Annotated in this window: 53 protein-coding genes (1 of these 53 running past the window's edge); 21 read left to right on the forward strand and 32 right to left on the reverse strand. The window is 73.4% G+C overall.

Annotated features, from left to right (window positions below; translation table 11 throughout):
* Positions 1-643 carry the 3' portion of an MBL fold metallo-hydrolase gene (locus ACZ66Z_RS23130; RefSeq protein ID WP_469936797.1) on the forward strand. Its footprint begins 176 nt before the window's first position, so the window shows 643 of its 819 coding nt (coding positions 177-819); its start codon lies off the left edge, out of view; it ends in the stop codon at positions 641-643.
* Here the strand turns inward: ACZ66Z_RS23130 and ACZ66Z_RS23135 are convergent.
* Positions 585-1343, reverse strand: coding sequence for a GntR family transcriptional regulator (locus ACZ66Z_RS23135; RefSeq protein WP_469936799.1), 759 nt, complete (start codon positions 1341-1343; stop codon positions 585-587). The genes ACZ66Z_RS23130 and ACZ66Z_RS23135 overlap by 59 nt on opposite strands.
* A 188-nt stretch (positions 1344-1531) precedes the next feature.
* On the opposite strand from ACZ66Z_RS23135, the gene ACZ66Z_RS23140 reads away from it, so the two are divergent.
* Both ACZ66Z_RS23140 and ACZ66Z_RS23145 read left to right on the forward strand, forming a co-directional pair.
* Positions 1532-1756, forward strand: a complete 225-nt coding sequence (locus ACZ66Z_RS23140) for a hypothetical protein (RefSeq protein WP_469936801.1) — start codon at positions 1532-1534, stop codon at positions 1754-1756.
* A gap of 207 nt (positions 1757-1963) precedes the next feature.
* Positions 1964-2200, forward strand: a complete 237-nt coding sequence (locus ACZ66Z_RS23145) for a DUF2277 domain-containing protein (protein WP_469936803.1) — start codon at positions 1964-1966, stop codon at positions 2198-2200.
* A 46-nt stretch (positions 2201-2246) separates the two neighbouring features.
* Here the strand turns inward: ACZ66Z_RS23145 and ACZ66Z_RS23150 are convergent, their stop codons facing one another.
* From ACZ66Z_RS23150 to ACZ66Z_RS23170, 5 genes are all read right to left on the reverse strand, one after another.
* A complete protein-coding gene (locus ACZ66Z_RS23150; protein WP_469936805.1) occupies positions 2247-2876 on the reverse strand; it encodes a DedA family protein in 630 nt (209 codons plus the stop codon).
* 182 nt (positions 2877-3058) lie between these two features.
* Positions 3059-3580 (reverse strand): DoxX family protein, encoded by a 522-nt coding sequence (locus tag ACZ66Z_RS23155; protein ID WP_469936807.1) that lies wholly within the window; start codon positions 3578-3580, stop codon positions 3059-3061.
* 185 nt (positions 3581-3765) lie between these two features.
* Positions 3766-4416, reverse strand: a complete 651-nt coding sequence (locus ACZ66Z_RS23160) for an HNH endonuclease family protein (protein WP_469936809.1) — start codon at positions 4414-4416, stop codon at positions 3766-3768.
* A gap of 405 nt (positions 4417-4821) precedes the next feature.
* A complete protein-coding gene (locus ACZ66Z_RS23165) occupies positions 4822-5490 on the reverse strand; it encodes an HAD-IA family hydrolase (RefSeq protein WP_469936811.1) in 669 nt (222 codons plus the stop codon).
* A gap of 295 nt (positions 5491-5785) precedes the next feature.
* Positions 5786-6676 (reverse strand): peptidoglycan-binding domain-containing protein, encoded by an 891-nt coding sequence (locus ACZ66Z_RS23170; RefSeq protein WP_469936813.1) that lies wholly within the window; start codon positions 6674-6676, stop codon positions 5786-5788.
* A 449-nt stretch (positions 6677-7125) separates the two neighbouring features.
* Between ACZ66Z_RS23170 and ACZ66Z_RS23175 the strand changes: the two genes are divergently transcribed.
* Positions 7126-9186, forward strand: a complete 2061-nt coding sequence (locus ACZ66Z_RS23175) for an MDR family MFS transporter (protein ID WP_469936815.1) — start codon at positions 7126-7128, stop codon at positions 9184-9186.
* Positions 9187-9294: 108 nt separating this feature from the next.
* Here the strand turns inward: ACZ66Z_RS23175 and ACZ66Z_RS23180 are convergent, their stop codons facing one another.
* Together ACZ66Z_RS23180 and ACZ66Z_RS23185 are read right to left on the reverse strand one after the other, a co-directional pair.
* The gene (locus ACZ66Z_RS23180; RefSeq protein WP_469936817.1) at positions 9295-9780 is read right to left on the reverse strand and encodes a GNAT family N-acetyltransferase; all 486 of its coding nucleotides are present in this window, start codon (positions 9778-9780) and stop codon (positions 9295-9297) included.
* A gap of 33 nt (positions 9781-9813) precedes the next feature.
* The gene (locus tag ACZ66Z_RS23185; protein WP_469936819.1) at positions 9814-10134 is read right to left on the reverse strand and encodes an antibiotic biosynthesis monooxygenase family protein; all 321 of its coding nucleotides are present in this window, start codon (positions 10132-10134) and stop codon (positions 9814-9816) included.
* A 12-nt stretch (positions 10135-10146) separates the two neighbouring features.
* Here ACZ66Z_RS23185 and ACZ66Z_RS23190 point away from each other — a divergent pair, with 12 nt between their 5' ends.
* On the forward strand, positions 10147-11331 hold the full coding sequence (locus tag ACZ66Z_RS23190; protein WP_469936821.1) for a serpin family protein: 1185 nt from the start codon (positions 10147-10149) through the stop codon (positions 11329-11331).
* Here ACZ66Z_RS23190 and ACZ66Z_RS23195 read toward each other — a convergent pair.
* The 3 genes from ACZ66Z_RS23195 to ACZ66Z_RS23205 form a co-directional block, all read right to left on the reverse strand.
* A complete protein-coding gene (locus tag ACZ66Z_RS23195; RefSeq protein ID WP_469936822.1) occupies positions 11328-12005 on the reverse strand; it encodes an O-methyltransferase in 678 nt (225 codons plus the stop codon). The genes ACZ66Z_RS23190 and ACZ66Z_RS23195 overlap by 4 nt on opposite strands.
* A complete protein-coding gene (locus tag ACZ66Z_RS23200; RefSeq protein ID WP_469936823.1) occupies positions 12002-13105 on the reverse strand; it encodes a DUF2330 domain-containing protein in 1104 nt (367 codons plus the stop codon). Before ACZ66Z_RS23200 ends, ACZ66Z_RS23195 begins: the two co-directional genes overlap by 4 nt.
* Positions 13106-13213: 108 nt before the next feature.
* A complete protein-coding gene (locus tag ACZ66Z_RS23205) occupies positions 13214-14482 on the reverse strand; it encodes a cytochrome P450 (RefSeq protein ID WP_469936825.1) in 1269 nt (422 codons plus the stop codon).
* A 227-nt stretch (positions 14483-14709) separates the two neighbouring features.
* Between ACZ66Z_RS23205 and ACZ66Z_RS23210 the strand changes: the two genes are divergently transcribed.
* On the forward strand, positions 14710-15888 hold the full coding sequence (locus ACZ66Z_RS23210; RefSeq protein WP_469936827.1) for a steroid 3-ketoacyl-CoA thiolase: 1179 nt from the start codon (positions 14710-14712) through the stop codon (positions 15886-15888).
* A gap of 89 nt (positions 15889-15977) precedes the next feature.
* Here ACZ66Z_RS23210 and ACZ66Z_RS23215 read toward each other — a convergent pair whose 3' ends face one another.
* The 7 genes from ACZ66Z_RS23215 to ACZ66Z_RS23245 form a co-directional block, all read right to left on the reverse strand.
* Positions 15978-16379: an aggregation-promoting factor C-terminal-like domain-containing protein gene (locus ACZ66Z_RS23215; RefSeq protein WP_469936829.1), complete on the reverse strand. Its 402-nt coding sequence runs from the start codon at positions 16377-16379 to the stop codon at positions 15978-15980.
* A gap of 286 nt (positions 16380-16665) precedes the next feature.
* Entirely contained in the window at positions 16666-17532 is an 867-nt protein-coding gene (locus ACZ66Z_RS23220) for an ECF transporter S component (protein WP_469936831.1), read from the reverse strand.
* Positions 17529-19241 carry an ABC transporter ATP-binding protein gene (locus ACZ66Z_RS23225; protein ID WP_469936833.1) on the reverse strand — a complete coding sequence of 571 codons (1713 nt, stop codon included), beginning with the start codon at positions 19239-19241 and terminating at the stop codon, positions 17529-17531. Before ACZ66Z_RS23225 ends, ACZ66Z_RS23220 begins: the two co-directional genes overlap by 4 nt.
* Positions 19238-20434 carry an energy-coupling factor transporter transmembrane component T gene (locus ACZ66Z_RS23230; protein WP_469936835.1) on the reverse strand — a complete coding sequence of 399 codons (1197 nt, stop codon included), beginning with the start codon at positions 20432-20434 and terminating at the stop codon, positions 19238-19240. The genes ACZ66Z_RS23225 and ACZ66Z_RS23230 overlap by 4 nt, the downstream gene beginning before the upstream one ends.
* Positions 20431-21099, reverse strand: a complete 669-nt coding sequence (locus ACZ66Z_RS23235; protein WP_469936837.1) for an SCO2322 family protein — start codon at positions 21097-21099, stop codon at positions 20431-20433. Before ACZ66Z_RS23235 ends, ACZ66Z_RS23230 begins: the two co-directional genes overlap by 4 nt.
* A complete protein-coding gene (locus ACZ66Z_RS23240; RefSeq protein WP_469936839.1) occupies positions 21096-22346 on the reverse strand; it encodes a prenyltransferase/squalene oxidase repeat-containing protein in 1251 nt (416 codons plus the stop codon). Before ACZ66Z_RS23240 ends, ACZ66Z_RS23235 begins: the two co-directional genes overlap by 4 nt.
* 447 nt (positions 22347-22793) lie before the next feature.
* On the reverse strand, positions 22794-23831 hold the full coding sequence (locus ACZ66Z_RS23245; protein ID WP_469936841.1) for an MBL fold metallo-hydrolase: 1038 nt from the start codon (positions 23829-23831) through the stop codon (positions 22794-22796).
* Between the two features lie 118 nt (positions 23832-23949).
* Here ACZ66Z_RS23245 and ACZ66Z_RS23250 point away from each other — a divergent pair, with 118 nt between their 5' ends.
* From ACZ66Z_RS23250 to ACZ66Z_RS23260, 3 genes are all read left to right on the forward strand, one after another.
* Positions 23950-25410 carry an aldehyde dehydrogenase gene (locus ACZ66Z_RS23250; protein WP_469936843.1) on the forward strand — a complete coding sequence of 487 codons (1461 nt, stop codon included), beginning with the start codon at positions 23950-23952 and terminating at the stop codon, positions 25408-25410.
* Positions 25410-25643: a ferredoxin gene (locus tag ACZ66Z_RS23255; protein ID WP_469936845.1), complete on the forward strand. Its 234-nt coding sequence runs from the start codon at positions 25410-25412 to the stop codon at positions 25641-25643. Before ACZ66Z_RS23250 ends, ACZ66Z_RS23255 begins: the two co-directional genes overlap by 1 nt.
* Positions 25644-25760: 117 nt before the next feature.
* A complete protein-coding gene (locus tag ACZ66Z_RS23260; protein ID WP_469936847.1) occupies positions 25761-26294 on the forward strand; it encodes a hypothetical protein in 534 nt (177 codons plus the stop codon).
* Between the two features lie 44 nt (positions 26295-26338).
* Here ACZ66Z_RS23260 and ACZ66Z_RS23265 read toward each other — a convergent pair whose 3' ends face one another.
* Positions 26339-26962 carry a TetR family transcriptional regulator gene (locus ACZ66Z_RS23265; protein WP_469936849.1) on the reverse strand — a complete coding sequence of 208 codons (624 nt, stop codon included), beginning with the start codon at positions 26960-26962 and terminating at the stop codon, positions 26339-26341.
* 215 nt (positions 26963-27177) lie between these two features.
* On the opposite strand from ACZ66Z_RS23265, the gene ACZ66Z_RS23270 reads away from it, so the two are divergent.
* The 4 genes from ACZ66Z_RS23270 to ACZ66Z_RS23285 all read left to right on the forward strand — a co-directional run bounded on the left by ACZ66Z_RS23270 (position 27178) and on the right by ACZ66Z_RS23285 (position 31143).
* Positions 27178-28497, forward strand: a complete 1320-nt coding sequence (locus ACZ66Z_RS23270; RefSeq protein WP_469936851.1) for a glycosyltransferase family 4 protein — start codon at positions 27178-27180, stop codon at positions 28495-28497.
* A gap of 109 nt (positions 28498-28606) precedes the next feature.
* Positions 28607-29368 (forward strand): class I SAM-dependent methyltransferase, encoded by a 762-nt coding sequence (locus ACZ66Z_RS23275; protein ID WP_469936853.1) that lies wholly within the window; start codon positions 28607-28609, stop codon positions 29366-29368.
* Positions 29365-30453 (forward strand): prenyltransferase/squalene oxidase repeat-containing protein, encoded by a 1089-nt coding sequence (locus tag ACZ66Z_RS23280; protein ID WP_469936855.1) that lies wholly within the window; start codon positions 29365-29367, stop codon positions 30451-30453. Before ACZ66Z_RS23275 ends, ACZ66Z_RS23280 begins: the two co-directional genes overlap by 4 nt.
* Before the next feature lie 138 nt (positions 30454-30591).
* Entirely contained in the window at positions 30592-31143 is a 552-nt protein-coding gene (locus tag ACZ66Z_RS23285) for a hypothetical protein (protein ID WP_469936857.1), read from the forward strand.
* 3 nt (positions 31144-31146) lie between these two features.
* Here ACZ66Z_RS23285 and ACZ66Z_RS23290 read toward each other — a convergent pair whose 3' ends face one another.
* From ACZ66Z_RS23290 to ACZ66Z_RS23300, 3 genes are all read right to left on the reverse strand, one after another.
* Positions 31147-32157 carry an LLM class F420-dependent oxidoreductase gene (locus tag ACZ66Z_RS23290; RefSeq protein ID WP_469936859.1) on the reverse strand — a complete coding sequence of 337 codons (1011 nt, stop codon included), beginning with the start codon at positions 32155-32157 and terminating at the stop codon, positions 31147-31149.
* Between the two features lie 106 nt (positions 32158-32263).
* Entirely contained in the window at positions 32264-33121 is an 858-nt protein-coding gene (locus ACZ66Z_RS23295) for a hypothetical protein (protein ID WP_469936861.1), read from the reverse strand.
* Between the two features lie 105 nt (positions 33122-33226).
* On the reverse strand, positions 33227-34135 hold the full coding sequence (locus ACZ66Z_RS23300; RefSeq protein ID WP_469936863.1) for an N-acetylmuramoyl-L-alanine amidase: 909 nt from the start codon (positions 34133-34135) through the stop codon (positions 33227-33229).
* Between the two features lie 737 nt (positions 34136-34872).
* Here ACZ66Z_RS23300 and ACZ66Z_RS23305 point away from each other — a divergent pair.
* Positions 34873-36468 (forward strand): hypothetical protein, encoded by a 1596-nt coding sequence (locus ACZ66Z_RS23305; RefSeq protein WP_469936865.1) that lies wholly within the window; start codon positions 34873-34875, stop codon positions 36466-36468.
* A 10-nt stretch (positions 36469-36478) separates the two neighbouring features.
* On the opposite strand, the gene ACZ66Z_RS23310 is transcribed toward ACZ66Z_RS23305, so the two are convergent.
* Both ACZ66Z_RS23310 and ACZ66Z_RS23315 read right to left on the reverse strand, forming a co-directional pair.
* Positions 36479-37111, reverse strand: coding sequence for a class I SAM-dependent methyltransferase (locus ACZ66Z_RS23310; protein WP_469936867.1), 633 nt, complete (start codon positions 37109-37111; stop codon positions 36479-36481).
* 46 nt (positions 37112-37157) lie between these two features.
* Complete coding sequence (locus tag ACZ66Z_RS23315) at positions 37158-37565, reverse strand: ATP-binding protein (protein ID WP_469936869.1); 408 nt, start codon at positions 37563-37565, stop codon at positions 37158-37160.
* Between the two features lie 84 nt (positions 37566-37649).
* Between ACZ66Z_RS23315 and ACZ66Z_RS23320 the strand changes: the two genes are divergently transcribed.
* The 5 genes from ACZ66Z_RS23320 to ACZ66Z_RS23340 all read left to right on the forward strand — a co-directional run bounded on the left by ACZ66Z_RS23320 (position 37650) and on the right by ACZ66Z_RS23340 (position 45733).
* Positions 37650-38498, forward strand: coding sequence for a helix-turn-helix domain-containing protein (locus ACZ66Z_RS23320; protein WP_469936871.1), 849 nt, complete (start codon positions 37650-37652; stop codon positions 38496-38498).
* Positions 38458-38739: a DUF397 domain-containing protein gene (locus tag ACZ66Z_RS23325; protein ID WP_469936873.1), complete on the forward strand. Its 282-nt coding sequence runs from the start codon at positions 38458-38460 to the stop codon at positions 38737-38739. Before ACZ66Z_RS23320 ends, ACZ66Z_RS23325 begins: the two co-directional genes overlap by 41 nt.
* Before the next feature lie 20 nt (positions 38740-38759).
* The gene (locus tag ACZ66Z_RS23330) at positions 38760-39167 is read left to right on the forward strand and encodes a hypothetical protein (RefSeq protein ID WP_469936875.1); all 408 of its coding nucleotides are present in this window, start codon (positions 38760-38762) and stop codon (positions 39165-39167) included.
* 302 nt (positions 39168-39469) lie between these two features.
* Positions 39470-44380, forward strand: a complete 4911-nt coding sequence (locus ACZ66Z_RS23335) for a ricin-type beta-trefoil lectin domain protein (protein ID WP_469936877.1) — start codon at positions 39470-39472, stop codon at positions 44378-44380.
* Positions 44381-44443: 63 nt separating this feature from the next.
* On the forward strand, positions 44444-45733 hold the full coding sequence (locus ACZ66Z_RS23340; RefSeq protein WP_469936879.1) for a hypothetical protein: 1290 nt from the start codon (positions 44444-44446) through the stop codon (positions 45731-45733).
* Positions 45734-45737: 4 nt separating this feature from the next.
* Here ACZ66Z_RS23340 and ACZ66Z_RS23345 read toward each other — a convergent pair whose 3' ends face one another.
* The 4 genes from ACZ66Z_RS23345 to ACZ66Z_RS23360 all read right to left on the reverse strand — a co-directional run bounded on the left by ACZ66Z_RS23345 (position 45738) and on the right by ACZ66Z_RS23360 (position 48180).
* The gene (locus tag ACZ66Z_RS23345; RefSeq protein ID WP_469936881.1) at positions 45738-46142 is read right to left on the reverse strand and encodes a DUF4259 domain-containing protein; all 405 of its coding nucleotides are present in this window, start codon (positions 46140-46142) and stop codon (positions 45738-45740) included.
* A gap of 61 nt (positions 46143-46203) precedes the next feature.
* A complete protein-coding gene (locus ACZ66Z_RS23350; RefSeq protein WP_469936883.1) occupies positions 46204-46788 on the reverse strand; it encodes a hypothetical protein in 585 nt (194 codons plus the stop codon).
* Positions 46789-46832: 44 nt separating this feature from the next.
* Complete coding sequence (locus ACZ66Z_RS23355; protein WP_469936885.1) at positions 46833-47267, reverse strand: MarR family winged helix-turn-helix transcriptional regulator; 435 nt, start codon at positions 47265-47267, stop codon at positions 46833-46835.
* Between the two features lie 31 nt (positions 47268-47298).
* Positions 47299-48180 (reverse strand): NmrA/HSCARG family protein, encoded by an 882-nt coding sequence (locus ACZ66Z_RS23360; RefSeq protein ID WP_469936887.1) that lies wholly within the window; start codon positions 48178-48180, stop codon positions 47299-47301.
* A gap of 143 nt (positions 48181-48323) precedes the next feature.
* On the opposite strand from ACZ66Z_RS23360, the gene ACZ66Z_RS23365 reads away from it, so the two are divergent.
* Together ACZ66Z_RS23365 and ACZ66Z_RS23370 are read left to right on the forward strand one after the other, a co-directional pair.
* A complete protein-coding gene (locus ACZ66Z_RS23365; protein ID WP_469936889.1) occupies positions 48324-50543 on the forward strand; it encodes an acyl-CoA dehydrogenase in 2220 nt (739 codons plus the stop codon).
* A gap of 11 nt (positions 50544-50554) precedes the next feature.
* Positions 50555-51745, forward strand: coding sequence for a lipid-transfer protein (locus ACZ66Z_RS23370; RefSeq protein ID WP_469936891.1), 1191 nt, complete (start codon positions 50555-50557; stop codon positions 51743-51745).
* 42 nt (positions 51746-51787) lie between these two features.
* On the opposite strand, the gene ACZ66Z_RS23375 is transcribed toward ACZ66Z_RS23370, so the two are convergent.
* The 4 genes from ACZ66Z_RS23375 to ACZ66Z_RS23390 are packed head-to-tail and all read right to left on the reverse strand — an operon-like array spanning position 51788 to position 55178.
* Entirely contained in the window at positions 51788-52393 is a 606-nt protein-coding gene (locus ACZ66Z_RS23375; protein WP_469936893.1) for a response regulator, read from the reverse strand.
* Positions 52390-53541 (reverse strand): sensor histidine kinase, encoded by a 1152-nt coding sequence (locus tag ACZ66Z_RS23380; protein ID WP_469936896.1) that lies wholly within the window; start codon positions 53539-53541, stop codon positions 52390-52392. The genes ACZ66Z_RS23375 and ACZ66Z_RS23380 overlap by 4 nt, the downstream gene beginning before the upstream one ends.
* A gap of 9 nt (positions 53542-53550) precedes the next feature.
* Positions 53551-54273, reverse strand: a complete 723-nt coding sequence (locus tag ACZ66Z_RS23385) for an ABC transporter permease (protein ID WP_469936898.1) — start codon at positions 54271-54273, stop codon at positions 53551-53553.
* Positions 54270-55178, reverse strand: a complete 909-nt coding sequence (locus tag ACZ66Z_RS23390) for an ABC transporter ATP-binding protein (RefSeq protein ID WP_469936900.1) — start codon at positions 55176-55178, stop codon at positions 54270-54272. Before ACZ66Z_RS23390 ends, ACZ66Z_RS23385 begins: the two co-directional genes overlap by 4 nt.
* Positions 55179-55282 lie beyond the last annotated feature (104 nt).

The raw sequence follows: 55282 nt of genomic DNA on the forward strand, positions 1-55282 counted from the left end.
GGTGTGGATCTCCCATCTGCACGCCGACCACAGCGCCGATCTGCTCACCGCCTTCTACGCGTTGCTGTACGCCGGGCTCGAAACCCCGCTGCCCGTCCCCCTCTTCGGCCCGCCCGGCATCGCCGATCGGCTCGCCGCCTTCCTCACCAACGGGTCCTCCCGCAGCCCGGTCGAAAGCGCCTTCGCCGTCGAGGAGCTGCACGACGGACACCTCGCTCGCGTCGGCGGGCTCACCCTCCGGTCCCGCGCCGTCGACCACGGCGGTCTGCCCGCCTTCGCCCTGCGCGTGGAGGACGGGGAGGGGCGGTCGCTCGTCTACTCCGGGGACTGCGAGCCCTGCCCCGCGCTCGTCGAACTCGCCCTCGACTGCGATCTGTTCGTCTGTGAGGCCGATGGCGCCGCGCCCGGGCACCATGCGGCGGCGCAGGCCGGACGGAGCGCCGCCGCCGCCCGCGCCGGACGCCTCGTCGTGACCCACGTCGGGCCGGGCACCACTCCGGCGGAGGCCGTCGCCCTCGCCGCCGCCGAGTACCCCGGCGACGTCGTCCACGCCGACCCCGGACTGCGGTTCGAGGTCGTCGCCGTCACGCGTCGAAGTCGTACTCCAGGACGTACGACGACGAGTCCAGCGTCATCTCGTTGAGCTCCACCGCCACCCCGGGCCCCGTGAAGGCCGTGCGGCCGATGAGCACCACCGGCGTCCCGAGCTCCAGGGAGAGCCGGTCCGACTCGTCCGCCGTCGGCATCCGGCAGCGGATCTCCTCCCGGAACCGCACCGGCCGGTGCCCCAGCTCCGCCAGTCGCGCGTAGGTGCCGCCGGGGCCCGTGTCCGGCTCGGTGATCGGCGTACCGCGCACGAGTTCGGCGGAGAGGTATGACACGGAGAGCAGCACCGGCTTCGCGTCGAGGACGAAACGACGGCTCCGGACGCAGACGGGAGCCCCCGGCGCCAGGTTCAGCGCCCTCGCGACCCGCTCGCCGGCCTCCGTCTCTCCCACCTCGATCCGGTCGACGACCAGCTCCCGGTCCTCGACGTCCGCCGACCAGATCGAGCGGCCGCCGCCCCACCGGTCCCCGGCGAGGCGCGGGATGCCCCGGCGGCGCAGCGGGCGGAAGGCCCGGACGAAGACCCCGGTGCCCTTGCGCGCCTCGGCGAGCCCCTCCGTGCGCAGCACGGACAGGGCCTGGCGAGCGGTCATGCGGGCCACGTCGTAGGTCGTCATGAGGTCGTTCTCGCCGGGGAGCCGGTCGCCCGGCGCGAAGGTGCCCGACTGGATCGCGATCCTCAACTCGTCGGCGATGCGCTGGTACTTGGGCCGGCGAGCGCTGTCCTGGTCAGTCACGGGTGGACCACTCCCTTCGTCTGCGGGACACCCTACGGCGCGCCCCTCGGCCCGGGTGCCCGCCCGCACGCCGTCCCGACCGGTCGATCCATCCATCGGGGGACATCTCTAGAGATACGTTGACAGGGTCCGGTCGTCGCGCTTCCCTGAGTGTCCCCGAGCTTCAGGAACCGGGACGGAGGGGATGCGTGCAGCCACTGCCCGAGGTCGGTGACCTCGTCCGCGACACCGCCACGGGGCGGGTCGGTTTCTACGTGGAGAGCGCCTCCGGACGCTTTCTGCTCCGCGCCGTCCACGGTGGCCTCGAGTGGGAGGCCGAGCCCGGCGACGTCCAGCCCGCCACCCCCCTGCACGAACTGCGCGCCCGCACCGCCGAGATCAACGCACGGAGCAGACGCGGTCTGGCCGGGTGAGGAGTGAGGGGAGTGGGGTGGGCGTGAGGCGTGGGGTGGGCGTGAGGCGTAAGGCGTGAGGTGGGTGTGAGGCGTGAGGTGGGCGTAAGGCGTAAGGCGTGAGGTGGGTGCGAGGCGTGGTCGTTCCTGAGGGGCTGCCGGGCGGTCGTCCCCCGGGTCTGCGGCGTGCTCGGGACGGTTGTCAGTGGTCCGCGCCACACTGGAGACATGTGCCGCAGCATCAAGACGCTCCGCCCGCCCGTCCTGCCCGAGGAGGCGACCGAGGACGACATCCGCGCCGCCGCCCTGCAGTACGTCCGCAAGGTCTCCGGCTTCCGCGCCCCCGCCGCCCACAACCGCGAGGTCTTCGAGCGGGCCGTGGACGAGATCGCCGACGCGACCGCGAGACTCCTCGACGGCCTGGAGGTGCGCGGCGCGCATCCCGCCACCGTCAGGACGCGGTAGCCCCCGGCCGGACGGCGCCGGGGCGCGGAGCCCCGGCCCGCCGTCGTCAGGACGCGGGCGCGGGAGCCGCGGCCGGACGCCGTATGAGGTACGCGGCGAGGCCGCCCGCGAGGAAGAGCGCGAGGGTCGACACCCCCGCGCTGAACCAGGTCGCGCCCAGCCACTGACCGCCGAGCCAGCCGAGCCCCACGCTGTACGAGGCCCAGGTCACGCCCGCCAGCGCCGACCACGGCAGGAACTCCTCGATCCGTCGCTTCGCCGCGCCCGCGCCCAGCGAGACCACGGAGCGGCCGGCCGGGGCGAAGCGCGCGAGCACCACGAGCAGTCCGCCGCCCCGCGCGAGCGCGGTGCCGAGACGTTCCTGCGCCAGGGAGAGGCGGCGCGAGCGTCCGATCGCCCGGTCCAGCCTGGCCCCGCCGCGCAGCGCCAGGCGGTACGCGAGGAAGTCGCCGAGCACCGAGGCGCCGGCCGCGCAGAGGAGCAGGGGGAGCAGGGACGGCACGCCGGGGGAGGCCCCGGTGGCCGTCGCCGCCGCCGTGGCGGCGGTGATCACGAGGAAACCGCTCGGCAGTACGGGCAGGAAGACGTCGAGCAGGATCGACGTCGCCACGACCGGGTAGATCCACGGGCCGGCGGTGAGCGACCGCAGCGAGCCCAGGCTGTCGAGCAGATTCACAGGCCAGAGCCTACGCGGGAGAGGGTGCCCGACCGCCGGTGGGTGCCTGGGGCCGGAGGGGGGAGGGGCGGAGGGGAGAGGGGGAGGGCGGAAGGGGCGTGGGGGCTGGGGAGAGGGGCTGGAGAAGGAGGCCGGAAACCGTGCTGCGGTTTCCGGCCCCTTCCGGTAGGCGTGCCCGTACGTCAGGCCGCGACCGGCGCGCCCCGCTCCTCCCGTGCCCGCGCGTCCGTCGCCTCACGGGAGCCGAAGAGCCGGTCGAGGGCCAGGGCGCCCGGGCCCGTGAAGACGATCAGCGCGAAGGCCCAGCAGAACATGGCCGCGCTCTCGCCGCCGTTCTGGATCGGGAGCAGCGACTCCGGCTGGTGGACCTTGAAGTACGCGTACGCCATCGAGCCCGAGGCCAGGAAGGCGGCGCTTCGGGTGCCGAGTCCGGCCAGGACCAGGATGCCGGCGCCGAGCTGGATGACGGCCGCGTACCAACCCGGCCAGGTGCCGGTCGGTATCGCGCTGCCGCCGAGGACGCCGAAGAGCGAGGAGGCGCCGTGGCAGGCGAAGAGCAGGCCGACGACGATGCGGAAGAGGCCGAGCGCGTAGGGCTGGGCCTGGTTCAGGCGGGCGGTGGGGCTCGCGGGGGCGGCGGGGGTGGCGGGGGTGCCGGGCGCCGTGCCGGGCTCGGCGGCGTTCGGGGAGTTCAGGTCGGTCATGGGGGTGGGACTCCTTCGGTCTGGCCCCGTCCGTGGGGACGGGACGCGGGGGGACGGAAACCGATGAGGCCGTAAGGTTAGGCACCCCTCACTAGTACTTGCAAGTTCAACATCTGGTCACCGGGGGCGCGTGGTGGGGCTCGCCCCCGGTGACCGCCACTGATGCGAGCTCAGCGGACCGACGGTCAGCAGCCGTTGAGGACGGACTGCAGGGCGCTCTTCTCGGCGGAGTCGACGCTGAGGTTCCAGTAGTACTTCACCTGCACCCAGGCCCGGACGTACGTACAGCGGTAGGCCGTGCGCGGGGGCAGCCACGTCGCCGGGTCCTGGTCGCTCTTGGACTGGTTGACGTTGTCGGTGACGGCTATGAGCTGCGGCCGCGTGAGGTCGTTCGCGAAGGACTGGCGCTGGGCGGTGGTCCAGGAGTTCGCGCCCGAGCGCCACGCTTCGGCGAGCGGGACCATGTGGTCGATGTCGAGGTCGGAGGCGACGGTCCAGGTGGCGCCGTCGTACTCCGAGTACCAGCTGCCGCTGGTCGCGGCACAGTTGGAGTCGGTGACGACGTTCACGCCGTCGCGCTTGAGGACGGTCTCGCGGGTGTTGCAGGTGCCGGACTGGGTGATCCAGTGCGGGAAGAGGTCCCGGCTGTAACCCGTGGTGGAGCCCGCCGCCTTGACCGTGAGGGCGGCCAGGTAGGTGCGGGCGGTCGCGGCGCTGACCGGGGTCGGCATGGCGGCCTGTGCCGTCGGCGCGGTGGCGAGGAGGCCGGTGACGGTGAGGGCGGCGGAGGTGGCGAGAACGGCGAGTCGACGCGCGTAGATCATGCCGACGGGCATGTGAACTCCCTTGATGTGGGGGGACCTTGGCTGGTTGCCGTCCCCGTGGGGTGCCGGGCGGTCGGGCCCGGTCATCGTGGCGGCGCCAGGTTTCCGTGAGGGGTGCGCCAGGTAACAGGGTGACGACATGGACACGTCACATCAAGGGGTGTGCGGGTTCTGATGGAGCAACAGATTCCGCCCGTGTTCAGCGTGTCAGGGGTTCAGGAGTTCAGGGGGGTGGCCAGGGGGTGAGGGGGGAGGGGTGCTGATGCGTGGAACCGCGGCCGGCCCGGAAACGCCCCACGCGCGACCGGAAACGCCTCACGCGCGGCCGGAGGTTCCGGCCGCGCGCGAGGGTGTGGGGGAGGGGCGTGGGGGAGAGGGAGTCGCGAGGGGAAGGGGTGTCGCGAGGGGGTGCCGCTGCTACGGCAGTACGGTCAGCGTGATCGAGCCGTCCTCCGCGCGCCCGACCCGAAGCCGTGTGAGGTCGGCGACGTGGACGTCCGGCGCGAAGGCCGCCGCGCGCGGGCCCACGCCCACGACGCGCATGCCGGCCGCGCGGCCCGCCTCGATGCCCGCCTCGGAGTCCTCGAAGACCACGCAGTCCTCCGGAGCGAAGCCCAGCGCCGCCGCACCCTTGAGGAAGCCCTCGGGGTCCGGCTTGCTGGCGCCGACGCTCTCGGCGGTGACCCGGGTCTCCGGCACGGGAAGCGCCGCCGCGCCCATGCGGGCCTGGGCGAGTGCCTCGTCCGCCGAGGTCACCAGGGCGTGCGGGAGGTTCGCGATCGCGGCCAGGAAGGCGGGGGCGCCGGGGACGGGCACGACTCCGTCGAGGTCGGCGGTCTCCTCGGCCAGCATCACCCGGTTGTCGGCGTGGTTCTCCGCCATCGGGCGGTCCGGGAGGAGGACGGCCATCGTCGCGAACCCCTGGCGGCCGTGGACCACCTTGAGCACCTCGTCCGGGTCGATCCCGTGCCGGTCCGCCCAGCGGCGCCAGCAGCGCTCGACGACGGCGTCCGAGTTGACGAGGGTGCCGTCCATGTCGAGCAGGAGGGCGCGGGCGGTGAGCGTTGCCGGGGTGCTGGCGGGCATCGGGTCTCCAGAGGGGGTGGCGGAGAACGAAGTGGACCCGCCCACCGGTCAGGGAGTGCGGGCGGGGCCACTTTGTTCTTCCACGATACAAAACCGCGGGGCGTCTTGGCCAACCGGTCCGCGTGCTGGAACCCGGCGGCCCGCCGTCGCTGCTCGCCGTCGGTCCTGATGCCGACCGACGTCGGTCCCGCTGCCGGTCGACGCAGCCCCGCTGCCGGCGGGCGTCGGGCCCGCTGCCGACGGTGTCGGCCCCGCCGCCGGCCGTCGCCGTCCGCCACCGTCCACCGTGCCGGGGCTAGAGCCAGGTGCTCCGCTCCAGGGCCTCGCGGGTGTGGGGGCCGTACACGCCCTTCGGGTCGTCCTTGATGAACATCCAGGACTGGTAGCTCTTCACCGCGCGCCAGACCTCCTGGTCGTACTCCCCGTCCACCTCCCCGTGGTACGCCCCCGCCAGGATCAGCCGCGCCTGGAGTTCGACCACCTCCTCGCCCGTCGAGCCGAGGCTCAGCGTGACCACCGTCTCATCGGTCGGCCGCGCGGACGGCGTGGCCGTCGTCGGCGCCGCGGTCGTCGGAGCCGTGGAGGGGACGGCGGCCGGAGGCGCCGCCGGGCTCGTCGACGCCTGCGGGCTCGCGGTGGTGCGGCTCGGGGAGGAGGTGGGGGACGGGGAGGCGGACGCGGACGTCCGCTGCGGGGCCGGGGAGGACGTGGTCGGCTCCGGGGTCTCCGAGGAGGAGGAAGGGGACGGCTCCTCCGACACGGCGACGTTCAGTGACGCGCTCGTGGTCACCTCCGGGACGGCCGCCCGGTCGCCGGTCTCGTCCGCGCCGCCGAGGACGGCCGCCGCCAGGGCCGCGGTGCCCACCACGGCGACGGCTGCCACCGCCGCGACCACCGTGCCGCGCCTGCGGCCCCGGCCCCGCGCCTGTTCCCGGCCGTGCGGGGACGGCGCGGCGCCGATGCCGCGCAGCAGCAGCGGCATCGTCTCGGAGGGGTCGCCCGTGGCGCCGGGGCGAGCGCCCTCGGGATGCGTCCCCGGGCCCGGGCCGTACCCGGGATTCGGCCCCGGGGTCGCCGTCGGGTTCGCCACCGGCATCGGTGCCGTGAGGGCGCTCCCCGGTCGGATCGCCGCCAGCTGGGCGGTCGGCGGGTCCTCCGCCGTGTACGCCGGCTCCGTCGCGTACACGGGCAGATGTGCGGTCGGCTGCCCGTCCGGTCCCGCCGCGCCGCTCCCCGCCGAGCCGACCCCGGCCCCGAGCGACCTGCCCGGCCCCTCCGACCCGTCCGCCCTCTCCGACCCGCCAGACCCCTCCGTCCCGCCCGGCCCCTCCGATGCCTCCGGCGCCTCCAGGGTCACGTACGGCCTGATCCGGAGCGGGTCGAAGTCCTCGGCCGCCGCGCTCTCCGCCGCACTCCCCGCCCCCCTCCCCGCCGTCCGGGCGCAGGCGCAGCCAGGTCTGTGTACACCGCATTCAGGACAGACGTGTCCGGTCATGATGGGTCCCCTCCCCGATACAACTGCGAGCGATTATGCAGCCCGGTCCCGTCCGACGGACGAACGACCGTGCCCTTCCGCAGGCCATAACGGGACATTCGGACCAGGATGGAGGGGCCGCCCACGGAGACGGAGACCTCATGGCCCAGGACACAAGCCCGTCCCAGCTCGGCGATGCCCCCGTGCCCGGGGAGGGGCAGAGCCACCGCACCGTGCTCGTCGCGATCGGCGCGCTGCTGCTCGGGATGCTGCTCGCCGCGCTCGACCAGACCATCGTCTCCACCGCCCTGCCGACCATCGTCAGCGAGCTCGGCGGCATGGAGCACCTCTCCTGGGTGGTCACCGCCTACATGCTGGCGTCCACGGCCGCGACCCCCCTCTGGGGCAAGCTCGGGGACCAGTACGGGCGCAAGAAGCTCTTCCAGGCCGCCATCGTCGTCTTCCTCGTCGGCTCCGCCCTCTGCGGCATCGCCCAGAACATGCCGCAGCTCATCGCCTTCCGCGCGGTCCAGGGCCTCGGCGGCGGCGGCCTCATGGTCCTGTCGATGGCGATCGTCGGCGACCTCGTCTCACCCCGGGAGCGCGGCAAGTACCAGGGCCTCTTCGGCGCCGTCTTCGGCGCCACCAGCGTCCTCGGCCCGCTGCTCGGCGGGCTCTTCACCGAGCACCTCTCCTGGCGCTGGGTGTTCTACGTCAACCTTCCCATCGGCGTCGTCGCGCTCTTCGTGATCGCCGCCGTGCTGCACATCCCGGTGCGCTCCACCCGGCACACGATCGACTACCTCGGCACCTTCCTCATCGCCTCGGTGGCGACCTGCCTGGTCCTGGTGGCCTCCCTCGGCGGCACCACCTGGGCGTGGGGATCGGCGCAGATCATCGGCCTCGCCGTCCTCGGAGCCGTCCTCCTCGTCTGGTTCGTCCACGTCGAGCGGCGGGCCGTCGAACCCGTGCTGCCGCTCAAACTGTTCCGGATCCGGACCTTCAGCCTCGTCGCGGTCATCAGCTTCGTCGTCGGCTTCGCCATGTTCGGCGCGATGACCTATCTGCCGACCTTCCTCCAGGTGGTCCAGGGCGTCACCCCGACCATGTCGGGCGTCCACATGCTGCCCATGGTCCTCGGCATGCTGATCACCTCGACCGCCTCCGGGCAGATCGTCTCCCGCACCGGCCGCTGGAAGGTCTTCCCCATCGCCGGCACCGCGCTCACCGGGCTCGGCCTGCTCCTCCTCCACCGGCTCACGGAGACCAGCTCGACCTGGTCGATGAGCGTCTGCTTCTTCGTCTTCGGCGCCGGGCTCGGCCTCGTCATGCAGGTCCTCGTCCTGGTCGTGCAGAACGCCGTCTCGTACGAGGACCTCGGCGTCGCCACCTCCGGAGCCACCTTCTTCCGCTCCATCGGCGCCTCGTTCGGCGTCGCCGTCTTCGGCACGATCTTCACCAACCGGCTCACCCACAAACTCGCCGACGTGTTCGCGAGCGCGGGGACGGAGCTCCCGCCCGGCACCGGCGCGGACCGGGTCGCCGCCGACCCGCGCGCCATCGCCCAGCTCCCGCCCGAACTGCAGCCGGCCGTCCTGCACGCGTACGCCACGTCCATCACGGACGTCTTCCTGTACGCGGCGCCCGTCGTCCTCGTCGCCTTCGTCATCGCCTGGTTCCTGAAGGAGGACAAGCTGCGCGCCTCCGTCACCGCGCCCGACACCAGTCAGACCCTGGCCTCCAACCCGGTCGAGCGCTCCTCGTACGACGAGTGCGCCCGCGCCCTGTCCGTCCTCGGCTCCAGGGAGGGCCGCAAGGAGATCTACGTGAGGATCACCGAACGCGCCGGGTTCGACCTGCTGCCCGCCGCGAGCTGGCTGCTGCTGCGCATCCGGCGCCACGGGACCGTCGAGCCCGCCCGGCTCGCCGAGGTCACCCCCGTACCGCTGAGGGTGATCACGGAGGCGTCCCGGCAGGTGGAGGAGCGGCGGCTCGCCGCCCGGGAGGGCGTCCAGCTGGTCCTCACCGAGGACGGCGTACGGGCCGCGACGGTACTGGCCAAGGCCCGGGAGGAGTCGCTCGCCGACCTCCTCGGCGACTGGTGGGGGCCCGATCGGCCGACCGACCTCGTACAGCTGGTGGAGGAGCTGACGGCCGAGCTGTGCGGCTCGGACGGGGAGCGGCCCCACGAGCCCGAGCCACCCCGCGACCACCGGTCCTGACGCCATCGAGCACGACCCCGCCGAGCACGCGCCTGTCGAGCACGGACCCGTCGAGCACGCGCCTGCCGAGTACGCCTCCGCCGAGCACGAATCCGTCGAGTACGGGGGTCAGAGCTCCTTGCCGTACCAGACGTCCATGTACGGGCCGGTGCAGTACGCGGGGATGTCCGCGTACCCGTGCCGCGTGTACAGGGCCCGCGCCTCGACCAGGTCGAGGCGCGTGTTGAGGACCATCCGGCGCGCGCCGAGGCCGCGCGCCTCCTCCTCCAGCCTCCGCAGCAGGCCGCCCGCACCGCCCGCGCCGCGGAAGCCGTGCCGCAGGAAGACGCGGGTCAGCTCGGCGCGCTCGCCGTCCAGCATCAGGACCCCGCCGCAGCCGGCCGGCTTCCCCTCGAACCGCGCGACCAGGAACTGCCCGGTCGGCGGGGTCAGCAGCTCGACCCCGTCGTTCGTCAGACCCTCGTCCACCTCGGCCTCGGTCGCGGGCCGTTTCCAGTAACGACTGGCCACGTCGTCGTAGTAGTCGCGCCGGAGGGCGGCCGCGTCCGGGGTGTCGACGCGTTCGGGAGAGAAAGTCCAGGTCATGCGGGTCATTGTGCGACCCGCACGCCGGAGGTCGCCGCCGAATTACTTCGGCGACGCCTGCTGGACGACCTCGAAGGACCACAGGGTGGAGCCGGAGGCGGCGGGCTTCGGCCGCTCGCCGCCCTCGCCGCCGCCCTGGTGGGCGGCCTTCATGGAACCGTTCATCCAGTTCTGGAAGTCCTCCTCGCTGCGCCACCGGGTGTACACCAGGTACTGGTCGGTGCCCTCGACCGGGCGCAGCAGCTCGAACCACTCGAAGCCGTCGGACCCCTCCACGGACCCGGCCCGGGAGGCGAAACGCCGCTCCAGCACCTCACGCTGCTCGGCCGGCACGGTCAGGACGTTGATCTTCACGATGCTCATGAAGGGCAGGATATGACCCACGGCTCCGGCGTCCCCGAAGCGGATGCGACAGCGGACGCGACGGCGGGTGCGATACGGAGCCTGGCCGGGCGCTGGCTGCCCCTGCTCGGGGACGACGACTTCGTCGTCTCGCCCGTCGGGTTGTGGCTGGCGCTCGGGGTCGTGGCGTCCGGGGCGCGGGGGCGGACCGGGCAGGAGTTGGGGGCGCTGCTCGGGGTCGAGGGGGAGGCGGCCGCCGGGGCCGTGACCGCCGTCGGGCGCCGGGTCGCGGCCGTGGGCGGGGGTGCGGTGGCGACCGGGGCGTGGAGCGCGGTGCCGGTCCGGGAGGCGTTCCGGCGGGGGGTGCCCGGGGTGCGGTTCGGGGTGTTGCCCCGGGCGGCCCTGTTCGCGCTGCCCGACGAGGTCTTCCCGGCCACGGACGACCTGTCCATGGGTGAACTCCCGGACGTCCAAGAGGAACTCGACGCGTGGGTGCGGGAGGCCACCGGTGGACGGATCCGGCGGATGCCGCTCGAACTCGACGGCACCGAGAGCCTCGTCCTGCTCAACGCGCTTGCGTTGAAGACCTCTTGGCTGAGCGCCTTCTCCCCTCGCCTCACCCGTGACGAGCCCTTCACCGACGGGTACGGCGACACCCGTCCCGTACCGACCATGCGGCAGCGGATTCCGGCCAGGTGGGCCTGGTACGTGGACGGGGCCACCGTCGTCGAGCTGCCCTGCGGGGGCGAGGGGGGCGTGCGCGTGCGGTTCGTGCTCGGGCCCGAGGGCGCCGGGCCCGCCGAAGTGCTGCCCGCGGCCTGGACCGGGGCGCGGCGGCCGCTCGTGGCCGATTCGGCCGATCTCGCGCTGCCGCGGTTCTCGCTCCGCACGACGACCGACGCGCTCGAACACCTGGCGGCCCTCGGCGTCGTCCTGGCGCTGTGCCCCGGCGCCGACTTCTCGGGGATCTCCGCCGCGGACCAGTACATCGGCAGGGTCGCGCAGTCGGCGGTCGTCGAGGTCTCGGAGGAGGGCGTCGAGGCGGCCGCCGTGACCCAGGTGACGATGACCCGCGGCGCGGTCCCGCCCCGCCACGAGGTGGTGGAGCGGATCGCGTTCGACCGGCCGTTCGGGGTCGTGGTGCTCGACGGGGCGGGGGAGCTGCCGCTCTTCGCCGGCTGGCGGTCCAGCGCCCCCGAGGAGCGGCTCCGGGACTAGCCGATCACGCGGGCCAGGAGCAGGCCGTCGTAGCCCTTCGCGCCGACCGTCTGGAAGGCCGTCGCGTCCAGGCGGGGTTCGGCGGCGATCAGGTCGAACATCTCGCGCGTGCCCGTGATGGCCGGGTCGTCGGAGTCCGGGTCGGCGACCTTGCCGTTCCGCACCACGTTGTCGACGATGATCACCGCGCCCGGGCGGGAGAGCTTCAGGGCCCAGGCCACGTAGCGCGGGTTGTTGACCTTGTCGGCGTCGATGAAGAAGAGGTCGAAGGGGCCCGCGCCCTCCGCCTCCAGCTGCGGCAGGGTGTCCAGGGCCGCGCCCGTCCGGACCTCGACGATCTTGTCGAGGCCGGCGCGGGCGATGTTGGCGCGGGCGACGTCCGCGTGGGCCGGGTCGTACTCCAGGGTGACGAGCCGGCCGTCGGCGGGCAGCGCGCGGGCCAGCCAGATCGTGCTGTAGCCGCCGAGGGTGCCGATCTCCAGGACGTTCCGCGCGCCCTGCGTCGCGGCGAGCAGGTGGAGCAGCTTGCCCTGGTTGGGGGCGACGGCGATCTCGGGGAGGCCCGCCGCGGTGGAGTCGGCGAGCGCGGCCGTGAGCGCCTCGTCGGCGGGGGCGATCGTCTCGGTGATGTACCGGTCGACCGCGGTCCACCGGTTTTCCTGAGGGTTCGTCATGCGGGGGAACGTACACCGGTGGTCCTGCCGGAGCGACGCCTTTTGCCCCGTACGGCGAGCAGTGCGGGGAGCAGCACCGCGAGCAGCAGGCCGCCGCCGACCGTCAGGAGCCAGACGGGGACGCCGCCGGTGGTCAGCAGCCGGTCGGTGTACTCGACCTCGCGGTACGGCGTGTCGGCGACGGTCCGCAGGTGGTGGTCGTCGTCGATCCGCTCGGGGTGGGGGAAGCGCTGTTCCAGGACCGTCAGACGGACGGGCGCGTCGCCCGCGAGGTCCGCCACCGCTCCCTCGGGGTGCTCGATCCGGCCCGCGAACGTCACTTCGGGGCGGTCGCCGCCGATGGGGGAGCGGGGCTCCATCCGGTGGTCGGCGAGGACGTGGAGTCCGAGGGTCTGGGGCGTCCGTGCGAGCCGGGAGAGCCGCATGGGGTAGACGAGTTCGGGGGAGGAGAAGGCGATCCGGAGCGGGGTCAGTTCGCCGTGGAGGGTCGCGTCCTTCTCCTGCGGGGCCAGGCGGACGGCGACGTACTCCCACGTCCGTTCGACGTACGGCCGGAGCGCGCCGGTCAGCCGCTCGGGCAGCTCGAAGCCGTTGGCGCGCAGCCAGTCGCCGAGGGCCTCGGGGTCGGTGGCGGTGAGCCGGGCCACGTCGAAGGGACCGAGCCGTTCGCGCCCGACGACGCCGACGCCGGAGCCCGCGCCGGGCGGGGCGGCGGCGGCTCCGTCGCCGTGGTCGCCGTCGAAGGGCCAGTCGCCCTCGCGCGGCCAGAAGTAGGGGCGGTCACGCTGCTCGGGCTCGGTGAGCCGGTCGAGCTCGTCGAAGAGCGCCGGGTCGCCGAGTCGGACGTCGGCGCGGCCCGGCACCGGCATGATCCAGGCAGCCCGCCGGGCGTTCCCGTGGACGTCGAAGCGCATGACGACGGTCTCGGTGCGCCCGTCCCAGCGGACGGCCGACTCCTCCCGGTCGACGCCGATGCGCTCGGCCCCGTCCGGGATCATGGCGCCGCAGCCGCAGGCGTACGCCGGTGCGACGAGCGAGCCGAGCTGGAGCGCGAGCAGCGCGATGACGGTGGTCAGGATCCTGCCGTGTGTCCCCCTCATGGGAGCTCGGACGTACGCGGGGAAGATTCGGTTCCACCCGCGGGGGTCGTTCCGCGGGGCTGCCGGGGGCGCCCTGCGGGGATCGGGGCAAGGGGCGTGCCGCAGGGGTCATGCGGTGCGGACGCGGAGTTCCTTCACGCCGTTCAGCCAGGCCGCCCGCAGTCGGCGCGGTTCGCCGGCGAGGGTGAGGTCGGGCAGGGCGTCGGCGATCGCGTGGAAGATCAGCTCGATCTCCTTGATCGCGAGGGACTTGCCGAGGCAGAAGTGGGGTCCGCCGCCGCCGAAGCCGAGGTGGGGGTTGGGGTCGCGGGTGATGTCGAAGCGTTCGGGGTCGGTGAAGACCTCGGGGTCGTTGTTGGCGGAGGAGTAGAAGAGGCCGACCCGGTCGCCCTCGCGGATCTTCTGGCCGCCGAGTTCGGTGTCCTGGGTCGCGGTCCGCTGGAAGGAGACGACGGGGGTCGCCCAGCGGACGATCTCCTCGGCGGTGGTCGCGGGCCGCTCGCGTTTGAAGAGTTCCCACTGGTCGGGGTGGGTGAGGAAGGCGTGCATGCCGTGGCTGATGGCGTTGCGGGTGGTCTCGTTGCCGGCGACGGCGAGCAGCAGCACGAAGAAGCCGAACTCGTCGGAGGAGAGGTTGCCCTGTCCCTCGGCCGCGACGAGCTGCGACACGATGTCCTGGGCGGGGCACTCCTTGCGGGCGGTGGCCATGTTCATCGAGTAGCCGATGAGTTCCATGGCGGCCTCGGCGCCGATCTCCTCGGTGATGGCGTATTCGGGGTCGTCGTACGCGACCATCTTGTTCGACCAGTCGAAGATCCGGGAGCGGTCCTCCTGGGGGACGCCGATGAGTTCGGCGATGGCCTGGAGGGGGAGTTCGACGGCGACCCGGGTGACGAAGTCGAAGGTGCCGTCGGCGTCCGTGCCGTTCCTCGCCCCGTCGACGATGGCGTGCGCGCGGTCGCGCAGGGCGGTCTCCAGGCTCCGGATCGCGCGGGGGGTGAAGCCGCGCTGGACGATCTGGCGGACCCGGGTGTGCTCGGGCGGGTCCATGTTGAGCATGATCAGTTTCTGGACCTCGATCTGGTCCCGGGTGATGTGCTCGTTGAAGCGGATGACGGCGGTGTTCTCGTTCGAGGAGAACAGCTCGGGGTGGGTGGAGACGTACTTGACGTCCGCGTGGCGCGTGACCGCCCAGTACCCGCCGTCCGCGAAGCCGGTGACGCCGGCCGGCTGGGGGCACCACCACACGGGCGCGGTCCGCCGCAGCCGGGCGAACTCCGGGAAGGGGACGCGGTCGCGGAGCAGATCGGGGTCGGTGGCGTCGAACCCGTCGGGAAGCCCCTCGGGGAGCCCTGCGGGGAGGTGGGGGCAGGCCATCGGCAGCACTCTCCAGATCTGATGGGCCGTCAGGAGTCGCCGGGAAAGCTAGTAACGAGTTCTACAAGTGGCAAGGGGCGGAGCGGGAACTGTTGCGTCCCGGACCCTTGCGTACCGGCGGTAGCAGTCATAAGACTGCATCAGAACTAGAACGCGTACTAGTTCCCCGTGACGCCGACCGACCGGGGTGCCGGGACACCCCGTCCGGTCGAGGAGAGGACGTGCCCATGGCCGCGGAACCCGTCATCGTCGAAGCCGTACGCACCCCCATCGGCAAGCGCGGAGGCGCGCTCGCCAACCTCCACCCCGCCTACCTCCTGGGCGAGACCTACCGCGAACTCCTCGGCCGCACCGGCATCCACGCCGACTGCGTCGAACAGATCGTCGGCGGTACGGTCACCCACGCCGGCGAGCAGTCCATGAACCCGGCGCGCACCGCCTGGCTCACCATGGGCCTGCCCTACGAGACGGCCGCCACCACCGTCGACTGCCAGTGCGGCTCCTCGCAGCAGGCCAGCCACATGGTCGCCAACATGGTCGCGGCCGGCGTCATCGACATCGGGATCTCCTGCGGCGTCGAGGCCATGTCCCGCGTCCCCCTCGGCTCCGGTTCCAAGCACGGTCCGGGCAAACCGTTCCCCGACGAGTGGAACGTCGACCTGCCCAACCAGTTCGAGGCCGCCGAGCGCATCGCCCGCCGCCGCGGGCTCACCCGCGAGCGCGTCGACTCCCTCGGCCTGCTCTCCCAGGAACGGGCCGCGACCGCCTGGGCCGAGGAGCGCTTCAAGCGCGAGACCTTCGCCGTCCAGGTCCCCACCACGGAAGCCGAACAGGCCGCCGGGCAGGGCATGTGGCGGCTCGTCGACCGCGACGAGGGCCTGCGCGACACCACCATGGAGGGCCTGGCCCGCCTCAAGCCCGTCATGCCCACCGCGATCCACACCGCCGGGAACTCCTCCCAGATCTCCGACGGCGCCTCCGCGATCATGTGGGCCTCCAAGCGCATGGCCCGCGCCCTCAAGCTCCGCCCGCGCGCCCGGATCGTCGCCCAGGCCCTCGTCGGCGCCGACCCGCACTACCACCTCGACGGGCCGGTCGACGCGACGCGGGCCGTCCTCGGAAAGGCCGGAATGAGCCTGAAGGACATCGACCTGGTCGAGATCAACGAGGCCTTCGCCTCGGTCGTGCTGAGCTGGGCGCAGGTCTTCGAGCGGGACCTGGACGGGCTCGCGAAGGTCAACGTCAACGGCGGCGCCATCGCGCTCGGCCACCCCGTCGGCGCCACCGGGGCCCGGCTCGTCGCCACCGCCCTGCACGAGCTGGAGCGCTCCGACAAGGAGTTCGCGCTCATCACCATGTGTGCGGGCGGGGCGCTCGCGACCGGGACGATCATCCAGCGGCTCTGACGGCTCCCTCCGCGCGGAAACGCCGCAGGCCCCGCCCCTCCGTGAGGAGGGCGGGGCCTTGCGGATGCGCGGTGCGGCAGTGGTGCTCGTCAGTACCAGCCGTTGGCCTGCCAGAACGCCCAGGCGGCGTTCGGGGAGCCGTAGCGCTCGTTCATGTAGTTCAGGCCCCACTTGATCTGGGTGGCCGGGTTCGTCTTCCAGTCGGAACCGGCCGAGGCCATCTTCGAGGCCGGCAGGGCCTGGACCAGGCCGTAGGCGCCGCTGGACGAGTTGGTCGCGGTGTGGTTCCAGTGCGACTCGTGCTCGACGATCTTGCTGAACGACGCGTACTGCGAGGCGGGGACGATCTGACGAGCGACCTCCTGCGGGCTGGCGGCCGAAGCCGAGCCCGTCGTGCCCAGCACCGCACCCGACGCACCCAGCAGCACGGCTGCGGAGACGGCGATCTTCTTGTTGCGGGCAGAGACACGAGTGGTGAGCGAGCTGATCAAGACATCGACCTAACGTCGGGGACAAGGGGCGCGCCAGGCGTTTTCGGCAAGCCGGAACCAGGGCCCGGGAAGCCCGGGGACTGGGGGGAACCGGCCGGCCGAGGCGCTGCGACGAGCACCGGCTGCCTGGCGACGTCCACCAGAGAAGCAGGGCCGGAACCCCGACGCAACGACCCCCTGTACGAGGAAGGTTCGGACCCGGGGGACCTTGGAAGGCGGGCGGCTGCGGGGCGTTTCCGCAGGTCATGACCGACTGTGGGGTGATGTGGACGGGTCTGTCGGTCTACTATTCCGGCTCGTACGTGACGTAGGTCCTGTGGGGCGCCTCACCCGGGGAGGGGCCTTCCGGCGCCTCGAATGTGACCTGGGCCTCGAAGTTCGCCCGCCGCGCGGCCCGCCGCAGGGCCCTCAGGAGCGTGCCGCCGACCGTGAGCGTCAGGACGACGGTGAGAGCGGCCCGGCCGAGGTCCCAGCCGAGGGAGGTGGCGAGGACGTAGGCGAGGAAACGGAGCAGGTTCTCGTGGAGCGGGGCGCCCGGCGCGAAGGAGATCCCGCTGCTCAGGCCCTGGAGCAGGACCCAGCCCTGCAGGTTCATGACCGTGCCGTACGCGAACGCCGCCGAGAATCCGTACGCGGACAGCATCAGCAGCTCGGCCCGGCCCCGCAGCCCGTCCGGGCCCGGCAGCAGCCCCGCGCCCATCGTGAACCAGCCCATCGACAGCATCTGGAACGGCATCCAGGGGCCCACCCCGCCCGTGAGCAGCGCCGACGCGAACATCGTCACCGCCCCCAGGACGAAACCGAACCCCGGCCCGAGGACCCGGCCGCTCAGCACCATCAGGAAGAACATCGGCTCCAGACCGGCCGTCCCCGCCCCCAGGGGCCGCAGTGCCGCGCCCACGGCGGCCAGCACGCCCAGCATCGCCACCGCCTTCGCGTCCATCCCGCAGTCCGCGATCGTCGCCACCACCACCGCGACCAGCAGCGGCAGCAGCGCCGCGAACAGCCACGGCGCGTCCCCGGCGTGCGAGGTCACGGCGGAACCGGCGTCCGCGAAGAGGGGCCAGCAGAAGGCGAGGACTCCCACGAGGGAGACGAGGACCAGCGCGGCGACGGAACGGGGGCCCAGACGGACCGGGCGGGTCGTCCTCACAGGGCCGCCTCCACCTGTTCGACCGTGAGCCACGGCTGCGGCGCCAGGACCTTCGCCACCTGCGGGGAGAACGCCGGCGAGGACAGCACCACCTCGGCCGTCGGGCCGTCCGCGACCACCTCGCCGTCCGCGACGATCACCACCCGGTGCGCCAGCTCCGCCGCCAGCTCCACGTCGTGCGTGGCCAGCACGATCGCGTGCCCCTCTGCCGCGAGGCCGCGCAGATGCGCGACCAGCCGGGCCTTGGCCGCGTAGTCCAGGCCGCGCGTCGGCTCGTCCAGCAGGAGCAGCGGCGGGCGGCCGGTCAGGACCACGGCCAGCGCGAGCGCCAGCCGCTGGCCCTCGGACAGGTCGCGGGGGTGCGTGTCGTCCGCCACCCCCGGCAGCAGCTCCTCCACCAGCGCCCGGCAGGTCCCGGGCGCAGCGCCCGCGTCCGCGTCGGCCGCCGCGCACTCGGCGGCGACGGTGTCCGCGTACAGCAGGTCCCGCGGCTCCTGCGGAACCAGACCGACCCGGCGGATCAGGTCGCGGGGGTCGGTGGCGTGCGGGGCGAGGCCCGCGACCCGGACGCTGCCGCCCGTCGGCTCGATCATGCCCACGAGCGTGGAGAGCAGGGTGGACTTGCCCGCGCCGTTCCGGCCCATGAGCGCGATGGTCTCGCCGGCGGCGACCTGGAGGTCGACGCGGCGGAGGGCCTCCACGCGGGCACGGCGGACGGCGAGGGCGGAGACGGTCACCAGGGGGGCGGCGGGCGCGGGTGCCGACGGGGTACGACGCCGCTTGAAGGGGTTGATCCCCCGGCCCCGTCCCTCCCCGGAACCGGGGCTCCGCCCCGGGCCCCGGTCCTCGAACGCCGGACGGGCCGGATCCGCCCCCGCACACGGGCTCGGCCCCGCGGGGTCCCGCCCCTCCAGCCTCGCCTTCAACGGGGCGGCCCGGCGTCGCGCGTCCCGCACCGTCAGCGGCAGCGGGTCCCAGCCCGCCAGGCGGCCCAGGGCCACCACCGGCGGGTGGACCGGGGAGACCGCCATCATCTCGGCCGGCGGGCCCGTCACGGCCTCCGGCAGGAGGAGGACCCGGTCCGCGTACTGGACGACGCGCTCCAGGCGGTGCTCGGCGAGGAGGACCGTCGTGCCCAGGTCGTGGACCAGGCGCTGGAGGACCGCGAGGACGTCCTCCGCCGCCGACGGGTCGAGCGCGGAGGTCGGTTCGTCGAGGACGAGGACCTTGGGGTGCGGGGTGAGGACGGAGCCGATCGCGACGCGCTGGCGCTGGCCGCCGGAGAGCGTGGCGATCGGGCGGTCGCGCAGGGCGGCGAGACCCAGGAGGTCGAGGGTCTCCTCCACGCGGCGGCGCATCACGCCGGGCGCGAGGCCCAGCGACTCCATGCCGTACGCGAGCTCGTCCTCGACCGTGTCGGTGACGAAGTGCGCGGACGGGTCCTGTCCCACCGTGCCCACCAGATCGGCGAGCTCGCGCGGCGGATGCGTGCGGGTGTCGCGGCCGTCGACCGTCACCCGCCCGGTCAGGGTGCCGCCCGTGAAGTGGGGGACGAGACCCGAGACCGTGCCGAGGAGGGTCGACTTGCCGACGCCCGAGGGACCGACGAGGAGCACGAGCTCGCCCTCGGGGACGGTGAGGTCCACGTTCCGCAGGGTCGGCTCGGCGTCCTCCTCGTACCGCACCGAGACGTTCTCGAACCGGATCACGTGTTCCTCTCCTTCGGCGGGGGTGCGGGCGCCACGAACGCCGGGAGCAGGCCCACCAGGACCGACACCGCCGGCCACAGCGGCAGCTCCGGCGCCTCCAGGGGGACGACCCCGGGGTGCAGCGCTTCGGGGGCGTACGCGTTCGCCCGGATCATCAGGACGGCGACCGCCGCCCCGGAGCCCGCGACGAGCCAGGCCCGCGCGCCCCAGCGGTCGGGCCGGTAGCGGGTGCGGACGGTCCGGCGGCCGCCGAGCCGGAGCCCGGCCGCCGCGGCGAGGAGCCCGGCCCCGAGCAGCGGCAGCCCGTACCCCGCGCCCTCCGCCGCGAGCAGCCCGTACGAACCGGCGCACACGCCGAGGAGCCCGCCCAGGGTCAGGACGTTCGTGGTGCGCCGTACCGCCGCCGGGACCCGCGCCGTCCGCCCGTACCCGCGCGCGTCCATCGACGCGGCGACCGCGATCGACCGTTCGAGCGCTCCCTCCAGGACCGGCAGGCCGATCTGGAGCACCGCCCGCACCCCGCCCGTGGGCCGGCCCCGCAGCCGGCGGGCGGTCCGCAGCCGGACCACGTCGGCGACCATGTTCGGCGCGAAGGTCATCGCCACGACGACGGCGACCCCGACCTCGTACAGCGCCCCCGGCAGCGACTTCAGCAGCCGCGCCGGGTTGGCGAGGGCGTTCGCGGCGCCCACGCAGATCAGCAGGGTCGCCAGCTTGGCGCCGTCGTACAGCGCGAACACCAGCTGCTCGGCCGTCACCCGGCCCCCGATCCGTACCCCCTGGACCCAGTCGGGCAGCGGCACCTCGGGCAGCGTGAACAGCGCGTGCGTGCCGGGGAGGGGCGAGCCGAGCAGCAGCGAGAACACCATCCGCAGGGCGACGACGAACAGGCCGAGCTTCACGAAAGCGCCGTACGAGCGGGCCCAGGGCGCGTCCGTGCGCCGGGCCGCGACGACGTACCCGGCGACCCCGACGAGCAGCCCGAGCAGCAGCGGGTTCGTGGTCCGGGAGGCGGCGACGGCCAGGCCGAGCGCCCACAGCCACCACGCGCCCGCGTGCAGGGCGTTGGCCCGGCTCGCCTCGGGGGCCTTGAGCAAGGCCTTGATCACGGGGGCCTTGGACGCGGTCGCCTTGGACGCGGTCGTGAGCACGGGGGCCGTGGCCCCGCGGGGGGTGCCGGGAGCCGCACTCATGCGCGCCGGCGGGCCTTCCAGATCGCCGCCCCGCCGAGGGCCAGGACGGCCGCCCCGCCGGCGAGCACGCCGAAGGACGGGCCGCCGCCCGACCCCGCCGAAGCCGTCGGAGCGGTGGGCGCGGCGGACGCCGCGGTCCTCCCCGCGACCTGCTCGCCGCAGCCGTGCGCCGGATAGCCGGCGATCCCGCACAGCATGGCCGAGCTGTCGTACCGCAGCGGCTTCGCCACCGCGGCCAGCGCCTCCGCGCCCGTCGCGTCCTCGCGGACCTCCGCGCAGCCGACCTCGACCGGCTTCTTCGGCGGGGTCTCTCCGGGCGGGGCGTCCGCGGGGCCGCCGAAGTCGACGACGACCGCGACCCGCTTGGTGCCTTCCTTCTTCGCCACGTTCCCGCAGATCCCCGGGAAGTCGGGGGCGACGGAGGGCCGGGAGGCGTCGTCCGTGCCGCTGCTGATCGCGAAGCGGAAGCCGAGGGCGTCGCCGTCGGAGGGCCGGGCGGTCGCCGGGCCCTGCGTGGCGTACGTCCACGGCTTCCCGCCGTCGCCCTCCCAGAACGACCAGTAGCGGTATCCGGCCGCCTGCGCCGGGGCCGCCGCGACCGCGGTCAGGGTGAGGAGCGCCCCGCCCGCGACGCCCGCGGCCCGTATCCGTACCCCTCCGTTCACTTCTTGCGGCCGCTCACGAGGAAGCCGATGCCGACGCCGACGACCGTGCCGATGCCGATGATCCACCAGATGTCGAAGCCGGACTCCTCCTCGTCGCCGGTGGAGGAGGCGGAGGTGTCCGGGGCCTTGGGGGCGGGCCCGGTGGCGTTGAGCTGCTCGACGAGGTCGACCGTGCCGAACTCGCGCGGGTCGGTCTCGGTCGCGCGCGCCGCGAGGATCAGCTGCGCGTACGCGGCCGGGCCGCCCTCCTTCGCCCAGGCGGCGGAGTTCTTCTCCAGCCAGGTCAGGGCCGGCTCGGCCTGCTTCGTGGCGCCGGCCGCGGCGAGCGCGACGACGGCGTCGGCGGTGTTGCCGAGGTCGGGCTGCGCGGTGGTGTCGGTGGCGCCCGGCATCGGGGGCAGGGTGAGGTGGCCGGTCTTCGCGAGCGCCTTCGACAGGTAGGAGGCGCCGTTCAGCGCGGCCCGCTCGACGGTCGGCTTCGACAGGTCGGTGCAGGTCGGCGGCTGCTCGGGGGAGGCCTTGGTGGCGACGACGCTCTTGCCGAGCCCGGCGAGGGTGGCCGCCGCGGTGGCGTCGGCGTTGGCGAGGAGCTTGCCGGTCTTGTCCGGCTGGTACGCGAACGCCCCGGCGCCGTCCTTCTCCGAGCAGGGCAGGGCGAAGCCGAGGAGGGCGTCGTACGGGGTGCGGCCCTCGGCGGAGGTGAACGAACCGGGCCGCACGCCGATCGCGCCGAGCGCGCCGACGACGACCGAGGTGGAGTTGGCGTCGCTCGCGCCGCCGACGCCGTAGCCCCAGCCGCCGTCCTTATTCTGCACGCTCCGCAGCCAGTCGGAGCCGGCCTTGACGGCCTTGTCGATCGCCTCCGGGGCGGCGGCCTGGCGCCGCACGGCGCGGAGCGCCTGGACGGCGACGGCGGTGGCGTTGGTGTCCCGCATCGTCTTCGCGTCGCAGGGCTTCGAGGCGTCCGCGCGGTACGAGGCGAACGAGCCGTCGGCGCACTGCTGGCCCAGGAGCCAGTCCACGGCCCGGTCGGCGGGCTGGTAGCCGGTGCCGCGCTGGGCGAGGAAGGCGAGCGACTGCCGCCAGACACCGTCGTACGTCGGGTCCTTCGTGCCGTACAGGCCGGACGGGAGCGTGCCCGCGGAAGGGGAGGGCGAGGGCGCGGCGGAGGCCGCCCCGGCTGCTCCGGTGCCGAGCACGGCTGCGGCGGCGGCGAGCGCGGCGGCGCTGCGGCGGACGGTGTTCATGGGGCCCTCTCCTGCGGCCGGGCACCGGCACGCCTCGGGGGCACCAGGCTCCGGCTCCGTGTTCCTCGACGGTGCCGGCGGTCACGTCCCGGGCGGGGCATTCCGGCTCTGCCGCGTGTGGGGGCGGCTCACGGACCGGGGTGTCCCCTGCTCGGGCGGAGCCGAGAGCTCGGGGAAGGGTCGGCGCCGGATGCGCACCGGCTTCCCCCCGTACGGGCATGATGACGACGGGCCCACTCTACCGGCCCGTAGGAACGCTCCCCGGGGGTGGGAGGCGCCTCGCGGACCGGCGCCCGCGCGGGCCCCGGACGGGCTTCGCGGGCACGCCGCCGGGAACCGGCCGACCGGCCGCCGGGCCGTGCCGCCGACCACGCGGGCGCGTGGACCGGGAGGGCGGGCAGGACCGCGAGGGCGGACACGCGCCCACCGGGACGGTGCCGGGCGGCCTCACACCGCGACGTACGCGACGGGGTCCGTGCCCGCCACCGGCTCCGCGCGGCCGAGCTTCACCAGACGGCGGACGTGGGCCTCGGCCTCGCTGACGGCGATGTTGCGGGAGCCGTGGGGGATCTGCTCCCAGGGGCGGTTCCACTCCATGCGCTCGGCGAGCTGCCAGGGCGTGAGCGGGGCCGCGAGGAGGGCGAGGAGGCCGGTGAGGCGCTCCTCGTGGTGGTCGAGGAGTTCACGGACCCGGCCGGCGGCGTCGGTGAAGGCGTACTGGTGGGCGGGGAGGACCTCGGCGACGCCGAGGCGGCCGATCCGTTCGAGCGAGTCGAGGTAGTCGCCGAGGGGATCGGTGGCGGTGCCGTCGTCGGGGTCCTCGTACAGGCCGATGTGCGGGGAGATGCCGGGCAGCAGGTGGTCGCCGGAGAAGAGCCGGCCGTGGCCGGTCAGCCGGGAGGGGTGCTCCTCCTCCAGGTGCAGACAGACGTGCCCGGGGGTGTGGCCGGGCGTCCAGATCGCGCGCAGCCGCCGTCCGGCCAGGTCGAGGAGCTCGCCGGGGACGATCTCGCGGTCGGGGAGGGCCGAGCGGAGGCCGGGCAGGGTCCGCGTCCGTCCGGCGGCGCGGGCGGCCCGCAGCGGGGCGACGTGCTCCTCGGGGGCGCCGACGGCGGCGAGTTTGCGGGCGAGGTAGTCGAACCAGGTGCCGGGCTCGGACTCGCGGGTGCGGCGGACGACGGCCGTGTCGGCGGCGTGCATGGCGATCCAGGCCCCGGACTCCTCGCGGACCCGGCCGGAGAGGCCGTGGTGGTCGGGGTGGTGGTGGGTGACGACGACGCCGTGGACCTCCCGTACGGACAGCCCCAACGCGTCGAGTCCGCCGGTGAGTTCGTCCCACGAGGCCGGGTCGTCCCAGCCCGTGTCGACGAGGACCGGGCCGCGGCCGGTGTCGAGGACGTGGACGAGGGTGTGGCCCAGCGGATTGTCCGGGATGGGCACCCGCAGGGACCAGACGCCTCCGCCGTGCTCGGTCACCTGGGTCATGAGCGTCCTCGTCTCTGCGCACCGGTACGGCCATTGCCCACCATAACTAGAACTGGTATCAGTTCTGAAGCACCGTCAGGAACTCAGGGCAATTCCATCTCCTCGGGAGGCAGCGGTCATGACCGAGCTTGTGGAGCACGGAAGGCTGTTCATCGGCGGGGAGCTGGCCGAACCCCTCGGTGACGGGGTGATCGAGGTGATCTCCCCGCACACCGAGCAGGTCATCGGCCGTGTCCCGCACGCCTCCGAGGCCGACGTCGACCGGGCCGTCGCCGCCGCACGCCGGGCCTTCGACGAGGGGCCCTGGCCCCGGGCGACGGTCGAGGAGCGGATCGCCGTCGTCGGCCGCATCAAGGACGCGATCGCCGCGCGGTACGAGGAGATCGGCCGTTCCATCAGCGCGCAGAACGGCTCCCCGTACTCCTGGTCCGTCCTCGCCCAGGCGCTCGGCGCGATGATGGTCTGGGACGCGGCGATCACCGTCGCCCGGGACTTCCCGTACGAGGAGCGGCGCGCCGGCGCCCTCGGACCGCTGCTCGTGCGGCGCGAGCCGGTCGGCGTCGTCGCGGCCGTCGTCCCGTGGAACGTGCCGCAGTTCACCGCCGCCGCCAAGCTGGGCCCCGCGCTGCTCGCCGGCTGCACGGTGGTCCTCAAGCCCTCGCCGGAGTCGCCCCTCGACTCGTACATCCTCGGCGAGATCGCGGCCGAGGCCGGCCTCCCGGAGGGGGTCCTGTCGATCCTGCCCGCCGACCGCGAGGTCAGCGAGTACCTCGTCGGCCACCCCGGCGTCGACAAGGTCTCCTTCACCGGCTCGGTCGCCGCCGGCAGGCGGGTCATGGAGGTCGCCTCCCGCAACCTCACCCGCGTCACCCTCGAACTGGGCGGCAAGTCGGCCGCCGTGATCCTGCCGGACGCGGACCTGGAGGCCGCCGTCGCCGGGATCGTCCCGGCCGCCTGGATGAACAACGGGCAGGCGTGCGTGGCCCAGACCCGCATCCTCGCGCCCCGCTCGCGCTACGAGGAGATCGCCGAGGCCTTCGCGGCGGCGGCCGGCGCGCTCGTCGTCGGCGACCCGCTCGACCCGGCCACCCAGGTCGGCCCGCTCGTCGCCCGCCGCCAGCAGCGGCGCTCCCTCGACTACATCGGGATCGGCCAGGCGGAGGGCGCGAAGCTGCTCACCGGCGGCGGCCGCCCGGACGGCCTCGATCGGGGCTGGTACGTCGAGCCGACCCTCTTCGGGGACGTCGACAACTCCATGCGGATCGCCCGCGAGGAGATCTTCGGCCCGGTCGTCTGCCTCCTGCCGTACGGGGACGAGGCCGAGGCCCTGCGGATCGCGAACGACTCCGACTTCGGGCTCAGCGGCAGCGTCTGGACCGGGGACGTGGAGCACGGGATCGACTTCGCCCGGGGCGTGCGCACCGGCACCTTCAACGTCAACACCTTCAGCCTCGACATGCTCGGCCCCTTCGGCGGCTACAAGAACAGCGGCGTGGGGCGGGAGTTCGGGCCCGAGGGCTTCGGCGAGTACCTGGAGCACAAGATGATCCACCTGCCGGCCGGATACGGGGACGCGTGATGGGCGACCGCTGGCACGTCGAGGTCGACCGGAGCGTCTGCATCGGCTCCGGCATGTGCGTCGACCACGCCCCGGCCGGCTTCCGCCTCGACACGGCCCGCCAGTCCCACCCGGTGGAACCGGAGACGGACGCGGGCGAACGCCTCCTCGCGGCGGCGGAGGGCTGTCCGGTGGAGGCGATCCTGATCACCCTGGCGGACGGAGGGGAGCCGGTGTTCCCGCCGGAGGAGTGACCCGGGCCGACGGCGGGGGAGCGCGTCGGATGGACGGTGCCCTCGTTCCCGCGTGCAAAACTGTGCCCCGTGAAAACGGGGGCAAGAGGCCTTCGTGCGTGCTGATTCGGGAGTGTTGTGCGCAAGGCGATGTGGGTGGCCGCGGCCGCCGGTGTGGCGCTGCTCGTCGCGGGCTGTGGCGGCGAGGGCGGTACGGACGAGAGCGGTTCGTCCTCGGCCGGTTCGGCCGCGACGGGCGGCTCCGGCGCGGGCGGTTCGAGCGAGGGGAAGCTGGACGCGGCCGCGGTCACCAAGGAGTTGACGGACGCGGCGACGGGCGCCGGCTTCACGCAGGACTCCTCGGGCGAGGCGGTGCCGCCGGCACTGAAGGACTGCATGGTCTCCTGGACGGCCGACGCCGAGAAGGCCGCCGACCCGAAGAAGTCCTACGCGGACACGGTCGCGACCCTGACCGGCGGTGGCTGGGCGGAGGGCAAGTCGGTCGAGCAGATGGGCTCTCAGATCAAGTCCCTGACGAAGAGCACCTGGCGGCTCCAGGCCAGCAACCACTCGCAGGGCCCGCTGAAGCTCGTGATGTTCGTCGCCACCGACGCCGGCCCGGAGTGCCAGGCGGCCATGGAGGCGGAGAACGCCAAGCACAAGAAGCCCTGACCCGGAGCCGCTCGTGCCCCCGCCGGGGGTGCGAGCGGCGCTCCTCAGCCCGTCGGCTCCGGTGCCGTCAGGTCGATCAGCCGGCAGACCGTCTCGATGTCGATCTTCACCTGTGCGATCGAGGCGCGTCCGGACAGCCAGGTGATCAGCGCCGAGTGCCAGGTGTGCTCGATCACCCGGACCGCCGAGAGCTGGCTCGGGGTCGGGTGCTCCGCCCCCATCGCGTCCAGGATGATCGCCGTCGTCAGCCGGGAGACCGTGTCGACCTCGGGGCTCACGCTGCGGTCCGCGAAGGTCAGCGCCCGCACCATCGCGTCGGCCAGCTGCGGTTCCCGCTGGAGCGCCCGGAAGGCGCGCATCAGGGTCTCGGCGACCCGCTCCGCCGGGTCCGCGCCGCCGGGCGGCCGCTTCCGCAGCGTGGTGTGCATGTGCTGGAGCTGGTCCTGCATGGTCGCCACGAGCAGGTGGATCTTGGAGGGGAAGTAGCGGTAGAGCGTGCCGAGGGCGACCCCCGCCGCCTCGGCGACCTCCCGCATCTGCACGGCGTCGAAGCCGCCCCTGGCGGCGAGCTGGGCGCTGGCGTTCAGGATGCGGCGGCGCCGTGCCTCCTGGCGCTCCGTGAGGGGCGGCGACGCGGGTCTGTGGTCCGCCCTGTGGTCTGCGGTCATGAGGTCCCGTTCCGTGCGGCTTCCGTGCGGGGGAGCGACAGTATGGCGGCGCGACCGCCGTGGCGCGAATCACCTGTTCCGGCTCTCACCACGGAGCTACCTGCCGGTAGATTCTGTGCTCCTTGAAGGATCAAGAACGATCAAGTCTGTAACTTGTTCTAGATTAGCGCGAGCGGTTACGCTCCGGCGAAACGCACGCTCGAAGGGGGTCGCGCATGACCGCTGAGGCCATAGAGGCAAGCCCCCGGCAGGGCGTCACCGCGGCCGGTGACGGTCCGTTGCGGATCGCTCTCCTCACGTACAAGGGGAACCCGTTCTGCGGGGGTCAGGGCGTCTACGTCCGGCACCTCTCCCGCGAGCTCGCCCGCCTCGGGCACACCGTCGAGGTCATCGGCTCCCAGCCGTACCCGACGCTCGACGAGGGCGTGCCGCTCACCGAGGTCCCCAGCCTCGACCTGTACCGCTCGCCGGACCCCTTCCGGACCCCGAAGCGCGACGAGTACCGGGACTGGATCGACGCCCTCGAGGTCGCCACCATGTGGACCGGCGGCTTCCCCGAACCGCTCACCTTCTCCCTGCGCGCCCGGCGCCTGCTCGCCGCCCGCCGCGGCGACTTCGACGTCGTCCACGACAACCAGACCCTCGGGTACGGACTCCTCGGCGGCCCGCGCGCCATCGGCGCGCCGCTCGTCACGACGATCCACCACCCGATCACCGTCGACCGGCAGCTCGAACTCGACGCCGCCGCCGACTGGAGGCGCCGCGCCTCCGTCCGCCGCTGGTACGCCTTCACCCGCATGCAGAAGAAGGTCGCCCGCCGGCTGCCGTCCGTGCTCACCGTCTCCGGCACCTCCCGCCAGGAGATCGTCGAGCACCTCGGCGTCCGCGAGGACCGCATCGAGGTCGTCCACATCGGCGCCGACACCGACCTCTGGTCCCCGGACGCGTCCGTCGCCGAGGTCCCGGGCCGGATCGTCACCACCTCCAGCGCCGACGTCCCCCTCAAGGGCCTCGTCCACCTGATCGAGGCGCTCGCCAAGCTCCGCACCGAGAACCCCGACGCACACCTGGTCGTGGTCGGCAGGCGCGCCGAGGACGGCCCCGTCGCGCAGGCCATCGAGCGGTACGGGCTCGACGGCGCCGTCGAGTTCGTCAAGGGCATCAGCGACGCCGAGCTCGTCGACCTCTACCGGTCCGCGCAGGTCGCCTGCGTGCCCTCGCTGTACGAGGGGTTCTCGCTGCCGGCCGCGGAGGGCATGGCGACGGGGACTCCGCTGGTCGCCACGACCGGTGGGGCGATCCCCGAGGTCGCGGGGGCCGACGGCGAGACCTGTCTGGCGGTGCCGCCGGGCGACGCGGGGGCGTTGGCCGCCGCGCTCGGGCGGGTGCTGGGCGATCTCGATCTGCGGACCCGGCTCGGTGCCGCCGGTCGTGCACGGGTCCTGGCCAACTTCACCTGGGCCCGTGCGGCGCAGGGCACGGCCGAGCTGTACCGCGAGGCCGTGGCCCGGCAGGGTGCCGGAGTCCGCCGGTGACACGTCGCCATCGCTGCCGGGTGCGGCCCGGTGATGGGGTGGTGCCCACCCGTTCCGCCCTGCGGAACGCCTGCCCGCAACCCTCCGTCAACCCCGAAAGGCAGACCTCGTGCTGACCGTCGACTTCACCCGCTTCCCGCTCGCCCCCGGCGACCGTGTGCTCGATCTGGGCTGCGGTGCGGGCCGGCACGCCTTCGAGTGCTACCGGCGCGGCGCCCAGGTCGTGGCCCTCGACCAGAACGGCGAGGAGATCCGCGAGGTCGCCACGTGGTTCGCCGCCATGAAGGAGGCCGGCGAGGCCCCCGCCGGCGCGACCGCCACCGCGATGGAGGGCGACGCCCTCAACCTGCCGTTCCCCGACGAGTCCTTCGACGTCGTCATCATCTCCGAGGTCATGGAGCACATCCCCGACGACAAGGGCGTGCTCGCCGAGATGGTCCGCGTCCTCAAGCCGGGCGGCCGGATCGCGATCACCGTGCCCCGGTACGGCCCCGAGAAGGTCTGCTGGGCGCTCTCCGACGCGTACCACGAGGTCGAGGGCGGCCACATCCGCATCTACAAGGCCGACGAGCTGCTCGGCAAGATCCGGCAGGCCGGCCTCAGGCCGTACGGCACCCACCACGCGCACGCGCTGCACTCGCCGTACTGGTGGCTGAAGTGCGCCTTCGGCGTCGACAACGACAAGGCGCTGCCGGTCCGCGCGTACCACAAGCTCCTGGTCTGGGACATCATGAAGAAGCCCGCCCTGACCCGGGTCGCCGAGCAGCTGCTCAACCCGGTCGTCGGCAAGAGCTTCGTGGCGTACGCGACCAAGCCCCACCTCCCGAAGGCCGCCGCGGCCCCCGCCGACACCGCGGACGCGGCCAAGTGACGTCCCCCGAGCGGATCGCGGAGCACCTCGTCCTGCCCGGGGTGCTCACCGCCGAGCAGGCCGCCGAGACCGTGGCGGGGATACTCGCCGTGCAGCGCGAGGACGGCGCCGTCCCCTGGTTCCGCGGCCACCACCTGGACCCGTGGGACCACACCGAGGCCGCCATGGCCCTGGACGCGGCCGGCGAGCACGCCGCCGCGACCCGCGCCTACGAGTGGCTCGCCCGCCACCAGAACGCCGACGGCTCCTGGTACGCGGCCTACCACGACGGCGACCCGGAGCAGGTCACCGACCGGAGCCTGGAGTCCAACTTCGTCGCGTACGTCGCGGTCGGCGTCTGGCACCACTACCTCTCCACCGGCGACGACGCCTTCCTCGACCGGATGTGGCCCGTCGTCTACGCGGCCGTGGAGTTCGTCCTCGGGCTCCAGCGGCCCGGCGGCCAGATCGGCTGGAAGCGCGAGCCCGACGGCACGCCGGTGCACGACGCGCTGCTCACCGGCAGCTCCTCCATCCACCAGGCACTGCGCTGCGCCCTCGCCATCGCCGAGGTCCGCGAGGAGCCGCAGCCCGACTGGGAGCTGGCCGCCGGAGCCCTCGGCCACGCGATCCGCCGGCACCCCGAGCGCTTCCTCGACAAGTCCCGCTACTCGATGGACTGGTACTACCCGGTCCTCGGCGGCGCGGTCACCGGAGCCGAGGCGCGGGCCCGGATCGAGGCCGACTGGGACCGGTTCGTCGTCCCCGGCCTCGGCGTGCGCTGCGTGGTGCCCAACCCGTGGGTCACCGGCGGCGAGAGCTGCGAACTCGCCCTCACGCTCTGGGCGATGGGCGAGTCCGACCGGGCCCTCGCGATCCTCCAGGACATCCGGCACCTGCGCGCCGGGAACGGCATGTACTGGACGGGGTACGTCTTCGAGGGCGCCACGGAGGACGACAAGGCCGTGTGGCCCGAGGAGCAGACCGCCTGGACCGCGGGCTCCCTCCTCCTCGCGGTCGCGGCCCTCGGCGGCGAGGAGGCGACGGTCGCCGTCTTCGGCGGCGAACGGCTGCCGAGCGGCCTGGAGCCCGACTGCTGCGCCTGACCTCCCGGCGGACCGGACCTCGGGGAACGAGGTCCGGCCCGGGCTCCGGCGGGGCCCGGCCCCGTTCGGAGCCGTCCGGCTGGCGGGCGCGGGACCCCCGGGTGAGGCTGGCGGCACCGTCACCAGGGAGGTCCCGTCGTGCCCAGAAGTGTTTCGCGCGGAGTCGTGGCGCTGCTGCTGTCCTGCGCCCTGCTCCTGACCACCGCCGCCTGCGACAGCAACGACGACACGCAGGGCGCGACCGCGGCCTCCACCCCCTCGGCCTCCGCGAGCTTCCAGCAGCAGAAGCTGGCGAAGACGCGGTTCGTGGCCAATGCCGGGCTGGCCGCGGGCGCCACGTACCAGTGGATCGTGAAGCCGTACCGCGCGGGGAAGTTCAAGAAGGGCGCGGACGGCCGGACCCTCACCCTGGTGAAGGCGGGTCTCGCGGGCGCGTTCACGTACAACCGGCTCAAGGCGGCGGTGAACAACGCCAAGGGCGACCCGCTGCTCTCGAAGGCGGTCGCGCCGCTCTCCGCCGGGATCGACTCGCTCAAGGACCTGGGGACGAAGCTCCGCAAGGGCGACGCGGGCGACGCGGACGTCGGCGCCTTCGAGGGCGTCATCAACAGCGTCAAGGAGGCGGGGAAGAACGCCGGCGCGAACGTCGTGGACAAGGTCCCCAGCGCCTCCCAGCTGAGTGGCGGCTGACGCCTAGGCGTTGAGCTCCGCCAGCAGGCGGAGCGCGGCGGGGTCCGGTGAGGTGACCAGCAGGTCCGTCACCGGGCCCCGCCGCCACGCCTCCAGGCGCCGGGCGATCCGCTTCCGGGGGCCGACGAGCGAGATCTCGTCCGCGAAGGCGTCCGGCACGGCGAGCACGGCCTCCTCGCGCCGGCCCGCCGCGAACAGCTCCTGGACGCGACGGGCCTCCTTCGCGTACCCCATGCGTCCCATCAGGTCGGCGTGGAAGTTGCGGGCCGCGTGCCCCATGCCGCCGATGTAGAAGCCGAGCATCGCCTTGACCGGGAGCAGTCCCCCGGCCACGTCCGCGCAGAGCCGCGCCCGGACCATGGGGGCGACGAGGAAGCCCTCGGGAAGGGTCTCCGGCAGGGCGTACACCTCGGCCCAGCGGTCGGGCGTCCAGTAGAGGGGCAGCCAGCCGTCGGCGATCGCGAGGGTCTGCGCGATGTTCCTGGGGCCCTCGGCGCCGAGCAGGACGGGGACGTCGGCGCGCAGCGGATGGGTGATCGACTTGAGGGCCTTGCCGAGGCCGGTGCCGTCCGGACCGTCGTACGGGTGGGAGTGGTGGAGCCCGTCGAGCCGGACGGGGGCCTCGCGGCGCAGCACCTGGCGGACCACGTCCACGTACTCGCGGGTCGCGGTCAGCGGGGAGCGGGGGAAGGGGCGCCCGTACCAGCCCTCGACGACCTGCGGCCCGGACAGGCCGAGCCCGAGCAGCACGCGTCCGCCGGAGAGGTGGTCGAGCGTGAGCGCGTGCATCGCGGTGGTGGTGGGGGCGCGGGCGGCCATCTGCGCGACGGCGGTGCCCAGCCGGACGCGGCTGGTGTGGGCGGCGATCCAGGTCAGCGCGGTGAAGGCGTCGGAGCCCCAGGCCTCGGCGGTCCACACGGAGTCGTAGCCGAGCCGTTCGGCCTCGCGGGCGAGGTCGAGGCGGTCGGGGGAGGGGCCGCGGCCCCAGTAGCCGAGGGCGAGTCCGAGTCGCATGCCCCGCATCCTTTCTGACGCTCCGTCAGGTGTGTTGCGGGGACTGTACGGCAACGGCCCCCCGCCCGGAAGGGATTCCGGGCGGGGGGCCGTTCGCGAGCGGGGATCAGCCGCGCTGGATGCCCGTCGTGTCCTGGAGGACGCCGCGGCGGCCGTCCTGCGTCTGGGCCACCAGGCCCGGGCCGCGCTGCTCGACCGCGAGGTACCAGGTGCCCGGGGCGAGCTCGGCGATCGGCGCCTGGGAGCCGTCCTCCGCGTACAGCGGACGCGCGACCGGGACCGCGAACCAGAAGGGCGCGAAGTCCGAGGCCGGCTGCGCGGCCGGAGCGGCCGCCTGCGGCTCGGGCTGCTGCGCGGCCTGCGGCTGCGGGGCGGCGGCCTGCGCGCCGAACGGCTGACCCGCACCCTGCGAGGGGTCCTGCGGCCCGCCGTACGGCTGCTGCTGCGCGCCCGGGTAGCCGTAGCCGCCGGGGACGCCCGGCTGACCCGGCTGGCCGTGCTGCATGCCGTACGGCTGCGGGGTCTGCGGCTTGGGCGCGCCGACGAGCGGGGCCTTGAGGGCGGGGACCAGCGGACCGGCGACGGCGGCACCGGCCAGGACCAGGGCGGCGATGAGGCCGAGGATCAGGCCGGCGCCGGCGTTGTCCGCCTCGAAGATCCACATGAGCAGCGTCCAGGCGGACGCGAGGGTGAACGCGGCGCCGACCTGGCCGAGCTCCAGGCCGGCCACCTTGCGCGGCTGCGGCAGGGAGCGGGAGACGACGACGAGGGCGGCGCCGACGATGCCGAGGAAGAAGGAGCCCCAGCCGAGCTGCGAGAACTCCCACGAGTTCGGGGTGTCGACCTTGTCACAGATGTCGGCGCCGGCGTTGCAGCCGGCGATGCCGAGGAACGAGGCGATGAACAGCACCACCGCTGCACCGATCAGCACGCCATCGCCTCGGGTGAGGGAGCGGATATTCACGTAAGAGTCCTTCGTCGGGTCGTCGGTCGTCGCGTCGGGGTGGCGCTCAGGTTCATGACAGGAGGGTGGCCCCATCGTACGGAGCGAATCTATCGCCCGCCGGTACTACCCCCGGAGGTAGGTGGCGATGCCGTCCGCCAGCCCCTGGGCCGCCTTCTGCCGCCACGTCGACGACGTGAACAGCCGGGCGTCCTTCGGGTCACGCATATTGCCGCATTCGACGAAGACCTTGGGGACGGTCGAGAGATTGAGGCCGCCCAGGTCGTCCCGTACGTCCAACCCCGTACCGGAACCGATGTAGTTGGCGGGAGAGGTCCCGGTGGCACGGGCGAAGCGCTCCGCGATCCGCTCGCCGAGGGCGCGGGAGGGGGCGACGATCTTCGCGGTGTCGGCGGAGCCCGCGCGCACCTTCGCGGGAAGGATCACGTGGAAGCCGCGGTGGCCCGCGGCCGAGCCGTCCCCGTGGACGGAGACGACGGCGTCGGCACGGGCGGCGTTGCCGATCCCGGCCCGCTCGTCGATGCAGGGGCCCCAGGGGCGGTCGCCGTCGTGGGTGAGCACCACCTCGGCGCCGCGCGCGGTGAGGAGGTCCCGCAGCCGGTGGGAGACGTCGAGGGTGAAGGAGGCCTCGGTGTAACCGGCGTCGGTGGAGGTGCCGGTGGTGTCGCACTCCTTCCGGACCGTCCCGATGTCGACCTTCTTGTTGATTTCGGTGGAATGGCGGAAATTGCCGGAGTTGTGACCGGGGTCGATGACGACGGTCTTCCCGGCGAGCGAACGGCCCGCCGGGGAGGCGGGCAGCGGCGAGCGGGCGGGCCGGGGGGCGGAGGGCGAGGCGAACGGCGGGCGGGACTGCGTCCCGCTCTCGCTCCGGGTCGTCTCGGTCCCCCGGGCCTTCCCGTTCGGCGGCGAGGCCTGGGAGGCCGCGCACCCGGCGAGCGCGGCGCAGCAGCCCGCGGCGGCGAGGGCGAGGGCGAGGGTACGGCGGGCGGTGTTCCGGTGGTCGTACGGCACCCCGCGACTTTAGGCCCTGTGCGGGGCGAAATGCCGCAGGGATGCGTAGCAGGTTGGTCACCGTCGTCACGGACCGGTGGACGCGTGTGGGCGAACCGTGAAGGGTAGGTCGGAACAAGGCGGCGGTGGGGTGCTGCCGCGCACCGGACCCGCGAGGGGGAACCGTGGTGGGGGAAGAACCGAACGACGCACGTCCCGAACCGAACGACAGACCTCCGGGCGGCGACTGGTTGATCAAGGGGAGCGGCCCGGCGCCCGGCACGCCGTCGGGAACGGCTCCCGGGGACTCTTCGGGAGGGCCGTCCGGAACGGCCTCGGAGGGCTCCTCGGGAGCGCCTTCCGACGCTCCGGCGGGCACGCCTGCGGGGGCGCGCTCCGATGCTCCGGCGGGTAAGCCTGCGGGGGCGTCTTCCGATGGCCCGGCGGGCACGCCTGCCGGAGCGCGCTCCGATGCGCCTGCGGACGCACCGCCCTGGGCCGCTCCGGCCCCGGCCGCCCCCGCGGCGCCGCTCCCGACCCCGCCCCCGGCCCCGGCGGCTCACGACGTCCAGGCTCCGGAGGCCTCCGGCGCTCCGGCCGCCGGCTCCGGCGCCGGGACGCCCACGCTCGCCTTCGGGGCGCCGGCCGGTGCCGGGTCCGGGGCCGGGTCCGGGGCGCGGGCTGAAGGGGCGGGCGCCACTCCGTCCGCCTCCCCGCCCGGGCCCCCGACCGCGCCCGGCTGGGCAGGGGCCGGGACCGTGCCGCCGCCGCCCGGCGCCCCGCCCGGTTTCGGGCCGCCGCCGGGGTACGGGCCGCCCGGTTACGGCCCGCCGCCGGCGCCCGGCCCCGCGCAGCCGCCCGGCGACGCGAACCCCGCCCAGGCCGCCATGATCGGCCTGCTCAACCTGTCCTGCCTCGGCCTCGGCTACGTCCTGCTGCGGAACTGGATCGGCGCCGCGCTCTGCTGGCTCGCCACCGCCGCCCTGCTCGTGGCCGCGCTCCCCGCCGACGTCGACGGCGTGCCCGTCGGGCTCCTCGCCGGCTACGGGGTCTTCCTGCTCGCCGTCGCCGCCGACGGAGCCCGGCGCGGACTGCGCGCCACGCTCCGGATCGGCGCCTCCTTCCGGCGCCTGGCGCTGCCGCTCGCGCTCGTGCTGCTCGCCGTGCCCGCCGGAGGCTCCCTCGCGTACGGCGCCGCCCGCGACGAGGCGAAGGAGCAGGCGCTGCTCGAACGGCTCGCGGCGGCCGACGCCCAGGTGAAGGAGGCCGACGGCCTCGCCTTCGAGCAGGCCGAGCCGACCCTCCGCAAGGCGCTCGACACCTACGCGGACCTCGGCACGAAGCACGCGGGCTCGCGGGCCGGGAAGCTCGTCCCCGCCCGCCTCGACGCGTACTACAAGACGGTCTCCGCCCCCTACGGGAAGAAGGAGTACTGCGCGGCCGTCCCGCCGCTCAAGCACCTGCGCGAGCTCCCCTCCACCGTGGACAAGGAACTGCTCGGCTCCCGGCCCGCCAGGACGGACGAGCCGCTGGCCGAGTCGCTGTACCAGTGCGGTACGGCGGCGCTCGGCGTGCGGACGGCGAACCCGCCGGCGAGCGAGAGCCTCAACGCGCTCCTCGACACCTTCCCGAAGTCCGCCCAGGCGACCCGCGTCGAGCCGGCCGTCCGGGAGGCGATCCGGACCCGCACGGCCGCCCTCGGCGGCACCGAGCCCTGTGACGCCACCGACCAGCTGCGCACGCTGGCCTCCTCCCTGGACGCGATGCCCGACCCGTTCCTCGGAGGGACGCCGAAGGAGGCGGCGGACGCGGTCCAGAAGGGCGACTTCGCCTGCGGGACCGACCACTTCAAGGACAAGGAGTTCAGCGAGGCGGCCACGGCCATGACGGACTACGCCAAGGCGTACCCGAACAGCCCGAAGGCCGCCCACGCCCGCTCGATCGCCATCGCCGCCGAGATCGCCGAGGAGGAGCCGGAGGCCGGTCGGAGCCTGCCGTCGGCCGACGTCCCCGGCGGTGCCCGGATGGTCATGGTGGTGAGCAACGACGGCCCCGGCGAGGTCGAGGTGCTCTACACGGGCCCGATGACCGGCAGGGTCACCCTCAAGGCGTGCGGGACCTGCAAGAAGTACCAGGCCTCGCTGGCCGCGAACGCCCCGAAGATCAAGGCCTGCACGGGGCCGTCCTCGAAGTACCCGAAGGCGACCCTGCTGCTGCCCGCCGGCGACTACCACTTCCTCCAGAAGCGGGCGGCCACCGGGGCCTCGTCGGCCGGGGACACCAAGTCGAGCAAGACGAAGATCGAACCGGGCTACAGCTACACGAACTGCCTGTACGTGACCTCGCTGTTCTGAGGTCCGGGGATCAGGCCGGGCGGCGCAGCACCCGCAGCGAGTCGGTGACCGAGACCTCCTCGAAGTCACCCGACTCCAGGGCGCGGAGGTAGATCCGGTACGGCGCCTGGCCACCGTCCTCCGGGTCCGGGAAGACGTCGTGGATGACGAGCAGGCCCCCGGGGGCGACCTTGGGGGCCCAGCCCTCGTAGTCGTTCGTGGCGTGCTCGTCGGTGTGCCCGCCGTCGACGAACACGAGCCCGAGCTGCCCGCCCCACACCTTCGCGACCTGCGGCGACCTGCCGACCACCGCGATCACGTGCTCCTCGAGCCCCGCCTTGCGCAGGGTCCGGCGGAAGGTCGGCAGGGTGTCCATGACCCCCACCTCCGGGTCGACCACGGTCTCGTCGTGGTACTCCCAGCCCGGCTGCTGCTCCTCGCTGCCCCGGTGGTGGTCCACGGTCACCGCGACCGTCCCCGCCTGCCGGGCCGCGTCGGCGAGCAGGATCGTCGAGCGCCCGCAGTACGTCCCGACCTCCAGGAGCGGCAGCCCGAGCTTCGCGGCCTCGGCAGCCGCTCCGTACAGCGCCAGCCCCTCCCCGACGGGCATGAAGCCCTTCGCGGCCTCGAAGGCGGCAAGAATCTCGGGCGCGGGCACGGACATGGTCACTCCTACTGGCGGGTACGCGGGTACGGTCGCCCATCGTGCCCTACGCGTCGCACGCGAACCACACCGTCTTCCCGTCGGCCCGCTCCTCGACCCCCCACCGGTCCGCCACCGCCTCCACCAGGACGAGCCCCCGCCCGCCCTCGTCCAGCGGCCCGGCCGCCTTCGCGCACACCGCGCCGGGCACGCCGTCCGCGACCTCGACCCGCAGCCCGTACGGCTCCCGCAGCATCAGCACGGAACACCGCCGGCCCGGCACGTGCCGCACGACGTTCGCGACGAGCTCGGTGAGCGCGAGCGTCGCCGGGTCGGCGAGGTGGTCGAGCCCCCAGCGCGTGAGGAACATGCGCAGGATGCGACGCATGTGCCCGGCGGAATGCTCACCGACGGTGAACCCCATGCGGTAACTGGTGGCAAGTTCTGCGGGATAGAGGTCGGTTGCCTGATTCATGCCCCCAGGGTGGGGCGGTTTCGTTACGCTCGGCTACGGTCTGAACACAACGCCTCGGTGCGTCTGCTTGGGGGTGACCTCGCCGTGGTCAACATCCGCAGCCTGGATCCCAGCGCCTCGCCGCTGGACTACTACGGGTACGAACTCCGCCGACTGAGGGAGGAGGCCGGGCTCAGTCAGTCGCAGCTCGGCGACATCCTCTTCTGCACCGGCTCGCTGGTCGGCCAGATCGAGACGGCGAGAAAGGTCCCGACCAGGGAGTTCTCGGAGCGGCTCGACGCGGCGCTGCTGACGGGCGGCTTCTTCACGCGGCTGGCGGGGCTGGTGCTGAGGAGCCAACTGCCGTCGTGGTTTCGTCCGTACGCGGAGATGGAGGCGAGGGCGACGTACCTCTGCTCGTTCCAGGCGCAGCTGGTCGACGGCCTGCTGCAGTCGGAGGGATACGCCCGGGCTGTCCTGAGCGCCGGATCCGAGAGCGATCTCGACGGACTGGTCGCGGCCCGCATGGAGCGCCAGCGGATCCTGGAACGTGAGAACCCACCCCTGCTCTGGGTCGTCATGAGCGAGGCGGTGTTGCACCAGGAGGTCGGAGGGCGGGAGGTGATGCGGCAACAACTGGACCACTTGTTGGGGATGCAACAACGCGAGTGGGTGAAGATTCAGATGCTCCCCTTCGAGGTCGGCGCACACGGAGGGCAGATGGGCTCCTTCAACCTCCTCCGCTTCGAGAACGACCCCGACCTCGTCTATACCGAGGACTTCGTCCAGGGTCATATGACCGTGGATTCAGCCGCGTTCAGGCGAGGGTCACTCCGTTACGATCACCTCCGAGCGGCCGCTCTCTCGGTGGAGGACTCGACCGCGCTGATCACCCGCGTCATGGAGGAACACTATGGAGAGCAACCAGAACCTGGCGGGAGCGCGCTGGCGTAAGTCCTCGTACAGCGGAGACACCGGCGGGCAGTGCGTCGAGTGCGCCCCCCGCGGCGCCGCCGCCTGGCGTAAGTCCTCGTACAGCGGAGACAACGGCGGCGAGTGCGTCGAGGTCGCCGACCTCGCCGCCCACATCGCGATCCGCGACTCCAAGAACCCCGAAGGCCCCGCCTTCCTCGCCGCCCCCGCCGCCTTCACGGCCTTCGTGAGCGCCGCCGCCGAGGGGCGCATCGGTCGCTGACCGTGGCGACCCTCGTGGGGATGGTGATCCTCGCCCTCGTCCTGCCGACATGGGCGGGGATCACGTACGTGGGGCTGGTACGGGCCCGGCGGGAGAACGCCGCACCGCCCCCGCCGCCCCGGCCCCGCCGCACCCCCACCAAGAAGGTCGCCTGTACCGCCGGACTCACCTTCCTCGCGGGCGGCGCGCTGCACCTGTACGGGCTGTCGTACCTGCCGTTCCTCTTCCCGGAGGACGCGTGCTGGTTCACCGCGGGGGCGAAGGTCATGCCGGACTCCAGCAGCGCACTGCCCGTCAGCCTGGTCTGCCAGGGCGCGGAGATCGTCCCGTGGTGGGTCAACCCCGGACTGCTCGTCCTCGCGGCCACCGCCGTCGCCGCGACCGTCACGAGCGTCGCCCTTGCCGTGAGGCGTCGGGCGGGCAGCTGAACACCACTTCTGGTCAATCCATGACCGGCAACCTTCGCGGACCGCGGATTTCCCTTGCCTCATCTTGCTCGCTCGGGGTTGAGTGGCGTCGCGCCCGTCGGGGACCGACCATCCCCCTCACGACGCACGCACGTCATAGGCGGTCGGGGGACCACACCGCCCACCGGGGGAGAGCAGCATCGCCATGCCGTGATGCCCGGCTCACCGTGAACGGCGCCCGGGTCTCCCCGGCATGCCTTCGTTCTCTGTGAAGGATGCTCTTCTTGCGTTCCAAACCGGGGTTGTTCACCTCTCGATCACGCTTGTCCACCACCCTCACCACCGCCCTCACCTCCGTCGCCGCCCTGGCCGTTCTCGGAGGTGTGGCCGTCCGGCCCGACCTGGCCGTGCGGGACACCGAGCCGGACATGGTCGCCGTGGCCGACTCGTACGACGGCTACGACGTCAAGGCGGCGCAACAGTTGCGCGAGGACCAGTGCCTGGGCACCGAGGCCCTGCGCATGGGTGGGCCCAACCTCTTCGCTCTCGCGCAGAGCGCCCTCGTTCTTCCGCCCGACCAGCTTCACAAGAAGTTCCAGCGGAACATCTTCAGCAGCGAGACGACCCCGCTGCGCGAGGCCGCGGACGCGGACCGGGTCATCGCGGACCAGTGGCTCGACAAGGTCCGGAAGCAGGGCTACGCGTGGTCCAGCGCCGCCGATCTGGATCCTTTCCCCAACCGGCCGCGGGACCCGGACAAGATCTTCGACAAGACCGGGATGAATCCGTGGCTGTACCAGTCGTACTGGGATCCGATGGAGGTGTTCAACCCCTTCTACGACCCCTCGCCCACCGCCGACGACAAGACGAAGGCCGCGGCCCTCGCGATCGGCGACGCCCTCTACACCAGCGGCGGGACGCCGCAGGAGAAGGAGGCGTGGGCGCTGTGGAAGAAGAACTCGGGGAAGATCGAGCCCGACCAGTACTTCGTTCCCCGGGTGTTCGCCGATGACGCCCGCATCTTCCTCGCCTCCGGCGGCTTCCCCCGCACCGCTCCGGAGCCGGGCACCCCGGAGTTCCGGATCGCGGTCGAGGACCTGAAGGCCCGCTTCGGAGCCTGCGGCTGGCACGACCCGATCGACCCCAACCGGGTTCTCGGGAAGCAGGTGGCGCAGGCGGCGGCCGAGTGGCAGCAGGAGATCGGCGGCCAGGCCACGCAGCGGCAGCAGATCCTGACCGCCGGCAAGGACGCCACGAAGGCGCTGCAGGACGGCACCTACGCCCTCAGCATGCTCGTCGGCCAGTCGTGGCTCGCCGACTACTACACCCGCTGGCAGGACCACTGGACCCCCGGTGGCCTGGGCTGGATCGGCAACGGCTACACGGTAGTCGAGGTGCCGGGCGCGCCGGGCAAGTGCCTGGACGTCCAGGGTGGTGGCAAGACCAACGGAACGCCGGTCCAGATCCACACCTGCAACAACTCCGCCGCGCAGAAGTGGCAGCTCGAAGGCAACGAGGAGGACCTGCACCTCCGCAACGTCAACTCGTTCAAGTGCCTGGACGTGGCCGGGAACGCGTCGACCAACGGCACGAAGATCCAGATCACGGACTGCTACACCACCAAGGGCCAGTCGTGGAAGGGCGATGTCCGTGCCGCCTCGCCCCTGAAGAGCACGACCACGGGCAAGTGCCTGGACCTGAGCGCCTTCGCCCTCGGTACGGACGCGCGGCTGTGGGACTGCAAGGGGACCAGCGCGCAGAAGTACCTGATCAAGCCGACCGGGGAGAAGGGCGCCGGCAGCACCCCGTACCCGGTCAAGGCGCAGTTCGACGCCGCGAAGAAGGGCCTCGCCGACGCGCAGGCGGCCGCGAAGCCGTACTTGGCCACGATCAGGGCCCGACTGGAGAGCGCCAAGAAGTCGGCCGCCGCCTCCGACGCGGCCGTGCAGGTCGCGTACGGCATCGCGGACGCCGCCGGCGCCCCGCGCGGCCGGGGCCTCCTGGTCGGCCAGCAGAAGGCGCAGGTCACCAAGGGAGCCGTCGCCGCGCTGACGGCCATGGTGAAGGCCGGCGAGACCGCCGAGGCCGCCACCAGGGCCGCCGCGGGCGACAGCGCGACCATCACGCAGCGCGCCGTCGCCCAGACCGCGCAGGTCAACGCCGAGTTCCGCAAGGAGGCCGCGCACACCGCCGAACTGCAGGCGAAGGCGGCGGCCGACGGGGCCAAGCTGCACCGCGACAACGCGAAGAAGGACAAGGAGACGGCGGAGGCGAAGCTCGCGCTCGCCCTCAAGGCCGAGGGCGACGCCAAGGCGGCCGCCGCCGACGCACACGCCAAGCGCCTCGCCGCCGAGTCCCAGGAGGCCAAGGCGAAGGCGGAGAAGGACATCGCCGCCGCCAAGCAGAACGAGGCCGCTCAGCACAAGGAGAAGGCCGACGCGGAGGCCGTGAAGGCCGAGGACGCCAGGAAGGCGGCCGAGACCTCGGAGGCCACCGCGGTCGAGAAGAAGAACGCCGCCGTCAAGGCCCGCGACAACGCCAAGGCCGAGCGGGACGACGCGTGGGAGGCCGAGCAGAGGTCCGACGCCGCCCGCGCCAGGGCCGACGCGAAGGAGGCCTACGCCCAGGCCCACGAGTCCGACGGCTACGCCGAGGAGTCCCGTAAGGCGGCCGACGCGGCCTGGGCGCATGCCGACGACGCGGAGGCGGCGGCCGGACGGGCACGCGGCGAAGCCGACGCGGCGACCCGCGCGGCGGCGGAAGCGGACGCGGCGGCCACCCGCGCCGAAGCGGCCGCCAAGCGGTCCCGCGCGCACGCGGACGCCGCCCAGGCCGCGAAGCTGAAGGCCGACGCCGCGGTCCGGACCGCCACCAGCGCCGCCGCCGACGCCATCGCGGCGAGCGACCACGCCGCCGGCGAAGCCCGTACGGCGGTCGCACTGGCCGACGAGGCGGAGCGCAAGGCGAAGGACGCCAGGACCCAGGCGGACGCGGCCTCGAAGGAAGCCGCGAACGCGCGGGCCGCGTCGGCGAAGGCCGCCGGGTTCGCCCACGTCACCGCCCAGGCGGCGGTGGACGCCGGTGCGGCGGCCGCCCAGGTCGCCAAGCCCGCGAACGACGCGATCCAGCTCGGCTCCCCCTACGCCACCACGGACGCCGGCGCGGCTCTGGTGGTCCTGACGGGCCAGGCGTCGAAGACGATCGCCGAGCAGCAGAAGGCCGTCGCCGACGCCCACGCGAAGAACGCGCGGACCGAGGCGGCCGCAGCCAAGAACCTTGCCGACACGGCCACGGGCGACGCCAAGCAGGCGTACGTCCACGCGGCCAACGCCGCCGGGTACGCGGCGGACGCCCGCGGCTACGCCAAGGAGGCCCTCGGCTACGCCGCCGACGCCGCCGACGCGGCGTCGAAGGCCGGCGCCTCCCTGGCCCGGACCCTGGAGTACGACCGGCAGGCCGCCGAGGACGCGGCCGCCGCGGACAAGGCGGCCGGGCGCGCCGAAGGGTACGCCCGTGCCGCCCGCGACTCCGCCGACCAGGCGTCGCTCGACGCCGAGGCCGCCCGCCAGGCCGCGTCCCGGGCCGAGCAGTCCGCCAAGGACGCGCGGGCGGCGGCCGACCGGGCCGACACCGCCGCGACCGAGGCGGAGAAGGCCGCCGAGGAAGCCCTGAAGTTCGCGGAGGAGGCGCAGGCGGCGGCCGACCGGGCCGAGGCCGAGCAGAAGAACCACTCGATCGCCGACGGCGGGACCACCGGCGTCGGCGGCGTCTTCTACGTCGTCGACAAGATGGCCCCGGTCGGCGAACCGGAGATCAAGAAGAAGGAGAACTGCAACGTCATCGTCCATGTGGGCGACTGCGTGATGACCGTCGTCCTCCACTTCGACGCCTACATCGACCTGTACCTGTGCACCGCGGAGGACATGCCGGCGACCGAGACCGGCTGCCCGCCGGAGGCCACGGTCTTCCTCGGCGCGGACGTGCTGAAGGACCAGAAGACCGAGGTCACGCACACGCTGTCGATGGCCGAGTTCAACTCGGGAATCGACCCGGTGAAGATCATCCTCGGTGACTTCATCGAATGCGCGAAGAAGATCGCCCCCGGCGGCGAGCCGGGCAGCTGGGCCGGGTGCGCCTGGGCCGCGACCTGGTTCGTCCCCGGCAAGGCGTACAAGGCGATCGGGGACGCGCTCCACGCGCTCAACGCCGCCCTGCACACGGGGGTCGGCGTCCGTGAGGCGTTCAACGCGCTGCGCGCCCTGGAACTCGACCCGGCGACGATCGCCCGGCTCGAGGAGACCGTCAACGTCTACGAGGACGTGTTCACCGCCTGCGAGCGGAACAGCTTCCCGGGTTCCACCCGCGTCCTCATGGCGGACGGCTCCCACCGGGCGATCCGCGAGGTGCGCGTCGGGGACCGGGTGCTCGCCACCGATCCCCGGACCGGGAGCCTGCGGGTCCAGGGCGTGACGGACACCTACCGCCACGACACCGAGCGCCTGGTGGACGTCTCCGTCGCCGGCGGCCGGCTCACGAGCACGATCGGGCACCGGTTCTTCGTCCCCGGCCGCGGCTGGACCGCGGTCGCGGACCTGCGCGTCGGCGACCGGCTGCGCACCCCGCAGGGCACGGAGGAGACCGTCACCGCGCTGCGGGACCGCTCGGGCCTCGCGCCCCGCACGGTGTTCGACCTCACCGTGGACGGACTGCACACGTTCTACGTCCGTCCGCAGGGTGAGCGGACGCGGGACGTCCTGGTTCACAACTGCACCGACATCATCGCGGACGAGGGCCTCCTGGAGGCGCACACGCTGAGGGAGCACGTCGACAAGAACAACGCCCAGATGCAGGCCAAGGCCGACGGATCGGTCGGCGGCGTCGCGGGCAGGTGGAGCAGCAAGCAGAAGGCCGCGAGCGCCGTCAAGCAGGCCATGGAGGAGTGGATCAAGCAGCCGGGCAACGCCCAGAAGCTGACGGTCTGGGCGAACAAGCAGGCCCAGAAGATCGGTAAGAAAGGCCGGTTCGATCCGGGGACCGATCTCCTTTCGATCCGGTGGCAGCTCAGGAACGAGGGATCGCTCGGGCAGGTGTGGCGCAAGGGCGGCGACAAGGACGCCCCCGAGGCGGCGGGCAACAGCGTCCAGATCATGCTGAGGTTCGCGCCGAGGGTGCCGGGGGAGGGGCAGCACGCCCAGAAGTACGTCGTCTACACGGCGTACCCCCTCCCGAACTAGGACGATGACCATGGAACGGGCTCCCTCACGCCGAGGGGGCCCGTTCCGGACAGGAGGTCGGTGATGACTCGCACGCGCGAGGTCTACTACTTCGATCACCCGGAAGACTTCGGGCTCAGCCGCCTCGCCGGCACGGTGTACTCCCGAACGACGCTCCGTCTCGACGGGCCGGTGGTGCTCGCCCTCGCCCTGGCGCAGGTGGACGGCGACGACCGCCAGCTCGGCGCGGACCTGAGGCTTCTGCTGGACTCCCCGCTGCCGGACGAGGTGTTGCACTCCGTGTGGCTCGCGGCCGTTCGGCGCTGTTTCGACCCCGTGGAGGAGGGCGCGGACACGCGTGCCTGGTTGCGTCGGCTCTCGGAAGCGTGCCCTTCCCTCGTACCGGAGCGCGACCCGTACGAAGCGAAGGTCCTCGACGAAGCCCGGCCGGTGGTCCCGGAGGAGGAGCTCCGCACGGCCGTGGCGGTTCGGATCGAGTCGGCCGCGGCCGGACTCGCGCGTCACGTGGCCGTACGGGACATCGCGCCAGCGCTGCTGCGGGTCGTGCGCGAGGCGGACGCCGACCTCGGGTTCCGGTTGTTCCTGAGGGTGCTCAAGGCGTATTCCGTGCCGGTCGACGAGGCCCTGTACGAACGGTTGCGGGGCATCGGTGACCTCCTTGCCTATCCGCTGGACGCCGTCTGCGAGGGGCTGAACGTGCGCTGGCCCCCGCTCGACCCGGGCCGACGCGACTTCGCGTTCGGCCGGTTCGGCCTGCCGTTCCTCGCGGCGGTCTTCCGGGGTACGGAGTGGGAGTACCTGGGCACCGTCCGGGAGAACATCCGGAGCGTCATTGACGGCGATCACGGGACCGTCCCCGGCTCGTCGGCGGCGGTGCTCCTCGAGGACGCGCAACGGCTCCTCGGCTCGTCGCTCTCCGACGAGGGGATCACCATGCTGTGGCGCACCGTGGCACGGCGTCAGTACGTCGACGGCGGATTCGACTCCGACGGGCGAGCATGGCTGGAACAACTGGTCCTGGTGTGCCGGGAGCGCCTGGCAGAGGTCGATCCCGTCTACGCGCCGCTTCTGTCCGCTCCGCGGAGCGAGTTGACGGAGGCCGTGCTGCGGGAGGTTCGGGAGGCGGCTCGCGCAGACGCGTTCGAGGCTCTGGGTGTGACACCGCTCCTTGAGGACGTGGTCACGACCGTCGATCCCGACCTGGGCTTCCGCTTTCTCCTTCAGCTGCTCGCCGCGTACGACGTCCCTGTGAGCGGCGCCCCGCGGACGCGTTACCAGGAGCTCGCCGAACGTCTCGGCTACAGCCCGGATTACCTGGAGGACCGACTGCCGGAGCCGGACGAACAGGACTGACGGGTCAGGCTCCCGTCAGGACCGCCCGCAGTCTCCGCACCCCCGCCTTCCACTCCTCCCCGTCCGACTCCTCCCAGAGCTCCAGGAGTTCCGACGGTTCCGTGAGGATCCGGTCCAGGGCCTCGGCGGCCAGTGGGCGCAGTTGCGCCGGGAGTTCGGGCAGCGGTTTCTTCGGGGCGTACGAGGTGGTGACCGGGTCGCCGCCGGGGCACTGCGCCGCGACCAGGGCCGCCGAGGCGACGGCCTCCACCGCCAGGTCCGCGTCGAGGTACTCCTCGCCCGTCCCGGTCACCTCGCGGAAGGCCGCGAGCAGCACCTCGGCCCGCTTCTCCTCCGGGGCCTCGTCCACCCGGTACGAGAAGTCCGCGGCGGTGTCGTTGTCGAAGGGGCCGATGTCCCAGGTGCCCATGGCGTGCTCTCTCTCCGGAGTCGTTCAGGTCTCCGGGGATCGTGGCAGGCGCCACTGACAGTCAGTCGTCGGCGATGCCGAGGTCGATGCGCATGACCACCCTCATCGCCGTCACGGAAGGCCAGACCTTCTCATGGAGTTCCGGTTCCATGGCCGCCAGTTCGGCCGCGTACGTGGAGGGGGCCGCCGCGTACTTCCTGAGCTTTCCGTAGGCCTCGTTCAGGCGGGCCTTCGCCTGGCCGGACGCCCGCGCCACCGTGTTCGGGGCGATCATCTGGGATTCCGCGTAGCTGTCCCGGTAGGTCGCTCGGGCCGCCTCCAGGTTCTCCAGGGAGGCGACGACGTCCTCGCCGCGTCGTATCGCGTGGAGATGGTTGTTCATCGCCGTCAGGTACTGCCGCGCGGCGGTGTTCAGCGTGATGTAGCAGGTCCGTCGGCGCTCCAGGCTCTCGCGCTCCCGCTGCCGGTCCAGCTCCGCCCGGAGCTGCTCCTCGGCATGGGTCCGTTCCTCGCGCCGCTGCTCGGCGGCTGCCTGCAGCTCCATGCGCTTCGTGCGGTCCGCGCGGTTCTGCGTCAGCAGCGCGGCCCCCAGTGTCCCCGCCACGCCGACCACCGCGATCAGCAGTGCCGTCAGGCTTCCGCCCATGATGTCCCCCTGTGTGTCCGGCACAGTCTCCCAAGCGGATGGTGTCAGGGTCTGGGGCCTTCGAGGTTCTCGATCATGCGCTCCAGGACGCGGACGGCGGTCCCGTACTCCTCCGGCGTGATGCCCTCGACGGAGCGGGTGCGGAACGCGGCCACGCGTGGGGCGACCTCGGTCAGGCGGCGGGCGCCGTCGGGGGTGAGGGCGAGCCGGCCCGGGGCCGGGCGGGACGCCCAGCCGTCGGCGAGGACGGTGTCGGTCGCGGCGGTGAGGGTGGCGGCGTCGGCGTTGGCCGAGAGGACCGACAGGACCTCGGTGTCGGTGATCCCGTCGTCCCCGCCGTCCTCGACGACGTTCAGGACCTGCCAGGCGACACGGGTGAGCCCGAACTCCCCGAGCGTGCCGTCCATGACGCGGGTGAGCGCTTCGTCGGTGCGGTTCAGCAGATGGCCGAGGGGTCTGGGTTTGGGCTTGGGCGTCATGCGGGGCTCTCCGGGCGGTGGTGGGGGGCTGTCAGGGGCGGGAGGGCTCCGGTGTCAGTATCGACGGCCAGTCCTGGGTCGTGGCCCAGTCGTCGAAACCCTGCCAGCCGACCTCCGGGAACTCGCGGCGCAGTCCGGCGACGTCGACGTCGAGGCCGGTCGTGGTGAAGTACGAGAACATCGCGGCCAGGTCCGTGGACCGGGTGCGCACCTGGGCGAGCGGGACCTCCTCGTACGAGACCGGGCGGCCGAGGGCGGCGGCGAGGATGCCGGTCATCTCCCCGGGGGTGCGCTCGTCGGAGGCGATGTCGATGCGCCGGCCCGTGAAGTCCCCGCGGCGCCCGAGGGCGAGCGCGGCGAACGCGCCGATGTCCCGCGAGGAGACGAGGGCGAGCGGGCGGTCGGCCGGCATCGGCCAGGCGAAGGTCCCCTCGCGCAGCCCGTCGGCGGTCCAGCCGCCGGCGTAGTTGTCCATGAACGCCGCCGGGCCGATCACCGTCCAGGGCGTGCCGGAGGCGCGGAGGTGGTGCTCGACGGCCCGCTTGCTCTCGTAGTGCGGGACGCCGGTGTCGCGGTCGGCGTGGGCGACGGAGGTGAGGACGACGTGCCCGAGGCGGGCGGTCGCCGCCGCGTCGACCAGGGTCCTGCCCTGCCGGACCTCCGCCTCGGCGCCGATCCCCTCGAAGGCGGTGACGGCGAAGAGGGAGTCGGCGCCCGCGAGGGCGGCGTCGAGCGAGGGGCGGTCGTCGAAGTCCGCGTACCGCACCTCGGCGCCGAGGGCGCGCAGGGTCTCGGCGGCGGGTGACGCGGGGCGGCGCGTGAGGGCGCGCACCCGGTGGCCCGAGGCGAGCAGGCTGCGGGCGGTGGCTCCGCCCTGGGCTCCGGTGGCTCCGGTGACGGCGACGGTGAGCATGGGTCCCCCTGGAAAATTAGCTGCGTAATGCGGTCTCTGCGTGACGAAGAAGACTCTACCCCGGTTTCCCTGCGTCATGCAGACTTCCGCGAATCGGTTTTCTGACCTTCCGTCAGAATGAAACGTGTTCTAGTCTGCCGCGCATGGGCATCAGCATGGGCACCAGCATGGGCACCAGCTCGGGCACCAGCTCGGGCATCGCCATCACGCACGAACAGCGGGAGCTCGCCCGATCCGTCCGGGGCTGGCTCACCCGCGCCGTACCCCCCGAGGAGGTCCGCAAGCACCTGGACGTCCCCGACACCGCCACCGGCCGGCCCCCGTACTGGGACGCCGCCGCCGAGCAGGGGCTCCTCGGGCCGCACCTCCCCGAGGAGCACGGCGGCGGGGGCGGCGACCTCGGGGACCTCGCCGTCGTCGTGGAGGAGGCGGCGCGGGCCCTGCTGCCCGGGCCCTACCTGCCCTCCGTGCTCGCCGCCGAGCTCCTCCACCGGTGCGGGCGGCACGAGGCGGCGGGCACGCTCGCGCGGGGGGAGCGGATCGGGGCCGTCGCCCTCGGCGGCACCGGCACCCTCACCGCCGTCCGCACCGCGAGCGGATACCTCCTCGACGGCACCGCGCCCCCCGTCCTCGGCGGCGCCCAGGCCGACCTGGTGCTCCTCCGCGCCGCCACCGCCGACGGCTCCGTCTGGCTCGCCGCCGACACCGACGGCCTCGCCGTCCGGCCCCACGAGAGCGCCGACCCGACCCGCCCCACCGCCGAGATCACCGCCCGCGCCGCCCACGTGTCCGCCGCGCGGGCCCTGGACCTCGACACCGCCCTCGTCCAGGACCTCGCCGCCGTCCTCTTCGCCGCCGACGCCTGCGGCACCGCCGCCCGCGCCGTCGAGACCGCCGCCGAACACGCCCGCACCCGCGAACAGTTCGGCCGGCCCATCGGGCGGTTCCAGGGCGTCAAGCACCTCTGCGCCGACATGCTCGTCCGGCTCGAACAGGCCCGCGCCCTCACCTGGGACGCCGCCCGCGCCGACCAGGACGGCCAGGAGGGCGCCCGTCCCCTCACCGCCGCGCTCGCCGCCGCCACCGCCCTCGACACCGCGTACACCTGCGCCAAGGACTGCATCCAGATCCTCGGCGGCACCGGCTTCACCTGGGAGCACGACGCCCACCTGCTGCTGCGCCGCGCCCTCGTCGCCCGCCAGCTCCTCGGCACCGGCGACCACCACCGGCTCGCCGCCCTCCGGCACGCCGTCGCCGGCGTCCGGCGCGGCCTCCGCCTCGACCTGCCGCCCGAGGCCGACGCGTACCGGCGCGCGGCCCGCGAGGCCGTCGCCCCCGCCGCCGGGCTCGACCCGGCCGCCGCCCGACGCGCCCTCGCCCCCATCGGCTACGCGGCCCCGCACCTCCCGGAGCCGTACGGGCTCGGCGCGGGCCCCCTCCAGCAGCTCGCCGTGCAGCGGGAGCTGGACGACGCCGGGATCACCGTCGCCGGACTCGGCATCGCCACCTGGGTGGTGCCGTCCCTGCTCGCCCACGGCACCCCGGCGCAGCAGGCCGAGCACCTCGGTCCGACCCTGCGCGGCGAACGGCTCTGGTGCCAGCTCTTCTCCGAGCCCGGCGCGGGCTCCGACCTCGCCTCCCTCCGCACCCGCGCCGAGCGGACGGAGGACGGGCGCTGGCGGATCAACGGCCAGAAGGTGTGGACGAGCGCCGCCCAGTGGGCCCACCACGGCATCCTGCTCGCCCGCACCGACCCCACCGCCCCCAAGCACCAGGGGCTCACCTACTTCCTCGTCGACATGCGGAACACCCCCGGGATCGACGTCCGGCCGCTCAAGGAGATCACCGGGGACTCCCTCTTCAACGAGGTCTGGTTCGACGACGCGATCCTCCCCGCCGACGCCGTCGTCGGCGAGGTCGACGACGGCTGGCGGGTCGCCCGCAACACCCTCGGCAACGAGCGCGTCCACATGGCCGACCAGGTCGCCTTCGACACCGGCCTCGAAGCGCTCATCGCCCGGGCCGGGACGGTCGACAGCTCCGTGCGCGTACGGATCGGGGCCCTGCTCGCCGAGGCGCACGCGCTCGCGTGCATCGGGCTGCGCACCACCCTGCTCCAGGTGTCCGGGCTCGAACCCGGCGCGGGCGCCAGCGTCCGCAAACTCGTCCAGACCCTCCACCAGCAGAGACTCGCCGAACTCACCCTCGAACTCCTCGGCCCCGAAGGCGCCGTGCGCGAGGGCCCCGGCGAACGGGCCGTCCACGGACTGCTCATGTCCCGCTGCCTCACCATCGCGGGCGGCACCACCCAGGTACAGCTCAACGTCGTCGCCGAGCGCCTGCTCGGCCTCCCCAGGGACTGAGAGGGCACACGATGAAGGCGTACGTCGTCGGCGTCGGAATGACGAAGTTCGAGAAGCCGGAGACCCGGGACTGGCAGTACTGGGACATGGCCCGCGAGGCGGGCACCGCGGCCCTCGCCGACGCGGGCGTCCCCTACGCGCGCGTGGAACAGGCCGCCGTCGGCTACTGCTTCCAGCCCTCCACCGCCGGCCAGCGCGCCGTCTACGAGCTCGGGCTCACCGGCGTCCCCGTCTACAACCTCAACAACAACTGCGCCACCGGTTCCACCGCGCTCATGACCGCCCGGCAGTTCGTCGAGGGCGGCGTCGCCGACTGCGTCCTCGCCCTCGGCTTCGAGAAGATGAGCCGGGGCTCGCTGGGTGGCGGGGCGGGGGCCGGGGACTTCTCGACCTCCCCCGTCGCCCGGCACTACGGCATCATGGCCGCCGCCCACGGCTTCGAGACGTCCCCGCCCACCGCCCAGATCTTCGGCAACGCCGCCCGGGAGCACATGGAGCGGTACGGGACGACCGAGGCGCAGCTCGCGGCCGTCGGCGCCAAGAACCACCGGCACTCGGCGAACAATCCGAACGCCCAGTTCCAGGACGTCCACACCGTCGACGAGGTCCTCGCCGCGAAGACCGTCCACCGGCCCCTGACCAAGCTCCAGTGCTCGCCCACCTCCGACGGCGCGGCCGCCGCCGTCGTCGTCTCGGAACGCTTCGTCACCGAACACGGCCTGCAGAGCCGGGCCGTGGAGATCGCGGGCCAGGCGATGACCACCGACACCGAGGACTCCTTCGCCTCCGGCTCCTGCGTCGACGCCGTGGGCCGCCCCATGTCCCGGGCCGCCGCCCGCCTCGCGTACGAGCGCTCGGGCCTCGGCATCGAGGACGTGGACGTCGTCGAACTCCACGACTGCTTCTCCGTCAACGAGCTGCTGACCTACGAGGCGCTCGGCATGTGCGAGGAGGGCGCCTCCGGGAAACTCGTCGAGTCCGGCGCCACCACGTACGGCGGGCGCTGGGTCGTGAACCCCTCCGGCGGCCTCATCTCCAAGGGCCACCCGCTCGGCGCCACCGGCCTCGCCCAGGCCGCCGAACTGGTCTGGCAGCTGCGCGGCGAGGCGGGTGCCCGGCAGGTGGCGGGGGCCCGCGTCGGCCTCGCCCACAACATCGGCCTCGGCGGCGCGGCGGTGGTGACGCTGTTGCGGAAGGCGTAGGGGGCGTAGGGGGGCGTAGGGGCATAGGGGGGCGGAAAGGGCTCAGAGCCAGCCCTGCCGGCGCGCCGCCCGCACCGCCTCCATCCGGTTGCGCGTGCCCGTCTTGCCGATCGCCGACGAGAGGTAGTTGCGGACCGTCGACTCCGAGAGGTGCAGGGACGCGGCGATGTCCGCGATCGTCGCGCCGTCCACCGAGGCCGCCAGGGCGTCCCGCTCGCGCCCCGTCAGCGGGTTCGGGCCCGCGCCGAGGGCCGCCGCCGCGAGGGCCGGGTCGATCACCGTCTCGCCCCGCAGCACCTGCCGGACCGCCTCGGCCAGGTCCTCCACGGGCCCGTCCTTGACGAGGAAGCCCGCCGCGCCCGCCTCCATCGCCCGCCGCAGGTACCCCGGCCGGCCGAAGGTCGTGAGGATCAGCACCTTGCAGTCCGGCACCTCGCTCCGCAGGTCCGCCGCCGCGTCCAGACCCGAACGCCCCGGCAGTTCGATGTCGAGCAGGGCCACGTCCGGACGCGCGACGAGCGCCGCGTCGACGATCTCGTCCCCCCGCCCGACCTGCGCGACGACCTCGATGTCGTGCTCCATCCCGAGCAGCAGGGCCAGCGCCCCTCGCATCATGCCCTGGTCCTCGGCGAGTAGCAGTCTGATCATTCCGTGGGTTCCCCCTCGTGCGGTGCGGAGGTCTCCACGGGGAGCTCCGCGGTGACCCGGAACCCGCCCCGCGGAGCCGGTCCCGAGTCAAGGGTGCCGCCTGCCGCGGCGACCCGCTCGCGCAGGCCGCGCAACCCGCTGCCCGGGGTGCCGGTCGCCGGGCCGCGGCCGTCGTCCGTGACGGTGAGGCGGACCCGGTCGGCGGAGCCGGTGAGGTCGATCTCGCAGCGGGACGCGCCGCTGTGCCGCACCGCGTTGGTCGCCGACTCCCGCACCACCCAGCTCAGCAGGGCCTCCGTCTGGGGCTCCAGGAGCGGGCCCGAGCGGCGCACGACCGGTTCGATGCCGGCGGAGGAGAGCGCGTCGCGCGCCCGGTCCAGCTCGGTGGCGAGGCTGCCCTCGCGGTAGCCGGTCACCGCCTCCCTGATCTCGGTCAGCGCCTGACGGCCCACCGACTCGATGTCCGCGACCTGCGCCAGGGCCGCGTCCAGGTCGTGCGGGGCGAGCCGCCGGACGACCTCCGACTTCACCACGATCACCGAGAGCGTGTGGCCGAGCAGGTCGTGCAGGTCGCGCGAGAACCGCAGCCGCTCCTTCTCCACCGCCGTACGGGCCAGCTCCTCCCGGGTCGCCCGCAGCTCCCGGACCGTCTCGTCGAGGGCGAGGATCGCCGCCGTCACCATGATCGAGATGAACGTGCCGTACACGACGCCGAGGGAGCTCCAGTCGTCCTTCCAGAACGTCACCACCCCGGCCGCGACGACCACCGGGAACGCGATCAGGGGCAACAGCCTGCCCCGCCGGACCACCGCGCCGACCGCGAGTCCCAGGAGCGGGAAGAGGAGCAGCCACTCCCGGCCGTAACCGATGGCGAGGGCGAAGGTGAGCGCGCCGAGGGCGGCGAGGAGCCACCAGGTCGGCGGGGCCTCGCGGCGGGCCCGGTCGAAGGCCCGGAAGACGATCGCGATGTAGAGGGAGTTGAAGGCGAGCAGCCCGAGGCCGCCGATCCACGGGTTGGGCGCGTCCCCGCCGAGGAGGTGGGAGAGCGCGCCGACGCCCATGAGGAGCCAGGGGAGGAGGCTCAGTCCGCTCGGGCCCCGGTCGGAGCGTTCCCGTGCCACTGCTCTGCACCGCTGCCATCTCGTCATGCCCGCTCCCTACGCCGTCCTCGTCGAACGACGGTACGAGACCGCCGCGTACGTGCCGAACAGGGCCGCCCAGGCGACGATGACCGCGAGCGCCGTCGCGCCCGGGGCGTGACCGCCGGCCACCGAGACGCCGATCTCGGCGAAGCGGTTGGTCGGGGTGTACGCGGAGAGGGAGCGCAGCCAGCCGGGGAAGAGGCTCACCGGGAACCACAGGCCGCCGAGGACCGCGAGGCCCAGGTTGCAGGCGATGTTCGCGACGCCCGTCGTCTGCGCGGTGAGGCGGTAGCCGTTGCCGATGCCGAGGAGCGTGAAGGGGAGCGAGCCGAGCCAGAGGGCGAGCGCGACCACGGCCCACTGCCAGGCCGCCAGGTGGACGCCGTTGAACAGGCCGCCGGCGAGGAGGACCCCGAGGATCGCCGGGAGCACCACCACGGAGCCGGTCAGGGCGCGGCCGGCGACGACCTGGCGCGGGGACATCGGGGTGATCCGCAGCTGCCGCAGCCAGCCGGACCCCTTGTCCTCGGCGACGCCGGTGCCGATCGACAGGGCGGCGCCGAGCGCCCCGTACGCCGCCATGCCGACCATGGAGGCGGCCTTCCACTCCGGTTCGTCCTGGCCGCCGAGATTGGTGAAGAGGAGGTACATCATCACCGGGACGGCGACGGTGCCGATGGCGAACCCGGTGTCGCGCAGGGTGCGGCGGACTTCGAGGCGTACGTACGCGGTGATCATCGGGTCGTCTCCAGGGGGCGGGCGTGCGCGGTGAGGGCGAGGAAGGCGTCGTTGAGGGACACGGGGGCGACTTCGAGGCCCCGGATCGCGTTCCGTTCGGCGAGCGCGCGGACGGTCGCGTCGGAGTCGTCGGTGCGGAGCCGGGCGCGGTCGCCGCGGATCTCCACGGAGGTCACTCCGGGGAGCAGGTGCAGGTCCTCGCTGGGGGCGCCGGCCAGGTCGAAGGCGACGGAGCTGCCGCCGGCCGCGCGCTTGAGCTCCTCACCGGTGCCGTCGGCGAGGACGCGGCCGGAGTCGATGACGACGATCCGGTCGGCGTGGGCGTCGGCCTCCTCCAGGTAGTGGGTGGAGAAGAGGACGGTGTTGCCGCGCCGGGCGTAGCCGCGCATCGCGTCCCAGAAGACCTCGCGGGCCTCGACGTCGAGGGCGGCGGTGGGCTCGTCGAGGACGATCAGCTCGGGGTTGCCGGCGAGGGCGACGGCGAAGCGGACCCGCTGGACCTGGCCGCCGGAGAGGCGGTCGACCCGGCGGTCGGCGAGTTCGGTGAGGCCGGCGAGCGCGAGGGCCTCGGCGACCGGCATGGGGTCGGGGTAGGTGCGGGCGACGAAGCCGACGAGCTCGCGGGCGGTGACCCGGGGGACCGGGCGGCCGTCCTGGAGCATCGCGCCGGTCCGGCCGGCCGCGACGGCGCGGGCCGGGGCGTCGCCGAAGAGCCGCACCTCGCCGCCGTCGGGCTCGTCGAGGCCGAGGAGCAGGCCGATGGTGGTGGACTTGCCGGCGCCGTTGCGGCCGAGCAGGGCGACGGTCTCGCCGCGCCGGATGGCGAGGTCGACGCCGTCCACGGCGCGGACCGCTCCGAAGGACCGGGTGACTCCGGTGAAGGCGACCGCTGTCTCGTTCTTCATGGGGACGACGCTACGGAGCGGGGGCCACGGCCCGGCAGGCGTGGATGTACGGACATGGCCGTGACAAATGTCCCGGGTGCCGCGCCCCGAAGGGTTTCTGACAC

This window comes from Streptomyces sp. NPDC107498, assembly GCF_055582805.1.

Coding starts and splice junctions, on each gene's coding strand:
- ACZ66Z_RS23145 (WP_469936803.1), top strand. CDS start 1,964: ATGTGCCGCAGCATCAAGACGCTCCGCCCGCCCGTCCTGCCCGAGGAG.
- ACZ66Z_RS23155 (WP_469936807.1), bottom strand. CDS start 3,580: ATGACCGACCTGAACTCCCCGAACGCCGCCGAGCCCGGCACGGCGCCC.
- ACZ66Z_RS23160 (WP_469936809.1), bottom strand. CDS start 4,416: ATGCCCGTCGGCATGATCTACGCGCGTCGACTCGCCGTTCTCGCCACC.
- ACZ66Z_RS23165 (WP_469936811.1), bottom strand. CDS start 5,490: ATGCCCGCCAGCACCCCGGCAACGCTCACCGCCCGCGCCCTCCTGCTC.
- ACZ66Z_RS23175 (WP_469936815.1), top strand. CDS start 7,126: ATGGCCCAGGACACAAGCCCGTCCCAGCTCGGCGATGCCCCCGTGCCC.
- ACZ66Z_RS23180 (WP_469936817.1), bottom strand. CDS start 9,780: ATGACCCGCATGACCTGGACTTTCTCTCCCGAACGCGTCGACACCCCG.
- ACZ66Z_RS23185 (WP_469936819.1), bottom strand. CDS start 10,134: ATGAGCATCGTGAAGATCAACGTCCTGACCGTGCCGGCCGAGCAGCGT.
- ACZ66Z_RS23190 (WP_469936821.1), top strand. CDS start 10,147: ATGACCCACGGCTCCGGCGTCCCCGAAGCGGATGCGACAGCGGACGCG.
- ACZ66Z_RS23195 (WP_469936822.1), bottom strand. CDS start 12,005: ATGACGAACCCTCAGGAAAACCGGTGGACCGCGGTCGACCGGTACATC.
- ACZ66Z_RS23200 (WP_469936823.1), bottom strand. CDS start 13,105: ATGAGGGGGACACACGGCAGGATCCTGACCACCGTCATCGCGCTGCTC.
- ACZ66Z_RS23205 (WP_469936825.1), bottom strand. CDS start 14,482: ATGGCCTGCCCCCACCTCCCCGCAGGGCTCCCCGAGGGGCTTCCCGAC.
- ACZ66Z_RS23210 (WP_469936827.1), top strand. CDS start 14,710: ATGGCCGCGGAACCCGTCATCGTCGAAGCCGTACGCACCCCCATCGGC.
- ACZ66Z_RS23230 (WP_469936835.1), bottom strand. CDS start 20,434: ATGAGTGCGGCTCCCGGCACCCCCCGCGGGGCCACGGCCCCCGTGCTC.
- ACZ66Z_RS23240 (WP_469936839.1), bottom strand. CDS start 22,346: ATGAACACCGTCCGCCGCAGCGCCGCCGCGCTCGCCGCCGCCGCAGCC.
- ACZ66Z_RS23245 (WP_469936841.1), bottom strand. CDS start 23,831: ATGACCCAGGTGACCGAGCACGGCGGAGGCGTCTGGTCCCTGCGGGTG.
- ACZ66Z_RS23250 (WP_469936843.1), top strand. CDS start 23,950: ATGACCGAGCTTGTGGAGCACGGAAGGCTGTTCATCGGCGGGGAGCTG.
- ACZ66Z_RS23255 (WP_469936845.1), top strand. CDS start 25,410: ATGGGCGACCGCTGGCACGTCGAGGTCGACCGGAGCGTCTGCATCGGC.
- ACZ66Z_RS23265 (WP_469936849.1), bottom strand. CDS start 26,962: ATGACCGCAGACCACAGGGCGGACCACAGACCCGCGTCGCCGCCCCTC.
- ACZ66Z_RS23270 (WP_469936851.1), top strand. CDS start 27,178: ATGACCGCTGAGGCCATAGAGGCAAGCCCCCGGCAGGGCGTCACCGCG.
- ACZ66Z_RS23290 (WP_469936859.1), bottom strand. CDS start 32,157: ATGCGACTCGGACTCGCCCTCGGCTACTGGGGCCGCGGCCCCTCCCCC.
- ACZ66Z_RS23310 (WP_469936867.1), bottom strand. CDS start 37,111: ATGTCCGTGCCCGCGCCCGAGATTCTTGCCGCCTTCGAGGCCGCGAAG.
- ACZ66Z_RS23315 (WP_469936869.1), bottom strand. CDS start 37,565: ATGAATCAGGCAACCGACCTCTATCCCGCAGAACTTGCCACCAGTTAC.
- ACZ66Z_RS23325 (WP_469936873.1), top strand. CDS start 38,458: ATGGAGAGCAACCAGAACCTGGCGGGAGCGCGCTGGCGTAAGTCCTCG.
- ACZ66Z_RS23330 (WP_469936875.1), top strand. CDS start 38,760: ATGGTGATCCTCGCCCTCGTCCTGCCGACATGGGCGGGGATCACGTAC.
- ACZ66Z_RS23340 (WP_469936879.1), top strand. CDS start 44,444: ATGACTCGCACGCGCGAGGTCTACTACTTCGATCACCCGGAAGACTTC.
- ACZ66Z_RS23345 (WP_469936881.1), bottom strand. CDS start 46,142: ATGGGCACCTGGGACATCGGCCCCTTCGACAACGACACCGCCGCGGAC.
- ACZ66Z_RS23350 (WP_469936883.1), bottom strand. CDS start 46,788: ATGGGCGGAAGCCTGACGGCACTGCTGATCGCGGTGGTCGGCGTGGCG.
- ACZ66Z_RS23355 (WP_469936885.1), bottom strand. CDS start 47,267: ATGACGCCCAAGCCCAAACCCAGACCCCTCGGCCATCTGCTGAACCGC.
- ACZ66Z_RS23360 (WP_469936887.1), bottom strand. CDS start 48,180: ATGCTCACCGTCGCCGTCACCGGAGCCACCGGAGCCCAGGGCGGAGCC.
- ACZ66Z_RS23365 (WP_469936889.1), top strand. CDS start 48,324: ATGGGCATCAGCATGGGCACCAGCATGGGCACCAGCTCGGGCACCAGC.
- ACZ66Z_RS23370 (WP_469936891.1), top strand. CDS start 50,555: ATGAAGGCGTACGTCGTCGGCGTCGGAATGACGAAGTTCGAGAAGCCG.
- ACZ66Z_RS23375 (WP_469936893.1), bottom strand. CDS start 52,393: ATGATCAGACTGCTACTCGCCGAGGACCAGGGCATGATGCGAGGGGCG.
- ACZ66Z_RS23380 (WP_469936896.1), bottom strand. CDS start 53,541: ATGACGAGATGGCAGCGGTGCAGAGCAGTGGCACGGGAACGCTCCGAC.
- ACZ66Z_RS23385 (WP_469936898.1), bottom strand. CDS start 54,273: ATGATCACCGCGTACGTACGCCTCGAAGTCCGCCGCACCCTGCGCGAC.
- ACZ66Z_RS23390 (WP_469936900.1), bottom strand. CDS start 55,178: ATGAAGAACGAGACAGCGGTCGCCTTCACCGGAGTCACCCGGTCCTTC.